At 66.5% G+C, this 41,243-nt stretch carries 36 protein-coding genes (1 of these 36 cut by a window edge); 26 read left to right on the top strand and 10 right to left on the bottom strand.

Annotation, left to right across the window (positions count from 1 at the left end; translation table 11 throughout):
- Both L3K22_RS04040 and arsB read right to left on the bottom strand, forming a co-directional pair.
- Positions 1-191 carry the 5' end (the start) of an arsenate-mycothiol transferase ArsC gene (locus tag L3K22_RS04040; RefSeq protein ID WP_263310262.1) on the bottom strand. 247 nt of this gene lie to the left of the window's left edge, so the window shows 191 of its 438 coding nt (coding positions 1-191); it begins with the start codon at positions 189-191; the stop codon falls past the left edge of the window.
- Positions 188-1,306, bottom strand: coding sequence for an ACR3 family arsenite efflux transporter (gene arsB / locus L3K22_RS04045; protein ID WP_263310263.1), 1,119 nt, complete (start codon positions 1,304-1,306; stop codon positions 188-190). The genes L3K22_RS04040 and arsB overlap by 4 nt, the downstream gene beginning before the upstream one ends.
- A gap of 86 nt (positions 1,307-1,392) precedes the next feature.
- Between arsB and L3K22_RS04050 the strand changes: the two genes are divergently transcribed.
- The gene (locus L3K22_RS04050; RefSeq protein WP_263310264.1) at positions 1,393-1,827 is read left to right on the top strand and encodes an ArsR/SmtB family transcription factor; all 435 of its coding nucleotides are present in this window, start codon (positions 1,393-1,395) and stop codon (positions 1,825-1,827) included.
- A gap of 48 nt (positions 1,828-1,875) precedes the next feature.
- Entirely contained in the window at positions 1,876-2,307 is a 432-nt protein-coding gene (locus L3K22_RS04055; RefSeq protein ID WP_263310265.1) for an arsenate reductase ArsC, read from the top strand.
- Between the two features lie 53 nt (positions 2,308-2,360).
- On the opposite strand, the gene L3K22_RS04060 is transcribed toward L3K22_RS04055, so the two are convergent.
- Positions 2,361-2,669 (bottom strand): Rv3488 family transcriptional regulator, encoded by a 309-nt coding sequence (locus L3K22_RS04060; RefSeq protein ID WP_263310266.1) that lies wholly within the window; start codon positions 2,667-2,669, stop codon positions 2,361-2,363.
- 161 nt (positions 2,670-2,830) lie between these two features.
- Between L3K22_RS04060 and L3K22_RS04065 the strand changes: the two genes are divergently transcribed.
- The 12 genes from L3K22_RS04065 to L3K22_RS04120 all read left to right on the top strand — a co-directional run bounded on the left by L3K22_RS04065 (position 2,831) and on the right by L3K22_RS04120 (position 20,221).
- Positions 2,831-4,078, top strand: a complete 1,248-nt coding sequence (locus L3K22_RS04065) for an APC family permease (protein WP_263310267.1) — start codon at positions 2,831-2,833, stop codon at positions 4,076-4,078.
- Positions 4,075-4,212, top strand: coding sequence for a hypothetical protein (locus L3K22_RS04070; protein ID WP_263310268.1), 138 nt, complete (start codon positions 4,075-4,077; stop codon positions 4,210-4,212). The genes L3K22_RS04065 and L3K22_RS04070 overlap by 4 nt, the downstream gene beginning before the upstream one ends.
- 1,499 nt (positions 4,213-5,711) lie before the next feature.
- Positions 5,712-6,911 carry a hypothetical protein gene (locus tag L3K22_RS04075; protein ID WP_263310269.1) on the top strand — a complete coding sequence of 400 codons (1,200 nt, stop codon included), beginning with the start codon at positions 5,712-5,714 and terminating at the stop codon, positions 6,909-6,911.
- 85 nt (positions 6,912-6,996) lie between these two features.
- Positions 6,997-9,546: a hypothetical protein gene (locus L3K22_RS04080; RefSeq protein WP_263310270.1), complete on the top strand. Its 2,550-nt coding sequence runs from the start codon at positions 6,997-6,999 to the stop codon at positions 9,544-9,546.
- Positions 9,543-10,922, top strand: coding sequence for a hypothetical protein (locus L3K22_RS04085; RefSeq protein WP_263310271.1), 1,380 nt, complete (start codon positions 9,543-9,545; stop codon positions 10,920-10,922). Before L3K22_RS04080 ends, L3K22_RS04085 begins: the two co-directional genes overlap by 4 nt.
- A gap of 56 nt (positions 10,923-10,978) precedes the next feature.
- A complete protein-coding gene (locus L3K22_RS04090) occupies positions 10,979-11,860 on the top strand; it encodes a hypothetical protein (RefSeq protein WP_263310272.1) in 882 nt (293 codons plus the stop codon).
- A gap of 72 nt (positions 11,861-11,932) precedes the next feature.
- A complete protein-coding gene (locus tag L3K22_RS04095) occupies positions 11,933-12,637 on the top strand; it encodes a hypothetical protein (protein ID WP_263310273.1) in 705 nt (234 codons plus the stop codon).
- A gap of 96 nt (positions 12,638-12,733) precedes the next feature.
- Positions 12,734-12,874, top strand: a complete 141-nt coding sequence (locus L3K22_RS04100; RefSeq protein WP_263310274.1) for a hypothetical protein — start codon at positions 12,734-12,736, stop codon at positions 12,872-12,874.
- A complete protein-coding gene (locus L3K22_RS04105; RefSeq protein WP_263310275.1) occupies positions 12,871-13,422 on the top strand; it encodes a nuclease-related domain-containing protein in 552 nt (183 codons plus the stop codon). Before L3K22_RS04100 ends, L3K22_RS04105 begins: the two co-directional genes overlap by 4 nt.
- A 12-nt stretch (positions 13,423-13,434) precedes the next feature.
- The gene (locus tag L3K22_RS04110; RefSeq protein WP_263310276.1) at positions 13,435-17,382 is read left to right on the top strand and encodes an FtsK/SpoIIIE domain-containing protein; all 3,948 of its coding nucleotides are present in this window, start codon (positions 13,435-13,437) and stop codon (positions 17,380-17,382) included.
- Between the two features lie 50 nt (positions 17,383-17,432).
- A complete protein-coding gene (locus L3K22_RS04115; protein ID WP_263310277.1) occupies positions 17,433-19,223 on the top strand; it encodes a phage tail tip lysozyme in 1,791 nt (596 codons plus the stop codon).
- A 47-nt stretch (positions 19,224-19,270) separates the two neighbouring features.
- Positions 19,271-20,221, top strand: coding sequence for a hypothetical protein (locus L3K22_RS04120; RefSeq protein ID WP_263310278.1), 951 nt, complete (start codon positions 19,271-19,273; stop codon positions 20,219-20,221).
- 75 nt (positions 20,222-20,296) lie between these two features.
- On the opposite strand, the gene L3K22_RS04125 is transcribed toward L3K22_RS04120, so the two are convergent.
- From L3K22_RS04125 to dnaE, 4 genes are all read right to left on the bottom strand, one after another.
- A complete protein-coding gene (locus L3K22_RS04125) occupies positions 20,297-20,986 on the bottom strand; it encodes a DUF8453 domain-containing protein (protein WP_263310279.1) in 690 nt (229 codons plus the stop codon).
- A gap of 319 nt (positions 20,987-21,305) precedes the next feature.
- Positions 21,306-21,779 carry an HNH endonuclease gene (locus L3K22_RS04130; RefSeq protein WP_263310280.1) on the bottom strand — a complete coding sequence of 158 codons (474 nt, stop codon included), beginning with the start codon at positions 21,777-21,779 and terminating at the stop codon, positions 21,306-21,308.
- A 92-nt stretch (positions 21,780-21,871) separates the two neighbouring features.
- The gene (gene ssb, locus L3K22_RS04135; RefSeq protein WP_263310281.1) at positions 21,872-22,336 is read right to left on the bottom strand and encodes a single-stranded DNA-binding protein; all 465 of its coding nucleotides are present in this window, start codon (positions 22,334-22,336) and stop codon (positions 21,872-21,874) included.
- A gap of 148 nt (positions 22,337-22,484) precedes the next feature.
- The gene (dnaE, locus tag L3K22_RS04140; protein ID WP_263310282.1) at positions 22,485-26,765 is read right to left on the bottom strand and encodes a DNA polymerase III subunit alpha; all 4,281 of its coding nucleotides are present in this window, start codon (positions 26,763-26,765) and stop codon (positions 22,485-22,487) included.
- A gap of 1,089 nt (positions 26,766-27,854) precedes the next feature.
- On the opposite strand from dnaE, the gene L3K22_RS04145 reads away from it, so the two are divergent.
- From L3K22_RS04145 to L3K22_RS04180, 8 genes are all read left to right on the top strand, one after another.
- Positions 27,855-28,775, top strand: a complete 921-nt coding sequence (locus L3K22_RS04145) for a hypothetical protein (RefSeq protein WP_263310283.1) — start codon at positions 27,855-27,857, stop codon at positions 28,773-28,775.
- Between the two features lie 38 nt (positions 28,776-28,813).
- Positions 28,814-30,502: a hypothetical protein gene (locus L3K22_RS04150; protein ID WP_263310284.1), complete on the top strand. Its 1,689-nt coding sequence runs from the start codon at positions 28,814-28,816 to the stop codon at positions 30,500-30,502.
- Between the two features lie 135 nt (positions 30,503-30,637).
- Positions 30,638-31,885: a hypothetical protein gene (locus L3K22_RS04155; RefSeq protein WP_263310285.1), complete on the top strand. Its 1,248-nt coding sequence runs from the start codon at positions 30,638-30,640 to the stop codon at positions 31,883-31,885.
- 226 nt (positions 31,886-32,111) lie between these two features.
- Positions 32,112-32,612, top strand: coding sequence for a hypothetical protein (locus L3K22_RS04160; protein ID WP_263310286.1), 501 nt, complete (start codon positions 32,112-32,114; stop codon positions 32,610-32,612).
- Between the two features lie 11 nt (positions 32,613-32,623).
- On the top strand, positions 32,624-32,998 hold the full coding sequence (locus L3K22_RS04165; RefSeq protein WP_263310287.1) for an RNA polymerase-binding protein RbpA: 375 nt from the start codon (positions 32,624-32,626) through the stop codon (positions 32,996-32,998).
- A 52-nt stretch (positions 32,999-33,050) separates the two neighbouring features.
- Entirely contained in the window at positions 33,051-33,455 is a 405-nt protein-coding gene (locus L3K22_RS04170) for a hypothetical protein (protein WP_263310288.1), read from the top strand.
- 68 nt (positions 33,456-33,523) lie between these two features.
- Positions 33,524-34,021, top strand: a complete 498-nt coding sequence (locus L3K22_RS04175; RefSeq protein ID WP_263310289.1) for a MerR family transcriptional regulator — start codon at positions 33,524-33,526, stop codon at positions 34,019-34,021.
- A 36-nt stretch (positions 34,022-34,057) separates the two neighbouring features.
- The gene (locus L3K22_RS04180) at positions 34,058-35,524 is read left to right on the top strand and encodes a hypothetical protein (RefSeq protein WP_263310290.1); all 1,467 of its coding nucleotides are present in this window, start codon (positions 34,058-34,060) and stop codon (positions 35,522-35,524) included.
- Between the two features lie 3 nt (positions 35,525-35,527).
- Here L3K22_RS04180 and L3K22_RS04185 read toward each other — a convergent pair whose 3' ends face one another.
- On the bottom strand, positions 35,528-36,160 hold the full coding sequence (locus tag L3K22_RS04185) for an SOS response-associated peptidase (RefSeq protein WP_263310291.1): 633 nt from the start codon (positions 36,158-36,160) through the stop codon (positions 35,528-35,530).
- 332 nt (positions 36,161-36,492) lie between these two features.
- On the opposite strand from L3K22_RS04185, the gene L3K22_RS04190 reads away from it, so the two are divergent.
- The 4 genes from L3K22_RS04190 to L3K22_RS04205 all read left to right on the top strand — a co-directional run bounded on the left by L3K22_RS04190 (position 36,493) and on the right by L3K22_RS04205 (position 39,375).
- Positions 36,493-38,091 carry a phytoene desaturase family protein gene (locus L3K22_RS04190; protein ID WP_089066549.1) on the top strand — a complete coding sequence of 533 codons (1,599 nt, stop codon included), beginning with the start codon at positions 36,493-36,495 and terminating at the stop codon, positions 38,089-38,091.
- A 104-nt stretch (positions 38,092-38,195) separates the two neighbouring features.
- A complete protein-coding gene (locus L3K22_RS04195) occupies positions 38,196-38,708 on the top strand; it encodes a TetR/AcrR family transcriptional regulator (protein WP_089066495.1) in 513 nt (170 codons plus the stop codon).
- On the top strand, positions 38,705-39,049 hold the full coding sequence (locus L3K22_RS04200; RefSeq protein WP_089066496.1) for a DMT family transporter: 345 nt from the start codon (positions 38,705-38,707) through the stop codon (positions 39,047-39,049). The genes L3K22_RS04195 and L3K22_RS04200 overlap by 4 nt, the downstream gene beginning before the upstream one ends.
- Entirely contained in the window at positions 39,046-39,375 is a 330-nt protein-coding gene (locus L3K22_RS04205) for a DMT family transporter (protein WP_089066497.1), read from the top strand. The genes L3K22_RS04200 and L3K22_RS04205 overlap by 4 nt, the downstream gene beginning before the upstream one ends.
- Positions 39,376-39,500: 125 nt before the next feature.
- Here L3K22_RS04205 and L3K22_RS04210 read toward each other — a convergent pair whose 3' ends face one another.
- Together L3K22_RS04210 and L3K22_RS04215 are read right to left on the bottom strand one after the other, a co-directional pair.
- Positions 39,501-40,442 carry a hypothetical protein gene (locus L3K22_RS04210; protein ID WP_183376556.1) on the bottom strand — a complete coding sequence of 314 codons (942 nt, stop codon included), beginning with the start codon at positions 40,440-40,442 and terminating at the stop codon, positions 39,501-39,503.
- Positions 40,443-40,967: 525 nt separating this feature from the next.
- Positions 40,968-41,243, bottom strand: coding sequence for a helix-turn-helix domain-containing protein (locus tag L3K22_RS04215; protein WP_308445903.1), 276 nt, complete (start codon positions 41,241-41,243; stop codon positions 40,968-40,970).

The raw sequence follows: 41,243 nt of genomic DNA on the forward strand, positions 1-41,243 counted from the left end.
TCTGCACCGACCTCCGCGATCGCCTCGGCCGACTGTGCGTTGATCGACGATCCGGGACGGGTGCCGGCGGAGTGCACGGCGACGGTGTCCCCGGCGTGGTGGCGCATGAGGGCGGCGGCCATCTGGGACTTGCCGCCGTTCTTCACGCAGACGAACAGGACTGACGGGGTGGCGGAGGGCTGGATGCTCATGCGGGGACCTTCTCGCGAGTGCGGGTGGAGGGCGCGGGGAGAGTGACGTCGCCGGGGAACAGACGGGGGCCCAGCCACAGTGAGACGTAGACCAGCCCCACGAGGACGGGGACCTCGATGAGGGGGCCGACGACGCCCGCGAGCGCCTGCCCGGAGGTGACGCCGAAGGTGCCGATCGCGACGGCGATGGCGAGCTCGAAGTTGTTGCCGGAGGCGGTGAACGCGACGGTGGTCGACTTCGCGTAGTTCAGGCCCACGGCGCGGGAGGCCAGCAGCGAGACCAGGAACATGCCCACGAAGTAGGCCAGCAGCGGCAGGGCGATGCGGGCCACGTCCCCGGGGCTGGAGGTGATCGCGTCTCCCTGCAGGGCGAACAGCAGCACGATCGTGAACAGCAGACCGTACAGCGCCCATGGACCGATCGTCGGCAGGAATCGATTCTCGTACCAGTCGCGGCACTTCGCGCGCTCTCCGAACATCCGGGTGAGGAAGCCTGCCAGCAGCGGGATGCCGAGGAACACCAGCACCGAGAGCACGATCGCGCCGACGGAGAACTCGGCGGAGGTCACGGGCAGTCCCAGCCAGGAGGGCAGGACCTGGAGATAGAACCAGCCGAGCGCGCCGAAGGCGATGACCTGGAAGACGGAGTTGATGGCGACCAGCACGGCGGCGGCCTCGCGATCACCGCAGGCGAGGTCGTTCCAGATGAAGACCATCGCGATGCAGCGGGCCAGCCCCACGATGATCAGCCCGGTGCGGTACTCGGGCAGGTCCGCGAGTAGCAGCCAGGCCAGGGCGAACATGAGCGCTGGGCCGACGATCCAGTTCAGCACCAGCGACAGCGCCATGAGCTTCCTGTCCGCGGTCACTCGGCGAGTCTCGTCGTAGCGAACCTTGGCCAGGACCGGGTACATCATCACCAGCAGGCCGATGGCGATCGGGATGGAGATCCCGGCGACGGACATGCTCTCGAGGACCTGGTTCAGCCCGGGCACGAAGCGACCCAGGGCGAGGCCGAGGATCATGGCGGCGATGATCCAGACCGGCAGGAGCCGGTCCAGGGTCGACATCTTCCCGGCGACCCCGGTATGTGCGCTCGGTGCTGTGCCCGTCATCACGACATGCCCACCTCTTCCTATAGACGGATATCGATGCGAACGCTAGCCTGATGCATAGACAATCGTCAATGTAAGGTGCGCCCATGTCCTCCACCTCCGCCCGCCCGGTAAACATCACGACCAGGGGCTCGGCAGTCGACCGCACCGATTGCGACCAGGAACCGGGTCCCGACGCCGTCCGCTGCCACTCCGACCCGTCGGCCGAAATCGACTGCTGCACTCTCGGCGCCGGACCAATCGACGCCGCAGAGGCGGAGCACCTGGCCATGCGCCTGAAGGCACTCTCCGACCCGACCCGACTGCAGCTGCTCTCCCACGTAACCGCACGCGGATGCGGCGACGTGTGCGCCTGCGACCTCACCGAGCCGCTCGGCATCTCCCAGCCCACCGTCAGCCATCACATGAAGAAGCTGGTCGATGCCGGCCTGCTGACCCGCGAGCAGAAAGGGCGCTGGGCGCATTACTCGGTCATCCCGTCAGCCTTCGCGGAACTGCGCGCCTTCCTCGACCTGAGCTGACCTCCCCTCCCCCCTCCAAGCCCGCCCCCATGCCTCACAGGAGACCCCATGCCCGATCGCCCCAGCGTCCTTTTCGTCTGCGTCCACAACGCCGGTCGCTCCCAGATGGCCGCTGGTTGGCTGCGCCACCTCGCGGGAGACCGCATCGAGGTGCGCTCAGCCGGTTCCGCCCCCGCCGACTCGATCAACCCCACCGCAGTGCAGGCGATGGCCGAGGAGGGCATCGACATCACCTCGGCCAGCCCGAAGGTGCTCACCCGCGACGCCGTCCAGCAGTCGGATGTGGTGATCACGATGGGCTGCGGGGACGCCTGCCCGATCTTCCCCGGCAAGCGCTACGAGGACTGGGAGCTGCCCGATCCCGCCGGCCAGGGCGTCGAGGACGTACGTCACATCCGCGACGACATCCGCAAGCGGGTCGAGGAGCTCATCGAGAGTCTGCAGTCACAGAACTCTCCGGACAGCACCCCTCGGTCCTGACCCGAGCTACGCCAGCTACACATCGTCGTAGCGGACGACTCGTGGGCGGATGCCTACTGGGGCGGACGCCAGCCGAGGACCTCTTGAGCGAGTTCGGCCAAGGCACGCTGATCGTCAGCCAGGGCAATGCGTCCGGCATCAGTCGCGCGATAGATACGGCGATTGCGCCCTTCGACGGTTCGAGCGAACGAGGTCAGCAAACCATCGGCCTCAAGACGATGGAGCGTGGGATACAGGGTCCCGGGACTGATCGAATACCCGTGCTCCGCGAGCTCGGCCGCCATCCATGCCCCGTGGATCTCGCCTTCGACAGCGTGATGAAGGATGTGCAGACGTACTGCCCCGCGCTGGAAGTCGCGCACTCCACGCTCTCCTCGTTGGTGCTGGAACCGAAATCGAGACACAAGTCTACGCGCGCCGCCCCCGTTGGCCCCAGCGACCATCACATCGGGTACCGATATCGGACTACGATATGAGACGTGATGGAGTGCGCCCCGACAACCCAGCCCGGAGAGTTGAACCCATGAACAGTCCGAACACGCTCGCCCGTCGACTAGGCACAGGTGACGCCGTCGTCATCGGCTTGGGGTCAATGATCGGTGCCGGCATCTTCGCCGCCTTCGCACCCGCCGCCGCGGCGGCAGGGGCCGGCCTCCTCATCGGCCTGCTCATCGCCGCGGCAGTGGCGTACTGCAACGCCACGTCCTCCGCGCAGCTGGCCGCGCAGTACCCCACCTCAGGCGGCACCTACGTCTACGGTCGAGAACGCCTCGGACCATGGCCCGGATTCCTCGCCGGCTGGGGATTCGTCATCGGCAAAACAGCCAGCTGCGCCGCCATGGCCATGACCTTCGCCGCGTACGCAGTGCCGGAACCATGGCAGAAGCCAGTCGCCATCGCAGCGATCCTGGGACTAGCCCTCGTCAACTACTTCGGGGTAACACGCACGGCTGCGGCGACCCGCGTGATCGTCACTGTGGTGCTCGCCGTTCTCGCCGTCATCGTGATTGCCGGCCTCAGCAGCGGCGCCCCCGCGGCCGATGGATGGGCGTCGCTGACTGTCACTGGCGGCTGGTACGGGGTCTTGCAGTCAGCGGGACTGCTGTTCTTCGCCTTTGCGGGCTATGCCCGGATCGCCACGATGGGCGAAGAAGTCAAGGAACCTCAGCGCACCATTCCTCGCGCGATTCTGACCGCCCTGAGCCTCGCCGTGGCGATCTACTTGCTCGTCGCAGTAGGGCTACTCCTGACGATCGGGGCCCAGACCGTCGCGACATCCAACGCGCCTCTGGTCGATGTGGTCCTCGCCCGCGGATGGGACTGGGCCGGACCACTCGTCCGCATCGGAGCAGCGGCAGCGGCGCTCGGAGCCCTGCTGGCACTGATCGCTGGCGTCGGACGGACCAGCCTTGCCATGGCCCGACACGGCGACCTCCCCGAATGGTTGGCCTCAGTCCACCCGCGACACCGGGTCCCCCACCGAGCAGAGATCACCCTGGCGGTCGTCGTCAGCGTGATCGTCCTCCTGGTGGACCTGCGAGGAGCGATCGGATTCTCCTCGTTCGGAGTGCTCCTGTACTACTTCGTCGCCAACGTCGCCGCCTACACCCAGAGCGACTCGCAACGCCTCTATCCAAAGCTTCTGCAGATACTCGGGGCACTGGGATGCGTCGTACTCATCTTCACGCTGCCCCCGGTCTCGATTGCAGCCGGAGTAGGCATGTTCCTGATCGGCATCTGCTATCGCGTGGTACGACGTCGACGGGGATGATCCCGCAGCAGGCGCGCAGCAAGGTCCTCAAGATGATCCGCATCGCGCCAAGATTCGATCTTCGGACGCTTGCTGCCAACGCCAACAGCGAATCGCGCACCCACGTGCCCATTCGCGGCTGCGCATGCTCGTGACTCCGCAGACCATCGGAAGCATCCATCGATTGGCCGAACCGGTCACGTCGCAGACTCGGACACCTGGCAAGCAAGCGGAGCAGTCCAACACCGAAATTTTCAGGACGGCCACGGCTCTGCGGGCCGATACAGCGACGCCTTCCGCATCGTCGCGCTCTCAGCTCTCCGGTCGCCACGAACGTCGCACGATCCGGGCTGCAGAGTCCAGACGTGACACGAAGAAGCTGTACGCGATCGGAACTCGACGACTGCACAACTGCCGAGCCTCTGCGCGGCTGGGCTTGGGCGACAGCCCCGAGCGCCGAGCCGGTAGCGGGGTTCGATCGGGCCGGGCGGATATGAGGAGCCACCACCCCAACGGGAATCGAAGGTCATAGGAGGAGTCCGCTCAGCCTTCCCTCCCCTGCTTGCTCGTCCCGGCGGTCTTCCTCGCTGGCGCTCGTCGTCCTTGGTTCTCGCGTTCGGTGGGGCCGGTTCGCTCCCCTGCGGGGCTGCGCCCCTTGGTCGTGGCGTAAGTCGTGGCGGTGTCGGTGCGCTGCGCGGGCGGCTGCGCCGCGTGCGTGGCGCCGGCGTCGCGCTGACTGTCTCGCTGCGCTCGGCTGGTGGTGCCCGGCGGTGCGCCTGCTGTTCGTGGTCGGATCGCGGTGCTCCCCCGGTGCGTTCTTCGCTTCGCTTCGATGCGCTGCGCGCAGCGCTCTTGCATCGTCGGCTCTGTGAAATCGGGCCTGCTCGTGGATGCACAGGATCCGGGTGGTCTGCGCAGTGCGCGTCGGTGCTGGTCGCGGGATGCGCGGAGCGTGATCGATGCGGCGCCGCCCACTTCGCGCAGTGTCGATCCGCTCGAGTTCATCGGCTGGTCCGATTTCCCGCTGCGCGGTGCTTGCGCTACGCGCTCGTGGTGTTGCGCGTCACGCTCCTCGTCACGGGATCTCCGTAGTCGGAATCTTCGCGGACCGATGCATTGCGCATGACGCTTAAACCGTTGCGCGTAGCGCATGCGATCCGTGGGCGGTGCGTCGTCGTCGCGGAGCGCGTGCTCGTCGTACGCGAAGCGTTGCGAAGGGCGAAGCACGAGCAGACGAAGTCCGTGCCGCAGCGCGAAGCGCAAGGCGTCCCCGCCGGATCGGATGACCTCACGAAGACACAGGATCGACCTCCCCATAATTGGCGGAGCCTTGGGGATGCACGGGTCGATACTTTGGCGAGGTCATACGACTGGACGCTCCACGATCCCCCGCGGCGAAGCCGCATCGTGGACACAGCGCGACCAGGGCGGGGACTGGGTCCCGCGGGGCGGGTCGGGTTTTTCAAGGCCAGGCTCCGTCCAAAATCTGAGATTCGGCGATCATCTCATGAGACACGTTGGTCCGGGAGGGCACCCCAGAGCGTGGTCCGCCTTGAATATGCATGGTCAAGCTTGAAGAGGGTGGTTCCCATGCGAGTCCGATCGTGCTCGGCGGGCGTTCTTCGAGTTCGGACGCACGCACTAGTCTTGTCGCATGGGTAAAGCCGCAAAGAAGCGCTCTCAGCAGCAGCGTCGCAACCAGGCAGCGCACGCAGCCTCGAACATCGAGACGACCCTGACTGTGTGCGCGACTCCTCCGAGGGATGAAGATGGCCCGAGGCTCGAGAACGAACTACAGCTCGTGAAGAGCGCTTTGCTCTACGGCGACCGGGTCGAACTCCTTTCCCCGGCGTCTTCCTTCGCGAGAACTCTGAAGCCGTTCCTCACGGTCACCGAGGAAAATGTTCTCGAGCAGGTCTCGCACATGCCTCCTGAGTCGCTACGACGTCTCGGCGTGGGGACAGACGTCGGACCTGGCATCGAGCTACGCAAGTTCCGTAGGAAGCTCAGAGAACTCGACCGCTTGGACGAGAATGATCCGTGCCGCATCGAACTCCTCGACCAGTGGCGGCCAACCGCACTATCAATGCGCGTGACGGCCGATGACTATTTCACCCAGAGAGGTTCCTACGAGCTCGAGGCGGCTCTTGACCACCATGACGTCGAACTTCTGGACGTCGGCTTCGATATGGACGACGACGTCTCAGTGCTTATCGAAACGTTCCGGATCAACATGCTCGCTGCACTGGAGGACCCACGCCGAACAGTCCTCCTCGACCCGATGGGCAGCGAGATGGCAAGACTGCAACCCGGTCGCTTGGCGGCGTACAACGAGGCTCACACGAAGCGAACCGCAGCGGGTGCCGGGCTTATTCAGCGGCTGCCTACTTTTCCCCGGGCGCCGATGGAAGACATCCTCGAAGCGCGTGATGAGCTCGCCGACGGGCGCATTGGCTATCGCCGAGCTTTGAAACAGCTTGCTGACGGGTTGCACTCTGCCCCGTTCGAAGAATCTTTGCCCGCCGAGCTCGACGAGCTTTGGTACGACACCGTCGAGCCCGCGCTGGTCGAGCTACGTAAACGCGCAACGGTTACCCGAGTGGCGTACGCGGCAGGCAAGGACCTAGTCAATTCGAGTGCCGGGCTCATTGGAGCATTGGCAGTCACCTTGACGACGATCGGCAGCTTGACCGCTCTCTTCCCCTCGACGGCTGCGGTCACCGCAGGAGGAGTCAACGTCGCGTATGCGGGGGCGCGCGCAGCATTACGCACTCGATCTGAAGTGCGGGAGTACGACCTCGTGTACCTACACGACCTCAACCGAAGCCTCGGCGACTTCGGCCTCACTGGCTAGCCTGCAACTCACACGCTGCTGGTCCTGGAAATGATCTGACCAAGTGCCGCCTACCTGGGTGCTGCTCCTTCGCATATGTAGGGGCATGAGTAGCCGTGTCGTGATCCGCCGCGTGACCCGCGCATCGGGTGGCCAGAATTCTCCCGAGCTCGTCGCCACCCGCATGCGCTCCTTCGCCTCGTCCCTGACACCCCGTACCGCCGCGACGTTCCTCGCGATCATGACCAGCGACGGGCTGGAGAACTACCTGATCACCCCGGACACGGAGTCCATGAACAAAGCCGCGCTCTCTGCCGCGCATGCCGTGACGGGTCGCCTCGCATACGCGGATGAGCTGCCGGATCTGCGCGCTGCGGCCCGGGTGGGGCATCTGTTCTTCCGGCCGGGTGGGACGCGGGCGTCGACGACCCAGTCCGGTCGGGATCCGTTCTCGATGGCGGCGTCTCTGGCGGACATGTCGGCCGGGTCGTGGGTGGCGATCACGATGCGCGCCCCGCACCGCGGACTCCTCCTGCACGAGGACCGGCTGTGGGATCGGTGGATCAAGGGCCGCATCGTCGGCGGCACCCACCACTCCCTCGAACCGAACGGCGTGATCGCACACATCGCCGCCGCCTCCACCACCCGCGCTGACGTCGACTCGCTGCTCCGCCAGGTCGCGGGCGACATGCATGGCTTCGACCTCGAGACCCGCACCGTGCACTTCCCCCGCCCCTGGGTGCTGGCGCAGCTGGCCGCCGTCACGCTCGCGCTCGTCATCGCCGGGGTCGGCGTGCATGTCGCGGCGCCGAGTCTCGCGGCGATCGTGCCCGGGGCGATCGTCTCGATGACCACGGCCGGCCTGTTCGTGTTCGCGGTGCTGCCGCTGCAGATCATGCTCGGCTACACGGCGTGGGGGCGACGATACGAGAAGCGGTTCCGCACCGGGCGCTTCCCGCTCCCCCGACGTCGATGGGCGTGGCGGACGAGGCCGCCGACGCAAGGCAATGATCAGGGTCGCGCCGAGTCCGCGCAGGACTTCCAGTCCAGTTCCGCGAAGCGTGCGACGGGTCCTGGCGACTATCCGCTGAGCCGAGGTTCGTTCAAGCTCGCCGCGATCCTTCCCGTCGGCGCACTCGCCCCCGCCTCCGGGTCCGCGTCCGGCACCTCCGAGACCGGGGACCGGGCCGCGCCGGCATCTCTGCTGCGCCGCATCGGACCCGTCATCGGGCTCGACGCGATCGGCCGGATGGTGCGACTCTCGGCGGCGGATCTGTGGGCTGGCGTCGCGGTGTTCGGCAAGCCCCGCTCCGGAAAGTCGTACCTGCTGCGGTCCCTGTTCGCGTTCCTGCTCATGGACCAGCAGCCACTCCCCCGCGACGAGGCCGCGACGCCGGAACAGTCGGCGTCGATGCTCGGGGAGCAGGGGGCGATCGTTGCGTTCGAGTCGAAGTCCGGACAGGATGCCGCCGAATACCAGGCCTGGGCGACCAGCCTCGGCACCCGCAAAGTCCACGTCTTCGATCTTGCTGACCCGGACGGGGCACGGATCGACATGTTCACCGGCGGGAGCGGGATCCTCGACAGTGCCGCGAAGTTCGTGGAGAAGATGATCTACCACTGGGGCTCCGACTCCATCGGCGCCGCGTCCGCGAAGACGCTCCGGGGCGTATTCACCACGGCCCTCGGCGCCCCCACCGACTCGCTCGAGGCCGCGATCGAGACGCATCCCGAGGCGCCGACCCCGGCACCCGTTGCGACACACATGTCGATCGCCCATGCACTCCTCGGCGGATACGGGGACGAGTTCGGGGTCCACCTGGCGGAGACGATCCGCCGCCGCCTCGCCGACGTGAAAGCCGGCCGCGCAGACGGGAACCAGGAGTCCCTCGAGGTCGCGGTGGGTGGACTGTCCGAGCTGTACGGGACCACGGTGAAGCCCGCCAGCCGCGCCGCCCTCCAGAAAGCACCCTCCTCAAAGGTCGAGGTGCTGATGCTCGCCCCGCACTGGTGGCGCACCGATGGCCGCGTCACCACCATCGACCAGATCCTCCACCGGCACCTGCGCGTCGTCATCAACTCCGGCGCCACCTCCACCCGCACCGGTGCCAGCCGCGACAACCTCCGTCTCCCGGCTGCGGTCGGGGATGCGCTCAGCGGCATGCTCCTGTACTCGCTGAAGGAGATAATCCAGGACGTGTGCGCAGGGTGGGAGGACCAGGGCCGGTATGTCGCGATCATCTGCGACGAGCTCGCCCGCGTCGCCGCCAACTCCCCCGACGTCATCGAATGGACCCGCATGCAAGGCCGAGCATTCGGCGTGATCCCGATCTTCGCGACCCAGGAACCGGATCAGCTGGTCGACGCCGTCAAGCGCACCATGTTCTCCCTCTCCACCGTCATCTCCTACGCCCAGGAGAACTCCGATGTCGCGACGCAGATCGCGAAGGACTTCACCGGTGGTGCCAGCGAAGGATTCGAGGTCGTCCACCCGAAGGAGGTCATGGATCTGGCGCGGTACATGACGCTCGTGCGCACCGTCGTTGAGCAGCAGCGGCAGAACGTGTTCACCGCAAGAGTCCACCCGTTCGAGGATGACCGGGACGCGTTCCGCGACGTCGTCTACCCCACCGACACGGAGACCGTAGTCCGATGAGCAGTCAGCACCTCGACGAGCTACCGAGCCTGATCGAGTCGGTCCCGTTCCGTGCTGCGGAGCGGGCCGACCCGTACTGGGAGGGGATGTTCGCGACCGGCAGCTCCGACGGGTGGGTCAACGCGTCCCAGCACCGCCGCGCCACCGCCGCGCAGATGCGCTGGTCCGGGGTCCAGCCCAGCTACGTCACCGACTCCGACGAGGCGCTCAAGGCGATGCGCACGAACCGGCATCGCCCCTCGATCCTCGCCGCCCTCGGCGCCGTCTCCTCCTGGCGCACCGTCACCCGCGAACAGCTCGCCTGCATCGCCGGGTCCCGCGTCATGGGCAACACCTACCCCGCCGCCCTCTCCGCCCCCTTCTCCGCCGGCCTCCTCGCCCACGGTTACGTCTCCGCAGGCATGAACCGGCTCGCACCGGCGGATCAGCGGATGAGCATGTGGACGATCGGCGACCAGATCGACGCCTACCCGCACTACCGCAAGTCCCTCACCTTCGCCGAACACATCGCGATCACCGGCGGGCAGGACTGGAGCAGCGAGCACCGCTTCGACCGCCACAACGTCCTCACCACCGAATTGGCGCTCCGGGTCGCGGAGTTCTGCGACGTCGCGACCGTTCTCGGCGAGAAGCAGATGTCCCTCGCCTCGATGCTCGCGGCAGCCGGGATCCAGGCGCAGCAGGCGGATCTGGGGCGCCGGGCGGATGCGGGGATCGTGCGCCGCGACGGGCTCGTGATTGCGGTCGAGACCACGGCGTCGGTCGGTGACGCGTTCCGGCGGAAGATGGCGAAGTGGGCGCAGATCCTCCAACGCCACCCCACCTACGAACTCCCCCTCGTCGTCCTCGTCGTGGACGTGTCGACGCCGTCACAGGCGACCAGCGCCTCCGCCAAGAACACGACGGGGCCCGAGATCCAGGCCGCGATCCGCGAAGCCGTCCGCGACTACCCCGGCACGGCCCTGAACCGCACCACCGCACGGCTGGGGATGATCTCGTGGATGGACTGGTTCCCCGGACCCCACCAGGTTGCGGGCTCGTTCGAGGGGCTCTCGGCGTCGTTCCTCGCCCGCGGCACGGACGTTGATGAAGAGGGCTGGCGACCAGCGCGACTCCTCAACACGGACGAGCTCCCTTACCGGGAAGGCTCCGCCGAGGCCGGCGAGGCGATCACGACGAATGCTCGGCTGCTCGCGGGAACCCCGCACTGGCTCCGCCCCGGCACCGTCCCCCGCACCGACAAGTACCTCGTAGAACAGGCAGGCCGCGGGAGCATCGACGCCCTCATCGAGCCGTCCGTCCCCGATCGGATGACTGGGCCCGGCTTCACGCAGCAGGTGGCGGGACGGAAGTGGCGGCGTCTCGTGCAGCTCTGACCGCTTCCTCGGCACGTTGCCCACCACTGTCGGTGGTCGTCAACGAGAATCAGCACATGAGCTCCTCGTATGCATCCGCGATCTCCGCCGCCACCAGCTCGATGTGGGGCGAGGTCGTCAGCGCTTCGGTTCGTTCATCTGCGCTCGAGTTCATGAAGATGGACTCTTCAGTGCTGAACTCCGCGGCAAAGGCTATTGCGCAACACTCGGCGCCAATGTGGATGGACTCTGTTCGTCAGGTCGCGAGCGCCCCCTTGAGTAAAATGCAACCCGCCATCACGGCGGCATCTCTTTCCCAATCATTTCACCGTGATCTGCTAGCGGCGATGCGCCCTCGAAACTACGACGTCCTGTCGTCAATCAAGACTCCCGCCATGAGTTCCCTGATCGCATCAGCAGGCCTGCAGCCTGGGTTATTGAACCCTTCGACCACCGTCATCAGCTCACTGGTCAAGGAGATGGATCTCGGGTGGAAACCTCTCCATCTTGTTATCCCTGGGCTCGCCGGCGGACCCGTTCCCGGCTTCGATGCAACCGTCCGCTCGATACTTGGAGACGTCGCAGAACGGTTGGGGACCGAGCTTGAGGTCCCCGGCGACGAAATTGAGTTCACCGCCTGGCCCGACGTTGAGCTCCAACCAGACCCCGAGTACATCGACTACACAAACGGCCACGGCCAGGAACTCCAGAGTGCATTCTGGCCACGCCGAAAGCTAATGCAGGCGGCGCGGAACGCTGTCTTCATCATCCTCGTGTACTCACTCGCGACCGACGCAGCCCCCGGAATCATCGAGAGCTTGCCAACTCAAGTCTCTGCACACATTCCAGAAGACCCTGTACCCGACGAGATCCAGCCTCCGGACTGGCTCTGGAAGGCGATCCTTCTGGGGTACGGCATCCGAACGGCGCGGAAAGATACGGCAGACCCCGATCATTAGCCCAGCCTCGAGCACATCACCGCCCACTTCACCGGCTGAACGCGTCACCATCGGACTGAAGGGCAGGACCTCATGAGCTTCAGGCGCAAGAAGGACACCGGCGAGCAGGGCAATCGAGGCGAGTTCGGATCTACCACCCGGGCAGAGGCCAACATCAGCGTCGTGCGTGCCGGCGGGACCATCGACCGATCGGCCAAGATCGATGGCTCCGCGACGATCAGCTCGTCGGCGACGATCCGGAACATGGTGCGGATCCAGGAAGATGTAAGGATCGGGGACGGCGTGAAGATGGGCCACCACTCCTTCGCTGGCGCTGGGGCGCGGATCGACGCGGGTGCTGAGGTGGGCTCGGGTGCCCGGATCAGCGGAGGCGCGCATCTGAACTCCGTTGTCCGGGTCGGGCCGAACGCTTCGATCGCGAATCGCGTTCGCGTCGGGGAGGGAACGAAGGTCTCTGCGTGCGCGATCATCAACTCCGACTCCGAGATCGGGCCCGACGTACACGTTGGTCGGAACGTGAACGTCGGCGGCCGGTCAATCATCGGGCAAGGGACGGTGATGAAGGCGTTCTCCTCGACCGGACAGGGGACGACGCTTGGCCGGAACGTCGAGCTCGGTGAGGAAGCACTGGTCGGCTACCGCTGCACCCTCGGTGACCGGGTCCGTGTCGACCCCGGGATCATGGTCGTCCCCGAGTCGCGGATCGCCGACGGAGAGCACGTGAGCATCGATCATCCGTGCGCAGCGCCGAAGCCAGAGCCTGAGCCGGAGGACTGACCGACCCAACTGCCCGCTGCTCGCCCGGGTCCTGCGAGGTTCAGGCCCCGCCCACTTGCCGGATTGACAGAATCTCTCTGGCGAAGGACGGGCGACATGGGACTCGGGCGTGGGCCGCAGTATGAGAAGGACTCCGACGAGTTCGCGAGCTCGCTGAGCCGCGGCATCGTGAAGGTCGGCCTGTTCGTGCTGGTCGCGATCTTCGTCGTGTCGCTGCTGGTCGGGGTGCTGTCGTGAGCGGGTCCGTGTTCGGGATCGCCGGCGGGACGGTCGAGGAGCTCGGCACCGATGCCGCGAAGGCCGGGCGGGTCGGTGAGGAGAGCACGGGGCGGGTGCTGGACATGCTCGCGGTGGAGTCTCAGCGAGATGTGTGGCATGACCTGGATGTTCCTGCGCGTGGTGTGGTCGCGAACATCGACCACATCGTCACCGGTGGCACCGTTCTCCTGATCATCGACTCGAAGCGGTGGCGGCCCGGCTTCTACTGGACCCTCGAGAACACCTCGTACCGGTGGCTGGCGAAGGTGGAGCACGCCGACCGGCGCACCATGGCGATGCTCCAAGAGCGGATCAGCACTCACATCCCACGCGCCCTCGTCCGGCGCCCGCTGGTGTCGATCGAAGCCTCGCGTCCCGGGGCGCTGAGCGTGACGTTCCTGCACGTCCCGGGCGCGGATGCGATCCGGGCAAGTGCCCTGCCGCGTCGGGTGCGGGCGTTGGTGCCGGATGAGCCGACGGATCCGGATCTCGTCGCGGCCCTGTACCCGCTGCTCCGCACGAGCTGAACGGGGGTCACGATGGCGCAGAAGTACGACAAGCCCGCCCTGAACCTCACCATCCCTCTGACGGTGCTGACGTTCCTGCTCACCAGCGCCGCGGTGTTGGCCCGGTTGCCTGCGGGGTGGGTGCTGTTCGCCGGGGTGCTGGTCGTGGCGTGGTTGCATCCGGCGCCGATGCTCACGGGCCCGAAGGAGACACCCGCGAATCCGCGGGAGGAGCACCTGATCCGCGGACACCGGTCATGGATCGACACCCGCACCTCTCTGCTGCTCGGGAACCCGTGGGGGTGGGAGTCGTTCTGGCCCGGCGCCCCGCCACGGCTCTCGTTCATCACCTCGGCCGCGACCGGCGGCGGCGTCGCGGCACTGCCCCTGTCCGATCAGTTGCCGACCGATGTGATCGAGCGGATCGCGGCGCTGATCGGTGGAGACGCCCCGGTCGTGGCGATGCCCTGGTGGGTCGCCGCGTCGTCGGGGCTGCTGACTCACCACGTGATCGTCTCGCTCCTCTCCCGTCGCCGGAGGATCCGGGAGCAGCCGGTCGTGACGATCAGCCCCAGAGTGCTCCGGCAGCTGTGGTTTTCGAGGGCGCGTCCGCTCCTGCTCGTCACCCCGGTCGCCGCGGGCCTGGGCGCGTGGGCGGTAGAGGCCGGACTGGTCGTGGCGGGTCAGGAATCGCTGGCATGGCGGGCCGTCGGGATGGGCGCGGCGGTGATCCTCGCTGTCGTTGCGGTCATCGGTGGGCCGGTCTCGCGGCTGGGTCTGGCTCGGTGGCGGCGACTGCAGGGAGCATCGACGGAGTGGGCCCCGCGGTTCGCCGAGCTGTTCACCGAGAAAGAGGGCCGGCCACGGCTCGTGGACCGGACTATCGCGCCGTGTGGGGCGATCGTGGATGTGATGGATGCACCGCCGAAGCTCATGGCCACCGGCCTACGCGACCGGGCCGACGCGATCAGCGCGTTCTACGGCGACCCCTCCACGCAGATCGATGTCCTCTCGAGCCCGAACCTCGACGCGTCCGGGCAGCCGATCCCCGGGACCTCACACCAGCTGCGCGTGCGAGTCGTGCAGTGGCCGGAAGGATCGTTCCCGAACCTGCTGGACCCCGACCTCGACCCGTACTCCCGCGATCTCGCGCTGGAGTCCGCGATGGCCCGGGCTCTGGACGGGATCGGAGTGAACCGGATGGTGCTGCTCGAGGCCGTGCAGGCCGCGGACCTGCCCGCGCCGGTCCAGCCTCCGACCGCGTCTCGTGTCGTCGCGGCGTGGCGGTGGCTGCGCGGCGTGCCAGCCCCGACGCCAAACACTCCCGAGGATTCGCCGCTGGCGATCTGGAAGACGACCTGGGCCATGCCCGGCATCACCACCCCGCCGTGGGCGAGCATCCAGTCCGAGCACGCATCCATCGCCGCGGCCTGCTCCACCGTGATCGGTGACGAGCAGGTCGACGTCGACGCCGTCGTGGACAGGCGCAACGGGTTCGTGCTCGTCGGCGACCCCCTTTCCGCAGACGCGACCTACGCCGAGGACTCGGGGCTCACGTTGGAGCAGGTGCGGAATGTGCAGGCGGAGATCGAGTGGGAGAAGCGCTGGGAGCAGACCCTCCCCCAGGGTGCACCGGCACCGACCACCCGCTTCGAGATCACCCGCGACACCGAACTCCCCCAGCGCTTCACCCGCGACGGGCTGATCCTGCACGAGCAGCTGTTCGCGACCAAGACCGGCCTCGATGCGGGCGAGACGTACATCGACCCGCGCGGCAAGGACTTCGAGAAGGGGATGCGCACCTCCATCACTGGCGCGCAGATGGCCTCCATCGTCGGCTGGCCCAGCGAGAAGGAAGGCCAAGGCTCCCGCCACCCGCACCTGTTCCTCGTCCGCTGGACCACCGACCCCGTCCCCACCACCCCGCAGGACGTCGCACCACCACAGGGCTCAGCACCCGTCGCCACGAGCGCTGCCGCGTGGGTGCTCGCGCACCTGATCAACACCGCGTTCCGCGCCCCGGCCGTGAAGCTGCCCAAGCCCGAGCTCGTCCAGACCGAACCCCTCACTGTGCCGGCGAGTTCGAAGCACGCGTGGAAGGTGACGCTGCGCCTCCACGGCGGGACGACGCTGATCGACGTGCGGAAGAAGGCCGACGCGATCCGCTCTCAGCTCGCCTGCCCCTGGATGCGCCTCGCCAGCCCGCGCGACGGCGAAGTGACCCTGTACATCGGGGATCCGGGACCGGGTGCGAAGCTGCGGCGCGGCGCGGAGGTCGAGGTGCGACGAGTCGACTTCGACCAAGCGTTCGTCGACTCGAACATCACGAACCTCTCCGGCGCCGTCCCGACCCTGACGAAGCTCGAGACCCTCGCCGCGAACGACCAGGTCGAGGTCCTCGACTTCACCCTCCCGCCCGGTGTCGATGTCGCGAAGGTGAAGGGGAACAGGGAGAAGCTCCGCTCGAACCTGAACGTCGAGTTCCTCGATGTGCGCCGCCACGGGGCGTCCGGGATCCAGCTGTTCATGGCCGAGCACGATCCGCTGCCCGAACGCGTCGGGATCCCCTTCACCACACTCGGGGACACGCCTGCGGCATTCGGGGTGAGCGCGCTCGGTGAGCCGATGATCTTCGACCCGCTCGAGAACCCCCACCTGCTCGTCCTCGGTGGGACCGGTTCTGGCAAGTCTGCGGCGATCAGCACGATGCTGTTCGACCTGATCCGCTGCGGCTACCTCCCGGTGATCATCGATCCGACGAAGGGCGGGTACGACTTCCTGTTCGCCAGCGACTGGGCGATCGCCCCGTTCGCCGCCGACGTGTACCAGGCCGCCGCCACCATGAAGGCCCTCTGTGGGGAGCTCGAACGGCGCAAGGCCCTGAACGGCCGCCACGGTGTCGTGAACATCGACAAGCTGCCGGTGGAGGTGCGGCCTCCGCATCTGATCGTGGTGGTCGATGAGTTCACGTCCCTGATCGGGAAGTCGTCAGTGCCACCGAAGTCCGATGATCCGGCTGCCGATCATGCGCGGCTCGAGGCGGAGGCGGAGAACAACGCGCGGGCGATCATCGGGAGCATCGTCGGGAAGCTCGGGCGGGAGGCTCGCTCGGTGGGGATCCATCTGCTGCTCGGCACCCAGAAGCTGAGCGCGAAGACCCTCGACACCATGCCCGGAGGATCCGACCTCAAGACCAACCTGGCGCGGATGGGGCTGGGGAACATGACTCAGGGGGACCGGATGAGCGCATTCCGGAACCCGATGGAGGCCGACACGATCGCCGCCCCGAGAGTCGGACGGGGCCTGTTCGAGCCTCTGACCGCGCCGCATCCTCGGCTCATGCAGGTCTGGTACGAGGAGAACGCCACCCTCCACGCGAAGCTCGACGAGCTCGACGTCCCCCGCTCTGGACCGGAACAGCTGCTGGATCCGACTGATCCGCGCTATGCCGTCACGCCGCTGGACGGTTTCGTGGACGTGGTCGAGGAGACGATCATCGCGGAGGTGGTGCCGGCGGTGGAGGAGCTCGACCTGGACATCTGCTTCGATCTCGGGGCCCTTCTCGAGGACACCTCTCCCGAACCTGAGCTTGCGGCTCCCGCCGCACCGGGCCGGAGCGTGGCCCTCTCCGAGCTCAAGGCGGGCAACCTGTTCGAGCTCCTCGAGACTCTCCAGCACGTCATCGAGTCTGAACCGGTCGCGGAGATCGTGGTCGACGTCGACGGACTCGACGCCGAGTCGGAGGTCGGAGCCACCTACCGAGAGCTGATTGCCGAGCTCGCCGCCAACACGAGCGCCGAGCTGCACGAACCCGTTCCCCAGCCCATCGAGACACCGGCCGAGGACCTGCCTGGGGTCGCGGCGGCCCCGGCCGACACCCCCGCCACGCCAACTACCCCGGAGGCCGGCACGTCGGTCGATGAGGATGACGGGTTCGACTTCAGCTTCGAGGCTCCGCCAATGGTCCGCGGAGGCCTCTGACCGCGGACGACGCGTCCTCCCGCCCACTGTGGCGACCGAGGAGGTCACCCATGGCGGAACAGCCCACCACCCCCGGCAAGAACACCGGGGACACTCCCCTGCCCCACGCCGACGACGCGCTCAAGGCTCCCGGCAGCGGCGACCTCAGCACCGGCACCACATCGACAGGTGCATCGACCGGCCGAGTGCTCGCGCAGAGGGGCGTCGAGGCCGGCGTGAAGAAGGCGACCGGATCCGACATCGCCGTCAGCGCCGTCCGCGGAGCACAGAAGGCCCGCAACGGCGACATGATCGGTGGAGCCCAGGACGTCGCCGCCTCCGGAGCAGGTGCACTCACCACCGCAGCCATTGCCGGCACAGGCGCCGGTGCCCCCGTCGCAGGGATCGCCGGATCCGCCGTCACCACCCTCCTCCAGACGAAAGCCGTCCGTCACGTCCTCACCGCCATCGCCGCGATCGTCATCACCGCCCTCGTCGTGCAGACCATCGTCATCACCGGAGTCACCGCGGCGATCGTCAGCGCCGTCCTCCCCTCGGTCAGCCAGGCCGCGACCAGCTCCCCGACCTGCAACGACCAGGGCGGTGCAGGCGTAGGCGCGCCGAGCAACGTGGTCGGTGGGGACATCGAGGAGAAGGTGTGGAACTACCTCCGCGGCGCCGGATACAGCGAAGAGCAGACCGCCGGCGTCATGGGCAACATTCAGCGCGAGTCCGGCTTCAACCCCTTCGTCGCCCAAGACGAAGCCAGCACCCCGAGCCTCGAGTCCGGTTGGGGGCTGGTGCAGTGGACCGGCAGTCGCCACGCCGATGTCCGCGACGCCGTCATCGCCGAGCTCGGCGCCGACTACTACATCGCCGCCCCCACCATGCAGCAGCTCCCCGAATCCATGACCGAGCAGGACGTCGACGCGATGGTGCTGTTCCAGCTGCGCTACATCATCAGCGAACTCGAGGGCGCCGAGAAGGCCGCCGGTGACCACCTCGCCTCCACCACCACCGTCGAAGCAGCCACCAGGTCGTTCGAGTCGCGGTACGAGCGGGCCGGGATCTCCGCGATCGACGAGCGTTTCGCCAGCGCCCGAGCGTTCTACGACCAGTACAACGGTACGGCCACCCCGACCCCGGGCGGTACCGACCCCGCCCCGAGCCCCGACGAGACCCCAGCCGTCCCGGCCACCAGCGGTTCGAACAGCGACTGCACCGGAGCCACCATCACTCCTGGCACCGAGACCGGATCCGTCACCCCCTGCCCCAGCGGCACCCCCGGCTGCGTCAACATCGCGGCGCTCACCCAGCCCTCCGCCACACTCGCGTGCCCGGCCGGCACCATCGACCAGGGCACCGCCACCGCCTACTACCGGGGGCAGGGGAAGCCGATCCGGCTCTGCGCCCTCGACGGCGCGACGGACCTGAACGGGCGCCCGATCGTCATGAACGCGATCATCGCCCCCGCCTTCGTCGCCTTCTGGACTGACGCAGAAGCCGAGGGCCTCGGGCTGACCTTCACATCGTCCTACCGGTCCCACGCCAAGCAGCAGTCGCTGTACGCGAACTCCCCCGGAGGCGCGGCGAGGCCCGGCTGGTCCAACCACGAGTTCGGGATGGCGTTCGACATCGGCGGCTTCCCCACCTCCTACTCCCGTCATAACTGCGGACCCACCCGCACTCCTGAGAACGCCTGCTCCTACCCCGGGACCGGCGCTGACCTGGAGCGGTGGAAGCAGCTCCGCGAGCTCGGGCTGAAGCACGGTATGTACATCCACGACGAGGAGTTCTGGCACATCGAGTTCATCCCGTCCGGCCTCCACCGCGGCCGCAACATCGACGTCCACGAAGGGTGACCGTCATGAGTTCGAAGATCCTCCGCGGGCTTGGCGTCGGCGCGGCGGTGCTGCTGGTCGTCGCCGGGTTGTACTGGCTGATCCCCACCGGTAACCCGAAGATGGACGATCCATCGCGGGTAGGGAGCACCGACGTCGCTGTGCTGACCTCCGACGGCGGCACCGACCAACCGACCGTGACCGAGGCGCCGACGACTTCGGCCGTGACGGATGCTCCAGCACCGACGGGCGATCGGACGGATCCCGAGCAGGTCGCACGCGAGTTCATGACGACCTACCCCCGCGACATCCGTGAGCAGTCCGATCCGACCTTCCTCGCCTCGCTTGACGGTGTCGACACGGCCCCTCTCGATCAGGTCACCGACCTCAAACTCGATCAGGCCGGCCACGCCTCTGACGAGACCCACGAGCGGTACGCCTACACCGTCACCGGCACCTACCAAGGCCAGGTGCAGGCGTTCTACTCGATGGTCGTCGCTCGTCCGGCCGAGCCCGGTGAAGGTGGTGGGGCCGCGGAGAACGATCTGCCGTTCCAGGTCCACTCGTTCGACTGGGCGCCCGGCATGATAGGCGACGAGGACAGTCCCGGCCCGGCCGCCGGCAAGCCCGTCCCGATCACCACCGAGGAGCGCGAAGAACTGATCGGCCAAGTCCGTACCGACGTGATCGACCCGATCCTCACCTTCGACCCCGACGAGAGCCCCGAACAGCGGCAGGAACGCCTCGACGAACTCACCGTCGAGCCGTCCACCGTGACTCCCCCGATGTCCCGCAGCGGCCGCTACGCCATGATCACCGAGACCCTCTCCCAGACCTACAGCACCGAACACGGCGGCCCCATCACCATCACCTACGCCGGCACCTGGGTCGACCCCTACGACCCCACCCACAACGGATCATGGTCGCTCACCGCCGCGATGTCGAGGACGGACGAGCGCAACTTCGTAGTACACAACGTCGATGGGCCCGCACCGTTCAAGAGCGGCGAGCAAGATTAGTAGCCGCGAAGCAGGTATATCGACAGAGGAAGTAACATCTCGCTTACGGATTCAAACAATGACCTGACCTTCAGTTCACCGATTGCCGCGACCAGCGAGGCGCAGCACGAAGGTCCTCATCGCGGCCCAGCTCCTCCCACCACTCTTCTCCTGAGCGTTAGTCTCGTTTGGCACGACAGAAAACCCCTTCGAGCCAACCTGAAAGACGCGGCGTGGCCGCAGGTGCGACTCGATAGAACTAAGCGCCTTCGCAACATCGTGAATAGTTCTATTCTCGATATATGTCGTCTTCAGGTGCGGCTCCCAGTCGAGGATGTACACATCCAACAAAGATCGTCGGCCACGACCACTATCCCCCTCATACGAAACTTCCACCTCGTACCGGTTGCTGAAGTCTCCTGGGCGGGCGCGTTCAAACGCCTTCACCTCCCAGATCGTGGACCACTCGTCACCGGGCACGAGCGTAGGGAGGACATCAAAAACCATGAACGCGTCAGAGTCGGAGAGCGACTGCAGTTTCGGCTCACTCGAAAGCCGCACATTGTGCGCAGCAGACTGTCCGAGATTCCTCACGTAGAGCTCCACGATCCCGTGGTCAACCCGACGAAGGCCGACGGCCACGTAGGGACGGGCTTGCTGGAAACGGAGCTCGCGACTATCCCAAAGTTGCACCACGGCAAAAATCGCGGTTAGAAGTGCTACGACAAGCAGGAGCCACTCTGCGAGTCCAGAATTGAGCGCCAACCAATCCAAGGTGTTCTTCATTTGGAGCCTAAACAGTTGTATCGAGTGGTGGTGCCGTCAAGGATACTGAGGTCCGCCGACACTTGAGGGTCGCGTTGGAGCACTAGCTGCCGGTACGGTCTCACCATCGAGATTCGGGACGGGGTACGGACGAGCCAGACTCGGTCTGGCGATGCTCACGACATCGCTCGGCTAGCGCGAGAGATCGTTGGCACTTCAGATGATGTCCGGTTAGTGGAGATCGCCAAGAGGATCGAGCGCATAGCGCGAGCCCTCGAATCTGAGCTCTGAAGTCCTCCCCTTGGGGAGCTACGGACTGGTCTGCCGACGAGCTAAGGCTTCAGCGCCAAGCCGTTCCCTGCCGCCACTCAACTCGCAGTGGCTCCCCAGCAGGGAAGTAGCGTCGTCGGCGCCACTGCAGGCGCAGGATGTACAGCCGCGACGGCACGGTCCCGGACTTGCGGGAGTTGTGGAAGGGGCAGAGTGCCTGTTGGTTGCTCATGGTGGTGCGGCCGCCGCGGGACCAGGGGAAGATGTGGTCGCCCTGAGTGGGGGTGTTCGTGCAGCGGTGCCAGAGGAGCGACTTGTGCTCGCACCGGTGGCCGGCACGCTCGAACGCCGCCCGACGCTCAGCAACGGTGAAACCGCGACGGGGATCCCGGTACTCGCAGGCACCGCCGGCGGGCGATGCGAGCACCACGCAGACGACCAACGCGACGGCGACAGGGATGAGCAGCCAAGGGTGCTGGGCGAAGACGCCGAGGACGACCTCGAGCGCTTGCAGTACGTCCCTGAGTAGCTGAGACTCCGGCATCTCGTCCGCCTCTCGAGGATGAATGTGGGACGGGCCGCCGACACGACCCCAGAGGTTGGGGTGCGTCGACGGCCCGTGGTGAGCTGGTGGGGTCAGAAGTCGAAGTCGTCGTCCGAGCCGCCGTCACCCGTCTCGGCCGCGACGGAGGCGGTGGCCTTCGCCTTCGGCTTCGCGCCGGCCCGGTTGCCGTTGCCCTTGCGGCGGGTGGCGGTGGTGGTGGCGAACTTGTTCGACGGTCCGCCCTCCTCGACGATCAGCTCGATACTGGAGCGCTCGTTGCCGTCCTTGTCGGTGAAGTTGTTCTGCTTCAGCTTCCCGACGACGAACACGCGGCCACCCTTCTCGTTCGACTCGGCGAAGTTCTCCCCCGCCTCGCGCCAGTACGAGCAGCGCACGAACGTCGGCTCCCCATCGACCCACTCTTCCGACTCCTTGTCGAAGATCCGGTCGTTGTGCGCGATCGTGAACGACGCGACCGGGATGTTCTTCTTCGTGTGCCGCAGCTCGGGGTCGGCCGTCAGCTGACCGATCACGGTGACGTTGTTGTCCAGAGCCATGTGAACTCTCCTCTTTGGTCTGCGTGACATCGCTGGTGCTCTGCCACATGGCTGCAACCCCGCAGAGGGGGTCGCGGCGGGAAGCTCCCGCATACCCGACGAGTGGGCGACACAGAGCGCTCACAGGACACGCCTGAGGAAATGGACGTCAGCCGGAACGTGCAGCGGCCGGCGGGCCGAGCCCGTCGACGGGGATGGTGGCTGGGTCGATGGCGCCGGAGTTGATCGCGTCGGTCATCGCCCGTATCTGATCGCGCCAGTCCTGGGTCTCGATCACGACGCAGCACAGCGCCGGTGTCGACACGAGCGCCGGGAGTCGCCCGGCCGCGAGGAGCTCCGCGAGTCGTCGCTGCGCGGTCGCGGGGACCCGGACCGGTCCGTGGACGGTCTCGAGGCGGAGGTGGGTGCCGCGGCGTCGACCGGTGCGGGGTGTAGCGAGCTCGAACCCCTCCCCTGTCACCTCGGACAGGGCTTCCTGCAGTTGCCGCCACTCGACCGACTCGGCGACCTGCGAGATCCCGATGTCCTCATCGTCCGGACGGGGCAGAGAGGGCTTCGGTGCGGGATCAGGCGCCGACACATGGACGAGTGATTCCCCTGGCTCGGGCGCGACGGGCGCCGCGACCGGTTCAGGGACCGTCTCGACCGGCGACGTAACCGGGGCCAGACTCGGGGTCGCCGGGGGTGGCATGGGGCTGCTGTCGGCCAGTATCCGCCCCACCGCCAGGACCGGTTCCCCTTCCGCGTCCCGGTCCGGATCCTCCACCGCCATGTGCTCCACGCTCGCCAGCACGATCGAGTGCTCGAGGGTGGTCTCGGTGGTGGACTCCGCCGTCGTCTCGTCGGTGATCTCGCGGTCGACTTCCCGGATCCGGACCGTGCCCTGGATCTCGACCAGGTCACCGATTTCCGGCATCCCGATCTCCTTCAGCGCGGCGTGGACGTCCGCGAACCCGACCGTCTGGATCGACGTGTGTGCGTTCTCGAGCTCCATCGTCACCATCCATGTGCCCTTCCGGGTCAGCCGCTCCGTGAACGCCGAGACCACCCCACCCGTATGGACTCGAGCCCCGTCCGTCCCGGGCAGCTTGTGCAGGCCGACCGGGGGCTTTGGCGCCGCATCATCCCCCGGGCTTAGCCGGTATAGGTCGGCGATCTGGCCAGCGAGGGTCTTCGTGGGGTGGGTGCCGGTGATCGCGAGGATGCTCGCCCGCTCCCTGGCCGCCTTCTCCAGCACCGAGTACTCCATCCGCGGCACCCGGATCTCGGGATCCCGGGCGACGGCGCGAGCAGCGATCACGTGCCCGAACCGGAACCCGTCCCCGACATGGTCGAACGCCCCCGCCTGCGCGAGGGCCACCAGTTGGGCGCTTGTGACTGTCTTCGCCGTCGCGCCGTCCTCGGTGGCGGGCACGGTGACGCGGGTGGCGAGGTCGCCCATCGACGCGTAGGGGCCGCCCGCCTCTCGTTCGGCGACGATCCGGGAAGCGATCGAGCCGACACCCTTGATCTCCCCCAGCCCGAGCCACACCGACCCGTCCCGCGCGATCGTGTGCTCGGCCGAGACGTTGATGTCCGGGGCTTGGACGGTGACGCCTTCGGCGCGCAGGGAGCGGATCGTGGCGACGCGGAGGTGGGCCTTGTCCCGGCCGGAGCCGGTGAAGCGGAGGACTGCGGCACCGAACTCGGCGGGCCAGTTCGCCTTCAGGTACGCGGTCTGGAATGCGATCGCCCCATACGCGGCAGTGTGCGAGGCGTTGAAGGCATAGGACCCCGAGCCTTCGAACGCTGCCCAGAGCCGCTCCGCCGTCGCCGCCGAGATCGCGGGAACAGGTGTCACCCCGTCCTCCGCGACACCTGGTCGCTGGGCGCCGGCGATGAAGTCGGGCTTCAGTGAGTCGATCAGGTCCTGTTTCTTCTTCGAGATCGCTCGGCGGAGGTTGTTCGCGCGCGCCGCATCGAACTTCCCGACGATCTTCCCCAGCCGCATCATCTGCTCCTGGAACAAGATCACGCCCTGGGACTGCCCCAGCACGGACGCGATCACCGCCTGCTCCGCGGGGTCGGTGGTGAGGGAGTCGTAGGTGACGGGGGTCTTGCCGCCGGTGCGCTCCGCCCACTCGGTGTGCATCCCGGCGCTCATCGGCCCCGGCCGGTAGGCAGCGATCAACGCCGCGAGATCATCGAGAGTGCGGGGGCGCGCGGTCGTGAGCAGGTCCCGCATCCCCCCGGATTCGAGCTGGAACACCCCGGTCGAGTCCCCACGCCCCAGCAGCTCCCAGGCCGCGTCGGCCCGGGGGCCCGTGGTGCGCAGCTGCAGGAGGTCGAAGTCGATCTCCCCTTCGGTGGCGAGGACGTTCTGTTCGGTGGCCTTGATGATGTCGAGGGTGCGCAGCCCGAGCACGTCCATCTTCAAGAGCCCGAAGTCGGCGATGTCCCCTCCGTCCCATTCGGTGACCCACTCCCCCTCGATGAGGCGCATCGGCACGAGCGGGGTGAGGTTCTCGTCGGAGACGACGACGCCGCAGGGGTGGATGCCGGGGCTGACGACGACACCCTCGAGCACCGCCGCGTACTCCAGCATCGTGGCCACCCCGTGCCGGGCACGTCGCCGAGGCCCTGGCTTCGGGAGCTCGTCCCCGTCCTGGGTGGCGAGGTGGTCGCGGAGCGTCTGTCCGGCCTCGTGATGGGCTCGGAGCGCGGCGGCATCTTTCGCAGCCATGCCTGTTGTGTCCGGCGGATCCTCGCTCAGGAGCATGGCCAGGTTCGTCGGGTCGGCGGGGAGCTGCTTCTTGACCTCGGCGACGGTGCTGACGGGGATCTCGAGGTAGCGGCCGGCGGAGTCGATGGCGCGCTTGGCCTTGTTGGTGCCGTGCATGCCGAGGCGGCACACGTTGTCGTGGCCGTACCGGATCGAGAGGTAGTCGATGGCCTCGCTGCGGCGTTCGCGTTCGAAGTCGACGTCGATGTCGGGCATCTCGGTCCGCTCGAGGTCCAGGAACCGCTCGAACAGCAGCCCTCCTTCGATCGGATCGATCCCCACGATCTGGAGTGCGTACGAGACCGCGGAGCCGGGGGCGGAGCCGCGGCCGGGACCGACATGGATCGGCGCCTTCCGGGCGCGGTCCGGGTCTTCGGTGCCCGTGTCGTGGCGGGTGACCCAGTCGGTGGCGGTCCAGTCGGAGCGGGCCCAGGCGATGAGGTCTTCGACCAGCAGGAAGTAGTCCAAGACGCCGAGCCGGCAGATCACCGACAACTCAAACCGCAGCCGCGCCGACACCTCGGCGGGCAGGTCGCTGCCCCAACGGTGCTTCGCCCCTTCGTGGACGCGGTGCATGAAGTAGCTGAACGCCACGGGATCCGTGCCCTCCGCGGCGGAGGACGGGACCGGGTAGCGCTTGAACGTGCCGTCCTCGTGACCGGTGGTGAACCAGGCCGGGATCGGGAAGGACGGAACCCTGAGGCGAGTCTCGGGGAAAAGGTCCGGGTCGACGCGTGCAGCGATGCGGACAGTCTCGTCGCAGCCCCGCTGCCAGGTCGCGTCATCGGGTCGCAGGGCCCGCATCTGCGCTTCGGTGCGGAAGAACTGCCCCGTGCCGCTGAACCGGTACCGGTCCGAGTCGTTGACCGTGCGTCCGGACTGGCCGAGCGCGATATGCGCCTCATGCACAGGCTGCTCTGACTCGGAGACGTAGTGGGAGTCGTTGGTGACCACGACCGGGAGATCGTTCCGCTCCGCGAGCTCGTACAGGCCCGCCAGGGCACGGTCCTGGGCGGCCTGGCCATGGTCGGCGAGCTCCACGTACACGTTCCCGTGCCCGACGGCTGCGGTGAGTCGGTCGAGGTTCGCCTGCGCCCGCTCCGCCTCCGCGGCATCCGCGACGGGGTCGGTGCCGGTGATGCGGGACAGGGGTCCGGCGATGGGGCCGCCGATGCAGCCGGTGAGGACGATCAGCCCCTCCGCATGCTCGGCCAGGAGGTCGTAGTCGATCAGCGGGTACTTCCCGGTCTTGGTCTCCTGGGAGCGGTTGGACATCTCGATCAGGTTCCGCAGACCCGCGCTCGTGGAGGCGAGGAGGGTGAGGTGCTCGTAGCGTTTCGTCTTCGTCGCCGCCCGGCTGATCGAGGCGCTGGACCCGCCGGAGTCGAGGTCATCGGAGTCCGCGGCGACTTGGATCGTGCCCGGCTCGTGCCGGGTGCCGGAGACGACGAGGTACACCTCGATCCCCGGAATCGGAGTCACGCGGCCGTTCCTGGTGCAGGCGGTGCGGAGGGCCCAGAGGGACGCGAGTCGACCGTGATCGGTGATCGCCAGAGCGGGCTGGTGGTCGGCGGCTGCGGCGTCCACGAGCCGGGTCACCGAGGACAGGCCGTCGAAGTCGGAGTACTCCGAGTGGGTGTGGAGGTGGACGAAGCCCGCAGTGCTCACGAAGATCCCTTTCGACGCCGATCCCAAGCCCATGCCTAGTGGGCGCAGCGGGCGTCTCGCGGGACACGGGCGGGACAGCGGGGGGTCCGCAGATCAAGATCCGTCCAGCTCGTCGGGGCCGAGTTGGCAGACATTTCCCCTAAGAGGTTATACCGGGGAAGGTGGGATATGTGGGCGAACGCGGGCTGACCTGTACGTTTCACGGTGGCAGTGCGGTGGCACTGCCTTCGAAGTTCGGAACCCTGAAACCGGGTGCGACCTGCACTGACGGGCGGATCTGCGGCCTGTCGCGAATGTTGGCACTCGCGCGCGAACACGGGCTGACCTGCGCAAATGCCGACGCGATGCTCCAGCCGCCGCTTTCGGCGATCGGCAGACATTTCCCTTAAGAGGTTATATCCCGAAACGTGGGATATGTGGGCGAACGCGGGCTGACCTGTACGTTTCACGGTGGCAGTACGGTGGCACTGCCTTCGAAGTTCGGAGCCTAAAACCGGGCGCGACCTGCATGAACAGTCCGATCCAACAGGATCCCCGAATGTTGGCACTCCCGCGCGAACATGGGGTGACCTGCGACGATGCGATCCGCACCCGATGTGGCCCCAGGGACTCGTCAGGCGTGGTTCGCGCCTGCAGCCCCGGCCCCGTTGACACGGCGCCACCAGGCACCCCTGCAAACCTGCAGGTCAGGCCGCCGATGCCAACAGCGCCAACCGAGCGCCAACGGCGACAGGTCGATGTTCCTGCAGGTCAGAGTACGATTGACACCAAATCCCACATCGCGCGGCAAAACTATATACGTATAGGGGATCTGGGTTGATATCTGTACCCCCATATACATCTCTCTTTCTCTATACGTATATAGTTAGTTATGTAGGATAGGGGTGTAAACGCAGAGTGACCTGCACGTTTGATGGGTGGAGCACGTCGGCACTGGGGTGGAGAAAATCGCCGATTGTGTTGATGACCTGCACGAACGCTCCGTGGCCCCATGTTGGCACTCGCCCCACAGCGTCGACGCGCCAGGGTAGCGCAGCCTCCTTCGCATATGGGTTGGGTGAGAGCACCTTTCGACCCTGGAGGCCCACGATGCACACCCGACGAGTGCGGTACCTGCTCCAGCCCGGCGAGCCGCTCACCCTGCCCGAGCGGACCGTCCCCCAAGTGCTGCGCCTGGGCTTGGCCCGCACCGTCCTCGGACTGGACGACGACCGGATCCTCGCCTCCCCCGCCGTCGCGATCCCCCTGCCCCGCTACGTCGACGGCCAGCCCCTGCGCGGCACCCCCGGCATCCGACCCGACGCGCTGCGGTTCCCGTTCATGTGGCTCCCCGCCCCGCTCCGCGAACGGTTCGAGATCGACACCGGCGACGGGACGATCACCCTCGAGTCCGATGACGCGTGGGCGCTGCGGGTCGTGTTCGAGATGTGGGGCTCCGGCCTGTACGACATCGACACCGGCGGCTGGCTCGACGTCCTCGCCCTGCACGACCTCGACCCCGACGACCCCGCCACGCACGACCGGATCACCGCTTGGTGGGCTGGCGGTGCGGACGAGACCCTCGACGTCATCGACCTCACCGGCGCCCTCGTGCCCGACACGGTCGAGGACTCCGACTGGGCATCGATCGCATCCCTCGCCCTCGTGGACTCGTTCGACAAAGCCTCCATGGCGCTGTCGGCGGTGGACACCGTGGCGCTGTGCGAGCTCGTCACCGACGGAGACCTCACACCGCTCGGCACCACCGACCCCGCCCGGGCCGTCCGCTCCCTGCTCCGCATCGCCCGCACCCGCTTCACCGGCAACCCCGACGCGAGCACCCTCCTCGCGCACCTCCAGGCCCAGGCTGACGAGCCCGGCACCGAGGGCCCGTTCCTGGTCGATGAGATCGTGCCGCAGCTGTCGGAGATCGCACAGGGCCTGTGGACCACCTACGAACCGACCCTCACCGAAGTCGTCGCCAGTTTCACCGAGGAGAACCTCGTCGGCGCCGGGACGGAGGGCCGATGAGCGGGTCCGTCGCAGCGGTGCAACGGACCAGGCATCAGGTGCCCGGGTTCGACCCGCACAACGCCGCTCACGTCGCCGCGGTCGAGACGAAGCTGTCCGACGAAGCCGGCACCGGATTCCGCGTCGTCGGCTTCGACCCCGAGACCCAGACGGTCACGTTCGAACGCACCCGTGCCGTGACCGAGGTCGCCGCCGAGAAGGGCACCACCCGCCTCATCGCGTCACTCCGAACCGGCGCGAAACCCTCGGACGGGGAGCGGGAGGCGACCCGGTTGGAGAACCAGAACCCCGGCTACACGATGACCCGCTTCGAACCCCACCTGTCCCACGCGGTGCTGGAGAAGCTCCCCGAGGATGCGATCCGCTGCCGCGGCGCCGTCGCCGCCGCCCTCGCCGTGAAGCCCTGGCAAGTCCAAGTCACCCGACGGCGCAGCGGCGGGTTCGTCCTCGAGCTCCCGGCCAGCTACGTCCCGTCCCGGCATGACGGGAAGCTGCTCGAGGTGGCGGAGAACGTGATCGGCCGGCCCGGCTGGTACGTGAACATCGATCCGAAAGCCCTCACCGCCCAGATCATCCCCGCCGAACCCCCGACGTTCCCGGCCCTGATCCCGTACCCGTTCGACCAGCCCATCCCCGCGTTCACCTCCCCGGCGGACACGGCATGGACGCAGGCGCCCCTCGGATGCGCACTAGGCCGCCCCGGGGACGCGACGGGGCCCGAGTACCGTCTCGACCTCGCATCCGCCTCGCACACGCTCCTGCAGGGCCTGCCGATGTCGGGGAAGAGCGTCAACATCAACGCGTTCGCGTACTGGATGCTGCAAGCCGGTGCGGAGCTCGCGATCATCGACACCCCCGACAAGGCCGTCGACTTCGACTGGATCAAGCCCTACGTGCGCGACGGCGGGTGGGGGTGCGAGTCCTACGAGGCGATGGTCGCGACCTGCGGGATGGTCTACGCCGAAGGGAAGCGCCGAGCCGCGATCCTCAAGCGCCGCGGGATCAACAACTGGTTCACCATCACCGACGATCCGTCGTTCCGGCCGATCGTGCTGATCGCCGACGAGTACACCGGCCTGATGACCCCCGAACGCGTCCCCAAGGCCCTGCCGAAGGATCATCCGATGCGGGTCGAGGCCGAGGCGACCAACGCGTTCAAGGACATGGTCGCCACGTTCATCCAGAAGATCGCCCTCGAGATGCGGTTCGTGGGTGTGCACGTGTTCGTCTCCACGCAGCTCGGGAACACCAAGACCGGGGTGTCCACCGCGCTGAAGGCCGCGTGCGGGAACAGGTTCCTCATGGGGCCCAACGCCTCGGACAACCAGCGCGCCAACGCGTTCTCCGCCCCGGACTCCGTCGCGATCGTGCCCGAGAACGTGAAGACCACCCAGGGTGTGTCGAAGGGTGTCGGCGTCACCGAGACCGAAGGGCAGCCGTCCCGCGTGTTCAAGGGCTACTTCGCCCCCACCACCGAGTTCGCGCAGCACCTCGCCAGCTCCAGCACGGTCCGCCGCACCAACCGCCCGGAACCGACCAGGGCGGAGATCGCGGAGCACACCGGCATGGACGACCTCGACCACGGCCCCGGACAATTCGGCGAGCACGACCCCTGGAACGGCCGACGTACACCGAAGGCCGAGTCGGACAAGGTGTACTCGGAGGACGGACTGGAGCTGCTGGGCGCTGCCACGGCCGCCAGGGCGGCAAAGGACGCCGGGGCGTGACGCGGATCGAAGCGGATGCTGTCGCCTTCGACGGAGTGGCCAGCAGCCGTCAGCTGAGCGTTCCACCTCGAAGACGTGCTTGGAATCCGTTAGCGACTTCGAACAAACTTCAATGCTTAGCGCTAACATGTCGGCATGACCGAACCTTTCCGACTCTCGTCAGACATCTTCAAGTATTGGCAGATCGACTACGAGACGAACTCTATGAAAATCGTGTTCCAGGACGGAAGGGCACTCAAGGATGGCCTAACCCCTCCGGAATCAACCGCCAATCACTACATCTCCAGTTCAGTGTTCGACTGGGAACATTGGTGGATCTTCTCAACTACAACTCGCGGCCACACGATCATTACCGAAGGCTATAACCCCCACTCTCCCCCACCCTTGAACGGGCGGCCATCAGTCTATTTGGATCAGAATCATTGGCGAACGCTGGCGGATGCGATACACCACCCAACAGGAATTGACGACCCGCTGGAGCTCATCGCCGCCGTGGAGCTTATCCATCTCGCAGCGGACGGCGGAATCGTTCTACCGCTATCGATGGGGCACATGATTGAGACCTCTGGGCTTCACGGAGATCGTCGCTACGAAGTGGGCGTCACCATGGCTTCGCTATCCAAGGGCTGGCAGATCAGAAATCCCCTAGATCTCTGGAAATGGGAGGCTACCGCGACAATGTATCGACACTTGAAGCGTCCCACCCCCGTCATGCCGCCCGCAATATCGACAGAGCCCGGCTCGCTTTACGAGTCCGGTGCCGATTTGGGCATCAACGACAGGACCTCCGAGAACGAAATTTTCATGGCTATGCTCACGATGCCAAGCGTCACTCTGAACTCGCTCATTGAGCCAGACTCGATGCCAAAGGATGAGCTCAACAGCTGGGTCGACCGACACTCTCGAATCACTCGCCAGATCAACGCTCTAGACGTCCCCAAAAATGAGCGCCGCAACATTGCCCGTCGCCGCTACTGGAATGAGAACATCGCCTTCTATGTCCGGCCCTACCGTGCACTGACAAACTCTTTAGATTCTCCAATCTTTAGCGACAGGGAGCTGCCAAAGCTTCTCGCTCCGTCGCCGATGGTCGGGTTGGTCTCGGAGTTGTTCGTTCGCCGCTTTATGGACAAGCAAGTCAAATGGCGTCGCAATGACCTGATTGACATGTTTCACCTTTCGGGTGCCGCGGCATATGCGGACTATGTTTGCGCAGAATCCCATACCGGAACTCAACTCCGAACCACTCAGAAGGCGCTGGGAAGGACTCAAACTGTCTACACTTCTCTGCACGATCTGGTGCGCGCAGTCCGAGCGAATGGCGTCAAATCAATCTCGGAAAGAATCGGCGATTCGGATTCAGCTGGCGTCGAACTGGAGTAGCAAGTGTGTGGGTGCTCGAATCCGCTTTCGAAGACGGCCTCCGACCCTTTACATGGCACACAGCGAGCATCGGACCGGCTGATACCCGCAAGAAGCATCTGCTCGAGGAGATCCAGCGGGGTAAGCACGCCACACCGAGGACTCAAGGGCAGACAAGACGCCACGCGATTCGCCGCCCACTGGTGCGGAGTGACAATCCCGCGTCCCAGGAACTGAGGAAGCACCCATGAACACCCCCACCAACCACTCCCCCACAGGCAGTCCCGAAGGTGCTGGCAGGTTCCGTCTCCGCATCGGAGCCCGCACCATCCACGCAGACCGAAACGACGAACTCCTCGCCGCCCTCATCGGCCCCGAGTACCTCGAGGAGACGGATCCGGAGGTGTTGTTCCTGATGCGGCTCGAGCAGGCGATCGTGATCGCGACCGCGGTACAGGAGTCGATCGTCGCTGCAGCCGTCCAGCGCCGAGATCTCGATGAGACCACCGACGAGCACATCTGGACCACGCTGCTCGCGCAGCGGGAGACCGCCGATCCTGGGGTGCGGTGGGAGCATCGGGTGCCTCTCGTGCTCGTGTCGAGTCTGTTCGCGCCGTACACGGATCGGGATCAGCCGATCGGGAACATCGCCTGGATCGACCCGACCGACGACGTAACCATGCTCGACGCCCTGCAGGCCCTCGGTGTGATCGAGCTGTCCGAGCGGGACGACCTGGCGGTCGCCTGATGCCTCCAGCGATGCTGACCGCTACGGTCCCGCACCGCGCCATCACTGTCGAGAACCCGGACCGGGTCGTGGCGCTCGTCCCGCAGGTCGTGGCGTACCTGTGCGGGCAGTGCGAGGTGGAGACTGTGGTGCGGCTGCACCCGCGGGCGCCGATCCCGGGGCTGTGGCCATGCCGGGTCTGTCGGGCCGGAGCCGAATGCACGGTCGAGGCCGACGAGGGCGTGGAGCTGATTAGCATGTCGGCGGTCGCGAATCAGTTCGTGCGGAAGGACCACTGGGCACACCTTTCGGAGCGGCGCACTGAGGCCGAGCTCGAGCGGCTCCTGGCGAAACGACTGGGGCTGCTCCGCGCCGGGAAGCTGTACCCGGGGTGGCCGGACGGATAGGGACGTGCTGCGACTCGTTCCGGGCGTCGCATCTGCGACGTAGCGTCAGGACATGACTACCTGCGGCGTCTGCAGCCAAACCGTCGATCTCGCGAACGGTCCGCACATCCACGACCCCAAGATCTGCCGCGCTTGCGGCCGGTCACTCCCTGCGACTGCGTTCGCTCCCCACAAGAGCTCTGGAGACGGACGCCGACACCAGTGCCGCGAGTGCGTTGCCGCAGACCGACGCGCGCCGTTGAACCCCGAGGAGAGGGCAGAGAGCCGGGCCAGGGAAGGCGCCGCCATCAAGGCGGACCGGAACCAGCGTCTTCGAGACAGTGGCTATCGATGGGTGATCCAGTCTCCGGACGGCCGAATCCTGTCCATCGAGCAGGCCGAAGAAGAGCTTGACGCCATTGACCTCGAGGACAGCCGCTCCTACTGGGACGAGGTTCCGCCCGGCGCCGACCTCTGAGCACCGTCCTGCCGGGGCTCCGGATCGCCCACTTCGTCAGGGACATGACCCCGCGTGGAGGAGGATCTATGGCCTCACTGATCGAGTCCGTCCGCAAGCTACATGGCCCGACGCTCGTCGAGCACGACAACGGCTACGACGTCGACGTCGTCTGCCCCGAATGCACCCGCCTCCGCTCTGAGGCCCTCGATCAGGCGAGCACCGACGGTGAGGCAGGGGCCCACGTGCCCGAGCTCGCGCACGTGCCCTACCCCTGCCAGACCCGGGTCGTGGCCGGCACGAGCGCCGCTGAGGGCAAGGACGAGTCCGCGCGTATGCGACTCGAGCACCTGGTCGTGCAGCGGGAGCAGCTCGAGGAACGCATAGAGCGGCTCGATGCCGTGATCGGTCTGATCCGCCGCGACCTCGGCGACGCCGCCGATGAGCCCGCCGCGATCGAGGAGTCGCCCGCCAAGCCGCCGAGCACCGGGGCGAAGGACCCTGCATCAGAGGCCGCTGCCGAGGACGCGCCCGCCACGGACACCACCAGCTCCGCGCCGAAACAGTCCGACGACTACGACTTCTGACGTCCAGACGAGCGCCGGCCGAGAGCGGAGACCCTCATGACGAAGCGGACAGATGGACTCACCGCCACTCGCGATTCCCGAGTGCGGAAGCGTGACACCGGGGAGCAGGGCAATCAGGGCGAGTTCGCGGGCGTGAACCGCACCGAGGCCGCGATTGCGGTGCCCGAGTCGTCCCCTGCTGTGCAGTCGGAGTCCGGGGACTCGTCGACCGGGCCGCGGCTGCGGGTTCCGACGTGGTCGGCTGCGCGGATCGAGCACAAGGTGGAGCTGGCGAACCGGCGCCTGGAACGAGAGGGCATCGTGGAGCGGTTCGTCCTCGAGCGGAACGATGAGGAAATCGCGTACCGACGACCAACGGGAGATGAGGTCGAACAGTACGGGTACGTGCCGTGGCAGCAGTACGAGTTCCAGTACTCGACACTCACCCTGAACCGGCCGTCGATCTCGCATGAGGGCTGGCAGTTCGACGCCGCGCTCGACCGTGTCCCCGGCACGGACGAGTTCATGATGCGCTCGGTTCCAGGCCGGGACTTCGGTGGATGGCGTCCGGAGCCCGGTCGCTGCGACCACTGCGGCAAGTACCGCGACCGCAACACCACCTACCTGGTCACGAGTGAGAAGACGGGCGAGACGCTGCAGGTCGGCGCCTCGTGCATGGAAGTGTTCCTCGGAGTCCGACCCAAGGGGATCTGGAGCCTTACCGCTTCGTTGGAGCCCGACGACGACGGTGAGGGTCCGCCGGTCTCGACCCGGGAGGTGGAGGACAACCGGGAGCTGATCGCGAAGGCTCTGGTCGCCTCCGACATGGGGAAGCGCTATGTATCGAAGTCGCGCGCCCTCGAATGGGGCAGCGCCTCCACCGCAGACCGGATCGAGCCCCTGTTCGGCTCCACCACGTACCGGCGGGTGACAGAGGAGGACCGGCTCGAGCGGGAACAGGCCCGGCAGCAACTCACCGAAGTCCTGGAATCGGGCATGGTCGATGAGGTGATCACCGCTGCTCGTGAGGTGAGGATGGACTCGGACTACGGTCGGAACCTGAACACCGCCCTGGACGCCGGGTTCTCGACAGAGAAGATGGCTGGCACTGTCATCAGCGCCGTCTCCGCCTACGGACGAAAGAACCGCGAAGCTGTACAGGCGAAGGTCAGTGAGGATCGGATCGCCGCGGCCACGCCGGGGTTCGCGGCACCGGTGAAGACCCGGATGCGGGACGTCCCGGTGACGGTCACGAACGTGTTTGAGGGCACGCGCCCCGCATACGCGTGGCCGCACCGTGACGAGCCGTTCCAGATCATCACGATGCGCGACGCCGCCGGCCACGAGATCGTGTGGAAGACCAGCGCCATCCAGCCAGTCGCAGCCGGTGACGAAGTGACGATGACCGGGACCGTGAAGGAGCACAGCGAGTTCCGTGGCGTCGACCAGACCGTGGTATCCCGCGCGAAGATCGACACCGTCGACAGCTCGAGCGTGAAGACCGGCGTCAGCGCGCCCTCCTGACGCTCAGCGCGCAGCCAGCGGCTCGACGAGCGACGGATTGGTCCGGTCGAGGGTCCGGACGTTGTTGACCTTCCGGTCCACCGCGTAGGTCTCGAGCTCAGCGGCGACGGTGGTCGATACGTCGTTGATCATGGCCAGCAGTGAGTCCTTCCGCTCCGGCTCGAGCTTGCCTGGGGCGAGCCACTCCCCTACGGCTTCGTCGGCGAGGAAGACGGGCATGCGGTCGTGGACCTCGCCGCCGGCGTCACGCGCCTCCCGGGTCACGATCGAGAACGTGACATCCCAATACTCCCCGTCCTCGGCCTTGCGGGCGGCGGTGAGCCCAGCGGCATTCAGCAGCTTCCCCTCGGGGTGGCGGATGACATACGGGTCCTTGCCACCGTCGTCGGCTTCGACCCACTCGTAGTAGCTGGTCATCGGAACAATGGCGCGGCCGCTAGAGAACGGGCCGCGGAACATCCCGTTCGTCGCGATCGTCTCCATCCGCGCGTTCATCGGGCGAGGTCCCTTGTCCTTCGCCCACGCGGGGTGCAGTCCCCACCGCGCGAGCTCGAGCCGCCTCTGCAGCTCACGCTCGCCATCAATGAACTCCCGCACGACAGTCACTGGTTGCGAGGTAGGCGTGCAGGAGCCCATCGCAGTTGCCGGGGGAGGGCATCGTTCGGTTGAGAATTATTCTCCGGTCGATCGGCGCACAGCAGTGACCGCATGTCGTACCGCATGCACTCGTTTGGCCAGGGTGTTTCGCTCCCAACCATGGTGACGTCGCGGTCTGCATGCGCCGCTGAGATACGTCCGATCGGACAGCAATTCCAGAGCGCGCTCATATCGCGCTGGCTCCGCGCGCGTCCATGGGCACCCTCGGGAGTAGTGCCCAGATCCCATGGGGTTCGGACCTCTCGTTGACCTACCAAACATGAGGTAGGTATTCTCAGGTGGGTCGAGACGTGGAACACATGGAGGAAACGATGGACACATATGACGTCGTTGTGATCGGGGCAGGGGTCAACGGTCTGGTGGCCGCGGCTGAGCTCGCCACCGCCGGATGGAGTGTCGCTCTTGTGGAGCAGAACAGCCGCCTGGGTGGATTCATCGACTCTGGCGAGGCCACGCTGCCGGGTTACACGCACGACACATACTCCTCTTGGCATCCGCTGTTCGTCTCCGGTGGCGCATATGCGGCCCTCGGCCCAGACCTGCATGAGCACGGCCTCGAGTACGCGAACACCGACGGGGCTCTCACCGGCAGCATCTCTGCTGGCCGGGCGGCCGTGGCCTACCGCGATGCGGCAAAGACTGTCGAAGGGTTCACGCACCCAGAGGACCAGGCGGCATACCTGGCCATGCTGGAAGAGATGGGCGAACGCGCGAATCTGGTCTTCAGGATCCTCGGCTCCGAGGTTCGATCCGCCGCAACAGTGAAGCTCGCGCTCAGTGCCCTTAAGTCTCAGAAGATCAAAGGGATGGATGCTCTCGCGCGGGATGCGGTGATGAGCGGGCGCGCGTTCGGGCGTGACCGGTTCACCGGCAGCGAGCCTGACCAGTTGTGGGCGCCGTGGTTGCTTCACGCCGGCATCTCCCCGGACAGCGCCACCGGCGGGATGATGATTCCCGTCCTCGCGATGACGATGCACGGTTTCGGTTTGCCCGTTGTCACTGGCGGAGCGAAGAACTTTGTGACCGCGTTCGAACGGCTTCTCTCTGAGCATGGCGTGACAGTCCTGACCGGTCATCGCGCGGAACGCGTCACCACGACTAACGGTCGCGCGACCGGCGTCGTCACCGACAAGGGCCTGATTAGCGCGCGGCGGGCGGTGATAGCGAGCGTCACCCCGCAGGCCCTCTACGGCACGCTCTTGAAAGACGAGCCCGTGCCCTGGGCCATCCGGCGGGACGCAGAACGGTTCCGGTTCGGGCGCGCCGCCATGCAGATCCACATCGCCCTGGATCGTCCTCTGCGCTGGACCGACGAGCGTTTCCAGGATGTCCCGCTACTCCACATCAGTGATGGCTCTGGCGGCACTGGCATTGCGTGCGCGCAGGCCGACGCGGGTGCCCTCCCCGCCGCGCCTACGATCGTTGTCGGTCGCCAGCATGTCCTCGATCAGAGTCGGGTGCCCGAGGGGGCGGGGTCTCTCTGGCTCCAGCTACAAGAGGTCCCTTGGCAACCCACCGCAGACAGTGCTGGCGCGATATCGGTCGACGGAACCTGGAATGCGGACACGACCAGGCGGTACGTCGAACGTGTTCTCGCCCGGATCGAAGAGCACGCTCCTGACCTAACTTCGAGCATCCTCGAGACCACGGTGATCACTCCCACCGACCTGGCAGCCGCAAACCCTAACGCTGTTCATGGCGACCCCTACGGCGGTTCGATGGAGCTCGACCAGAATCTTCTCTGGCGCCCCCTCGCCCACTCGGGCAAACACACCACGGCGATCAAAGGTCTCCTGCACATCGGAGCGTCCACTCACCCCGGTGGAGGCCTCAGTGGCGGAGCCGGACACCTCGCAGCGCAAAGCCTCCTCTCCGCCAACAACCGCAGGAGCCTCATCTCCAAGAAATGACGGCGTCTGCAAGCGCAGCCGCCCGAGAGCCACCTTTGCCGTCAGAGGCTCAGCGATCGACATCACACTAGACCGACCATACATATGGTCGGTACGATGGGGGTATGGCAACGAAACTTGAGATCCTCGACGCCGCCCTCGAGGTGCTTCGACACGGAGACGCATTGACTCTTGATGCCGTCGCTCGGCACGCGGGGCTCACCAAGCCCGGGCTCGTCCATCACTTCGCTACGAAAGAGGGGCTGACGGTCGCGGTTGTCGATCGAGTGATCGATCTCTGGGAAGCCGAGCTGCGTGAGCGAGTCAGCGACGAGTCCGACGAGGTAGAGAGGCTGCGCGCCTATGTCGAGTTCTCTCTCTTAGATGACCTCGACCCCAGCGACCTCGCTCTCCTCGCCGACGCGCGCCTGCGCGACAAGCTCAGTGACCAGTGGATGCGCCGCCTTGATCCCTGGTTCGGCTCAGGTCTGGACGACCCCAGGGTGCGCTCTGTCCGCCTCCTTGCCGACGGAGCCTGGTTCGACCGCTCCCTCGGCATCGTTGAGCTTTCCCGGGCGCAGCGCGAAAGCATGCTGAGCGTCGCGCTCGGCCTCATCAGTGAAGGAGTGCAGAAGTGAAGAAATGGCTGTTTCTCGTCGGTGCAGTTCTCCTGGAAGTGACCGGATCACTCTCCCTCAAGGGTGCGCTCGATGCTCCCGGACTCTATGTCCTCGTCGTCGCCGGATACGTCGGCTCCTTCTTGGCACTGTTCATGTCTCTGCGCAACGGGATGGCCCTCGGCGTCGGTTACGGCATCTGGGGCGCTAGCGGCGTCGCACTCACAGCGATCATGTCGCTCGTGATCTACGGCGAACCCATCACTCTGCTCATGGGTCTCGGCATCGTCATCATCATGGCCGGAGTACTACTGGTCGAACTCGGCTCCCAGGCCGCCCAGAAGAAAGAAGTAGCAGCATGAGCGCCCTCGCACTGATCTCCCTCATCGGCGCGATCGCGGGCGAGGTCGCCGGCACCGTCTCACTCCGCATGGCCAGCAGCGGCAGAAAACTGTGGTGGATCGGCGTCGCAGCCGGCTACATCTTCGCCTTCAGCATGCTCGTCGTCGTCCTCGGACAGGGCGTCGCGCTCGGAGTCGCCTACGGAATCTGGGCCGCTGCCGGCGTCGCCATCACCGCGATCATCAGCAGGCTCTTCTTCAAAGAACCCCTCACCTGGATCATGGGCCTCGGCATCGCCCTGATAGTCGGCGGCGTGCTACTCATCGAGATCGGCGCCACCCACTGACCGGACCTGCGCCCCACGGCTCAGGATGTGGCGATTATGCCAGGAGGCCGAGAAGGATCCTGCCCGGTGGCGCCCATGGTTCCGGTTTCCCAGATTACCGGGGACCGGCATCGTTCGATCGCGAATTATTCCTCGGTGGTCGTAGCTCGCAGTTCAGGGTAGGTGCCCCAGGTTGCATTGGTGTTGGCGGCATGTTTGAGGGCGGTTGCGATGTTGATGCCGACGACGTCGGCCACGACGCTGGCGGGGACCTGTTGGACGAGCTGGTCGATCCGGGCGCGGCGGACTTCTCGCACGCGGATACCGCGTGAGGAGAGGTGAAGGGCTACGTTGGCCTCACTCGTGTGGTGCTGGGGCATGGCGCCGGCGAAGAGCCATTCTGAGCCGCCGCCAGCGAATGGTCGCTCAGCCCGTGACTCGTCAAGGTGCTGACGAAGCAAACTGGTGATCGATGCAGGGAGCACAACCGGCGTCTTGCCGAACGCGATGGATACTTCGCCTTTGTCGTCGACGACGTCGGTTCGTCGCAGGCGGACGCAGTCGCACAGCCTCTGGGCGAACACCAGGATGAACAGGCCAATTATCCGACTGGGCAGGGGGATCGAACGGTCCTCAAGGAGAAGATCGATCTTGCTCCAGATGACCTCATCTGGCACCGAGGCATCGGGCCGAGGGGGCTTCCTGCCGGGTACGGCGACGGGACCCGTGAGGTGGTGACGCACGGCCCAGTTGAGGAAAGTCCTGTGGACGCTCTGATAGTCATGCTCGGCGAAGAATCGATCGAGGGCGGCCTGGTTCAGCGTGGACAGTGAAAGGCCGTGGTCGTCGAGCCATGCCAGTAACCCTGCTATCTTGCGCAGCTCGGAGTACCGAGAGTTGGCGGTACTGGCGGTCACGGGCTGAGTAGTGGCGCGTTGGCGGAGCTTGCGCAGGATTTCCCAGGTGAAGTACTGCTTCAGGATCGCGGCGTGTTTATCAGGAAGGCCCGCGATGAAGGCGGTGGCCTTGAGCTCGAAGTCGTTCAACTCGACGTCGATGGCGGAGAGTGTCCCTGCGCTGATGAGCATGCGGCGGAGGTAGCGAACACGGGGCGATAGCGGGAGCGCGTTCAGTGTGTCGTGGCTGATTGCTGCTTGCCCAGTGGCCATCGCTCGGAGTGTCTCCCCGATTGGCTCACGCCGGAGCCATCGTGTGGCCGAGCGGGGGTCGCGCGCGGTGAGCAGGTGTTCGTGTAAGGAAGCCAGGTCAGGGTGGATGCGCCCGTGCTTGTCGGAGAGGACTTCCCGGAGGCGGTCGGTCAGTCGGCATGTCCCGCACTGGGACCCGGTGAGCTGGTCTTCGCTACCGCAACTGGTGCAGCCGAACCGCGGCGGTGCGCCAGCGCAGCTCGCGCAGACGACACGCCTGTCACTGTCGTAGAACGCGAGGACTTTGACCTGACGGCATCCGGGGCACTGGCCAGGATGTCGCCTGAGCCGGGAGTAGCAGGCATTGCAGATGCGCCGCTCGAGGATGGCGTACCGAGCAGGGCCACCGCTTCCGCAGGAGTCGCAGCCGATTTGCACCGGAGTCATAGAGGCTGCCTGCTCGTCTTACTCGGTCGGGCGATGAATCTTGGCCGGGATGGGCCGGAGGGAGCCGATAGCGGGGCCTTCTGTCCGTGGCGAGCCTCCAGCTCGGCGCGCGCGTTTGGCTTGGGCCGGCGGGATTTCGATGAGGTCGTTCGGAGTGCAGTCGAGGATGCGGCAGAGTGCCGCGAACACTTCGACGTTGAGGCGTTCCGGCGTCTTGTGAGTATTCGGCCTGTTGAGCGCCAGTCGGTATTGCCCCTGAGCGCCACTCGATATCGCGGTCGGGCGCCGGTGGAT

It is taken from the genome of Brachybacterium atlanticum, assembly GCF_025669985.1.
Classification (GTDB): domain Bacteria; phylum Actinomycetota; class Actinomycetes; order Actinomycetales; family Dermabacteraceae; genus Brachybacterium; species Brachybacterium conglomeratum.

Excerpts from the sequence above, each read along its gene's own strand:
- L3K22_RS04100 (WP_263310274.1), top strand. The coding sequence starts at position 12,734 with ATGGGACTCGGGCGTGGGCCGCAGTATGAGAAGGACTCCGACGAGTTC.
- L3K22_RS04175 (WP_263310289.1), top strand. The coding sequence starts at position 33,524 with ATGGCCTCACTGATCGAGTCCGTCCGCAAGCTACATGGCCCGACGCTC.
- L3K22_RS04125 (WP_263310279.1), bottom strand. The coding sequence starts at position 20,986 with ATGAAGAACACCTTGGATTGGTTGGCGCTCAATTCTGGACTCGCAGAG.
- L3K22_RS04180 (WP_263310290.1), top strand. The coding sequence starts at position 34,058 with ATGACGAAGCGGACAGATGGACTCACCGCCACTCGCGATTCCCGAGTG.
- L3K22_RS04205 (WP_089066497.1), top strand. The coding sequence starts at position 39,046 with ATGAGCGCCCTCGCACTGATCTCCCTCATCGGCGCGATCGCGGGCGAG.
- L3K22_RS04115 (WP_263310277.1), top strand. The coding sequence starts at position 17,433 with ATGGCGGAACAGCCCACCACCCCCGGCAAGAACACCGGGGACACTCCC.
- L3K22_RS04170 (WP_263310288.1), top strand. The coding sequence starts at position 33,051 with ATGACTACCTGCGGCGTCTGCAGCCAAACCGTCGATCTCGCGAACGGT.
- L3K22_RS04185 (WP_263310291.1), bottom strand. The coding sequence starts at position 36,160 with ATGGGCTCCTGCACGCCTACCTCGCAACCAGTGACTGTCGTGCGGGAG.
- L3K22_RS04160 (WP_263310286.1), top strand. The coding sequence starts at position 32,112 with ATGAACACCCCCACCAACCACTCCCCCACAGGCAGTCCCGAAGGTGCT.
- L3K22_RS04190 (WP_089066549.1), top strand. The coding sequence starts at position 36,493 with ATGGACACATATGACGTCGTTGTGATCGGGGCAGGGGTCAACGGTCTG.
- L3K22_RS04075 (WP_263310269.1), top strand. The coding sequence starts at position 5,712 with ATGGGTAAAGCCGCAAAGAAGCGCTCTCAGCAGCAGCGTCGCAACCAG.
- ssb (WP_263310281.1), bottom strand. The coding sequence starts at position 22,336 with ATGGCTCTGGACAACAACGTCACCGTGATCGGTCAGCTGACGGCCGAC.
- L3K22_RS04165 (WP_263310287.1), top strand. The coding sequence starts at position 32,624 with ATGCTGACCGCTACGGTCCCGCACCGCGCCATCACTGTCGAGAACCCG.
- arsB (WP_263310263.1), bottom strand. The coding sequence starts at position 1,306 with ATGACGGGCACAGCACCGAGCGCACATACCGGGGTCGCCGGGAAGATG.
- L3K22_RS04110 (WP_263310276.1), top strand. The coding sequence starts at position 13,435 with ATGGCGCAGAAGTACGACAAGCCCGCCCTGAACCTCACCATCCCTCTG.
- L3K22_RS04130 (WP_263310280.1), bottom strand. The coding sequence starts at position 21,779 with ATGCCGGAGTCTCAGCTACTCAGGGACGTACTGCAAGCGCTCGAGGTC.
- L3K22_RS04095 (WP_263310273.1), top strand. The coding sequence starts at position 11,933 with ATGAGCTTCAGGCGCAAGAAGGACACCGGCGAGCAGGGCAATCGAGGC.
- L3K22_RS04080 (WP_263310270.1), top strand. The coding sequence starts at position 6,997 with ATGAGTAGCCGTGTCGTGATCCGCCGCGTGACCCGCGCATCGGGTGGC.
- L3K22_RS04145 (WP_263310283.1), top strand. The coding sequence starts at position 27,855 with ATGCACACCCGACGAGTGCGGTACCTGCTCCAGCCCGGCGAGCCGCTC.
- L3K22_RS04050 (WP_263310264.1), top strand. The coding sequence starts at position 1,393 with ATGTCCTCCACCTCCGCCCGCCCGGTAAACATCACGACCAGGGGCTCG.
- L3K22_RS04210 (WP_183376556.1), bottom strand. The coding sequence starts at position 40,442 with ATGCTCATCAGCGCAGGGACACTCTCCGCCATCGACGTCGAGTTGAAC.
- L3K22_RS04085 (WP_263310271.1), top strand. The coding sequence starts at position 9,543 with ATGAGCAGTCAGCACCTCGACGAGCTACCGAGCCTGATCGAGTCGGTC.
- L3K22_RS04065 (WP_263310267.1), top strand. The coding sequence starts at position 2,831 with ATGAACAGTCCGAACACGCTCGCCCGTCGACTAGGCACAGGTGACGCC.
- L3K22_RS04195 (WP_089066495.1), top strand. The coding sequence starts at position 38,196 with ATGGCAACGAAACTTGAGATCCTCGACGCCGCCCTCGAGGTGCTTCGA.
- L3K22_RS04070 (WP_263310268.1), top strand. The coding sequence starts at position 4,075 with ATGATCCCGCAGCAGGCGCGCAGCAAGGTCCTCAAGATGATCCGCATC.
- L3K22_RS04090 (WP_263310272.1), top strand. The coding sequence starts at position 10,979 with ATGAGCTCCTCGTATGCATCCGCGATCTCCGCCGCCACCAGCTCGATG.
- L3K22_RS04055 (WP_263310265.1), top strand. The coding sequence starts at position 1,876 with ATGCCCGATCGCCCCAGCGTCCTTTTCGTCTGCGTCCACAACGCCGGT.
- L3K22_RS04155 (WP_263310285.1), top strand. The coding sequence starts at position 30,638 with ATGACCGAACCTTTCCGACTCTCGTCAGACATCTTCAAGTATTGGCAG.